General features: G+C 67.9%; 54 protein-coding genes (1 of these 54 running past the window's edge). 23 read left to right on the top strand and 31 right to left on the bottom strand.

Going from position 1 to position 55,157, the window contains the following annotated elements:
* Positions 1 to 46, bottom strand: the start of a protein-coding gene (locus tag RKE40_RS07575; protein ID WP_316017626.1) for a dioxygenase family protein. It extends 554 nt beyond the left edge of the window; the window shows 46 of its 600 coding nt (coding positions 1–46); its start codon is at positions 44 to 46; the stop codon falls past the left edge of the window.
* A 249-nt stretch (positions 47 to 295) separates the two neighbouring features.
* On the opposite strand from RKE40_RS07575, the gene RKE40_RS07570 reads away from it, so the two are divergent.
* The gene (locus RKE40_RS07570; RefSeq protein WP_316017625.1) at positions 296 to 1,969 is read left to right on the top strand and encodes a formate--tetrahydrofolate ligase; all 1,674 of its coding nucleotides are present in this window, start codon (positions 296 to 298) and stop codon (positions 1,967 to 1,969) included.
* Positions 1,970 to 2,078: 109 nt separating this feature from the next.
* A complete protein-coding gene (locus RKE40_RS07565; RefSeq protein ID WP_316017624.1) occupies positions 2,079 to 3,815 on the top strand; it encodes a sensor domain-containing diguanylate cyclase in 1,737 nt (578 codons plus the stop codon).
* Positions 3,816 to 3,839: 24 nt separating this feature from the next.
* Here the strand turns inward: RKE40_RS07565 and RKE40_RS07560 are convergent, their stop codons facing one another.
* Positions 3,840 to 4,877 carry an L-idonate 5-dehydrogenase gene (locus tag RKE40_RS07560; RefSeq protein WP_316017623.1) on the bottom strand — a complete coding sequence of 346 codons (1,038 nt, stop codon included), beginning with the start codon at positions 4,875 to 4,877 and terminating at the stop codon, positions 3,840 to 3,842.
* Positions 4,878 to 4,990: 113 nt separating this feature from the next.
* Here RKE40_RS07560 and RKE40_RS07555 point away from each other — a divergent pair, with 113 nt between their 5' ends.
* On the top strand, positions 4,991 to 5,758 hold the full coding sequence (locus RKE40_RS07555; protein ID WP_316017622.1) for an SDR family oxidoreductase: 768 nt from the start codon (positions 4,991 to 4,993) through the stop codon (positions 5,756 to 5,758).
* Between the two features lie 16 nt (positions 5,759 to 5,774).
* Here the strand turns inward: RKE40_RS07555 and RKE40_RS07550 are convergent, their stop codons facing one another.
* Positions 5,775 to 6,515: a haloacid dehalogenase type II gene (locus tag RKE40_RS07550; RefSeq protein WP_316017621.1), complete on the bottom strand. Its 741-nt coding sequence runs from the start codon at positions 6,513 to 6,515 to the stop codon at positions 5,775 to 5,777.
* 210 nt (positions 6,516 to 6,725) lie between these two features.
* On the opposite strand from RKE40_RS07550, the gene gpmI reads away from it, so the two are divergent.
* Positions 6,726 to 8,240 (top strand): 2,3-bisphosphoglycerate-independent phosphoglycerate mutase, encoded by a 1,515-nt coding sequence (gene gpmI / locus RKE40_RS07545; RefSeq protein ID WP_316017620.1) that lies wholly within the window; start codon positions 6,726 to 6,728, stop codon positions 8,238 to 8,240.
* Positions 8,241 to 8,264: 24 nt separating this feature from the next.
* Here the strand turns inward: gpmI and RKE40_RS07540 are convergent, their stop codons facing one another.
* The 7 genes from RKE40_RS07540 to RKE40_RS07510 form a co-directional block, all read right to left on the bottom strand.
* Positions 8,265 to 10,199 carry an FUSC family protein gene (locus RKE40_RS07540; RefSeq protein WP_316017619.1) on the bottom strand — a complete coding sequence of 645 codons (1,935 nt, stop codon included), beginning with the start codon at positions 10,197 to 10,199 and terminating at the stop codon, positions 8,265 to 8,267.
* 125 nt (positions 10,200 to 10,324) lie between these two features.
* The gene (locus RKE40_RS07535) at positions 10,325 to 11,221 is read right to left on the bottom strand and encodes a hypothetical protein (protein ID WP_316017618.1); all 897 of its coding nucleotides are present in this window, start codon (positions 11,219 to 11,221) and stop codon (positions 10,325 to 10,327) included.
* Between the two features lie 161 nt (positions 11,222 to 11,382).
* Entirely contained in the window at positions 11,383 to 11,955 is a 573-nt protein-coding gene (locus RKE40_RS07530) for an NUDIX hydrolase (RefSeq protein ID WP_316017617.1), read from the bottom strand.
* Between the two features lie 8 nt (positions 11,956 to 11,963).
* Positions 11,964 to 13,001: a DUF3616 domain-containing protein gene (locus tag RKE40_RS07525; RefSeq protein ID WP_316017616.1), complete on the bottom strand. Its 1,038-nt coding sequence runs from the start codon at positions 12,999 to 13,001 to the stop codon at positions 11,964 to 11,966.
* 181 nt (positions 13,002 to 13,182) lie between these two features.
* Positions 13,183 to 13,638, bottom strand: a complete 456-nt coding sequence (locus RKE40_RS07520) for a nucleoside deaminase (RefSeq protein WP_316017615.1) — start codon at positions 13,636 to 13,638, stop codon at positions 13,183 to 13,185.
* 59 nt (positions 13,639 to 13,697) lie between these two features.
* Positions 13,698 to 15,308, bottom strand: coding sequence for a malate synthase A (aceB, locus tag RKE40_RS07515; RefSeq protein WP_316017614.1), 1,611 nt, complete (start codon positions 15,306 to 15,308; stop codon positions 13,698 to 13,700).
* 154 nt (positions 15,309 to 15,462) lie between these two features.
* A complete protein-coding gene (locus RKE40_RS07510; RefSeq protein WP_316017613.1) occupies positions 15,463 to 16,149 on the bottom strand; it encodes an OmpW/AlkL family protein in 687 nt (228 codons plus the stop codon).
* Between the two features lie 228 nt (positions 16,150 to 16,377).
* Between RKE40_RS07510 and RKE40_RS07505 the strand changes: the two genes are divergently transcribed.
* A complete protein-coding gene (locus tag RKE40_RS07505) occupies positions 16,378 to 16,665 on the top strand; it encodes an SH3 domain-containing protein (protein ID WP_316017612.1) in 288 nt (95 codons plus the stop codon).
* 147 nt (positions 16,666 to 16,812) lie between these two features.
* On the opposite strand, the gene RKE40_RS07500 is transcribed toward RKE40_RS07505, so the two are convergent.
* Genes RKE40_RS07500 through ygfZ form a run of 4 tightly spaced genes read right to left on the bottom strand, consistent with a single transcriptional unit; the run spans position 16,813 to position 19,644 of the window.
* Entirely contained in the window at positions 16,813 to 17,412 is a 600-nt protein-coding gene (locus RKE40_RS07500; protein ID WP_316017611.1) for a YfbR-like 5'-deoxynucleotidase, read from the bottom strand.
* Between the two features lie 2 nt (positions 17,413 to 17,414).
* Positions 17,415 to 18,122 (bottom strand): GNAT family N-acetyltransferase, encoded by a 708-nt coding sequence (locus tag RKE40_RS07495; RefSeq protein ID WP_316017610.1) that lies wholly within the window; start codon positions 18,120 to 18,122, stop codon positions 17,415 to 17,417.
* Positions 18,123 to 18,136: 14 nt separating this feature from the next.
* A complete protein-coding gene (locus RKE40_RS07490) occupies positions 18,137 to 18,763 on the bottom strand; it encodes a DNA-3-methyladenine glycosylase I (RefSeq protein WP_316017609.1) in 627 nt (208 codons plus the stop codon).
* The gene (gene ygfZ / locus RKE40_RS07485; protein ID WP_316017608.1) at positions 18,760 to 19,644 is read right to left on the bottom strand and encodes a CAF17-like 4Fe-4S cluster assembly/insertion protein YgfZ; all 885 of its coding nucleotides are present in this window, start codon (positions 19,642 to 19,644) and stop codon (positions 18,760 to 18,762) included. The genes RKE40_RS07490 and ygfZ overlap by 4 nt, the downstream gene beginning before the upstream one ends.
* A 249-nt stretch (positions 19,645 to 19,893) precedes the next feature.
* Here ygfZ and RKE40_RS07480 point away from each other — a divergent pair, with 249 nt between their 5' ends.
* From RKE40_RS07480 to RKE40_RS07465, 4 genes are all read left to right on the top strand, one after another.
* Positions 19,894 to 21,309: a pyridoxal phosphate-dependent decarboxylase family protein gene (locus RKE40_RS07480; protein WP_316017607.1), complete on the top strand. Its 1,416-nt coding sequence runs from the start codon at positions 19,894 to 19,896 to the stop codon at positions 21,307 to 21,309.
* A gap of 212 nt (positions 21,310 to 21,521) precedes the next feature.
* Complete coding sequence (locus tag RKE40_RS07475; protein WP_316017606.1) at positions 21,522 to 21,944, top strand: YciI family protein; 423 nt, start codon at positions 21,522 to 21,524, stop codon at positions 21,942 to 21,944.
* A 72-nt stretch (positions 21,945 to 22,016) separates the two neighbouring features.
* The gene (locus RKE40_RS07470; protein ID WP_316017605.1) at positions 22,017 to 22,436 is read left to right on the top strand and encodes a YciI family protein; all 420 of its coding nucleotides are present in this window, start codon (positions 22,017 to 22,019) and stop codon (positions 22,434 to 22,436) included.
* Between the two features lie 78 nt (positions 22,437 to 22,514).
* Positions 22,515 to 23,837: an RNA polymerase sigma factor gene (locus RKE40_RS07465; protein WP_316017604.1), complete on the top strand. Its 1,323-nt coding sequence runs from the start codon at positions 22,515 to 22,517 to the stop codon at positions 23,835 to 23,837.
* 47 nt (positions 23,838 to 23,884) lie between these two features.
* Here the strand turns inward: RKE40_RS07465 and RKE40_RS07460 are convergent, their stop codons facing one another.
* From RKE40_RS07460 to pdxH, 5 genes are all read right to left on the bottom strand, one after another.
* A complete protein-coding gene (locus RKE40_RS07460; RefSeq protein ID WP_066476165.1) occupies positions 23,885 to 24,154 on the bottom strand; it encodes a hypothetical protein in 270 nt (89 codons plus the stop codon).
* 188 nt (positions 24,155 to 24,342) lie between these two features.
* Positions 24,343 to 24,786 (bottom strand): TIGR02301 family protein, encoded by a 444-nt coding sequence (locus tag RKE40_RS07455; protein WP_316017603.1) that lies wholly within the window; start codon positions 24,784 to 24,786, stop codon positions 24,343 to 24,345.
* Positions 24,783 to 25,265 carry an NUDIX hydrolase gene (locus RKE40_RS07450; protein ID WP_316017602.1) on the bottom strand — a complete coding sequence of 161 codons (483 nt, stop codon included), beginning with the start codon at positions 25,263 to 25,265 and terminating at the stop codon, positions 24,783 to 24,785. Before RKE40_RS07450 ends, RKE40_RS07455 begins: the two co-directional genes overlap by 4 nt.
* Positions 25,262 to 25,984 carry an SDR family NAD(P)-dependent oxidoreductase gene (locus RKE40_RS07445; protein ID WP_066476462.1) on the bottom strand — a complete coding sequence of 241 codons (723 nt, stop codon included), beginning with the start codon at positions 25,982 to 25,984 and terminating at the stop codon, positions 25,262 to 25,264. The genes RKE40_RS07450 and RKE40_RS07445 overlap by 4 nt, the downstream gene beginning before the upstream one ends.
* Before the next feature lie 69 nt (positions 25,985 to 26,053).
* Complete coding sequence (gene pdxH / locus RKE40_RS07440) at positions 26,054 to 26,668, bottom strand: pyridoxamine 5'-phosphate oxidase (RefSeq protein ID WP_316017601.1); 615 nt, start codon at positions 26,666 to 26,668, stop codon at positions 26,054 to 26,056.
* 185 nt (positions 26,669 to 26,853) lie between these two features.
* Between pdxH and RKE40_RS07435 the strand changes: the two genes are divergently transcribed.
* The 3 genes from RKE40_RS07435 (at position 26,854) to fabI (ending at position 29,309) form a co-directional block, all read left to right on the top strand.
* Positions 26,854 to 27,258 (top strand): RT0821/Lpp0805 family surface protein, encoded by a 405-nt coding sequence (locus RKE40_RS07435; protein ID WP_316017600.1) that lies wholly within the window; start codon positions 26,854 to 26,856, stop codon positions 27,256 to 27,258.
* A 92-nt stretch (positions 27,259 to 27,350) separates the two neighbouring features.
* Positions 27,351 to 28,268: a DnaJ C-terminal domain-containing protein gene (locus RKE40_RS07430; protein WP_316017599.1), complete on the top strand. Its 918-nt coding sequence runs from the start codon at positions 27,351 to 27,353 to the stop codon at positions 28,266 to 28,268.
* Between the two features lie 201 nt (positions 28,269 to 28,469).
* Complete coding sequence (gene fabI / locus RKE40_RS07425) at positions 28,470 to 29,309, top strand: enoyl-ACP reductase FabI (RefSeq protein WP_316017598.1); 840 nt, start codon at positions 28,470 to 28,472, stop codon at positions 29,307 to 29,309.
* 145 nt (positions 29,310 to 29,454) lie between these two features.
* Here fabI and folK read toward each other — a convergent pair whose 3' ends face one another.
* Genes folK through folP form a run of 3 tightly spaced genes read right to left on the bottom strand, consistent with a single transcriptional unit; the run spans position 29,455 to position 31,176 of the window.
* The gene (gene folK, locus RKE40_RS07420; protein WP_316017597.1) at positions 29,455 to 29,982 is read right to left on the bottom strand and encodes a 2-amino-4-hydroxy-6-hydroxymethyldihydropteridine diphosphokinase; all 528 of its coding nucleotides are present in this window, start codon (positions 29,980 to 29,982) and stop codon (positions 29,455 to 29,457) included.
* The gene (gene folB, locus RKE40_RS07415; RefSeq protein ID WP_316017596.1) at positions 29,972 to 30,346 is read right to left on the bottom strand and encodes a dihydroneopterin aldolase; all 375 of its coding nucleotides are present in this window, start codon (positions 30,344 to 30,346) and stop codon (positions 29,972 to 29,974) included. The genes folK and folB overlap by 11 nt, the downstream gene beginning before the upstream one ends.
* Entirely contained in the window at positions 30,343 to 31,176 is an 834-nt protein-coding gene (gene folP, locus RKE40_RS07410) for a dihydropteroate synthase (RefSeq protein WP_316017595.1), read from the bottom strand. The genes folB and folP overlap by 4 nt, the downstream gene beginning before the upstream one ends.
* A 140-nt stretch (positions 31,177 to 31,316) precedes the next feature.
* Here folP and RKE40_RS07405 point away from each other — a divergent pair, with 140 nt between their 5' ends.
* Both RKE40_RS07405 and RKE40_RS07400 read left to right on the top strand, forming a co-directional pair.
* Positions 31,317 to 31,913: a histidine phosphatase family protein gene (locus RKE40_RS07405; RefSeq protein WP_316017594.1), complete on the top strand. Its 597-nt coding sequence runs from the start codon at positions 31,317 to 31,319 to the stop codon at positions 31,911 to 31,913.
* 273 nt (positions 31,914 to 32,186) lie between these two features.
* Positions 32,187 to 36,194 carry a Pls/PosA family non-ribosomal peptide synthetase gene (locus tag RKE40_RS07400; RefSeq protein WP_316017593.1) on the top strand — a complete coding sequence of 1,336 codons (4,008 nt, stop codon included), beginning with the start codon at positions 32,187 to 32,189 and terminating at the stop codon, positions 36,192 to 36,194.
* Between the two features lie 26 nt (positions 36,195 to 36,220).
* On the opposite strand, the gene RKE40_RS07395 is transcribed toward RKE40_RS07400, so the two are convergent.
* Positions 36,221 to 36,964: a pseudouridine synthase gene (locus tag RKE40_RS07395; RefSeq protein WP_316017592.1), complete on the bottom strand. Its 744-nt coding sequence runs from the start codon at positions 36,962 to 36,964 to the stop codon at positions 36,221 to 36,223.
* A gap of 449 nt (positions 36,965 to 37,413) precedes the next feature.
* On the opposite strand from RKE40_RS07395, the gene aroC reads away from it, so the two are divergent.
* Both aroC and ribB read left to right on the top strand, forming a co-directional pair.
* Positions 37,414 to 38,532 (top strand): chorismate synthase, encoded by a 1,119-nt coding sequence (gene aroC / locus RKE40_RS07390; RefSeq protein WP_316017591.1) that lies wholly within the window; start codon positions 37,414 to 37,416, stop codon positions 38,530 to 38,532.
* A gap of 112 nt (positions 38,533 to 38,644) precedes the next feature.
* A complete protein-coding gene (gene ribB, locus RKE40_RS07385) occupies positions 38,645 to 39,925 on the top strand; it encodes a 3,4-dihydroxy-2-butanone-4-phosphate synthase (protein ID WP_390893276.1) in 1,281 nt (426 codons plus the stop codon).
* 177 nt (positions 39,926 to 40,102) lie between these two features.
* Here ribB and RKE40_RS07380 read toward each other — a convergent pair whose 3' ends face one another.
* Positions 40,103 to 41,032, bottom strand: coding sequence for a histone deacetylase family protein (locus RKE40_RS07380; RefSeq protein ID WP_316017590.1), 930 nt, complete (start codon positions 41,030 to 41,032; stop codon positions 40,103 to 40,105).
* Positions 41,033 to 41,273: 241 nt separating this feature from the next.
* Between RKE40_RS07380 and RKE40_RS07375 the strand changes: the two genes are divergently transcribed.
* Positions 41,274 to 41,870, top strand: coding sequence for a L,D-transpeptidase (locus RKE40_RS07375; RefSeq protein WP_066476183.1), 597 nt, complete (start codon positions 41,274 to 41,276; stop codon positions 41,868 to 41,870).
* 135 nt (positions 41,871 to 42,005) lie between these two features.
* Here RKE40_RS07375 and RKE40_RS07370 read toward each other — a convergent pair whose 3' ends face one another.
* Entirely contained in the window at positions 42,006 to 42,962 is a 957-nt protein-coding gene (locus RKE40_RS07370; protein ID WP_316017589.1) for a homocysteine S-methyltransferase family protein, read from the bottom strand.
* 232 nt (positions 42,963 to 43,194) lie between these two features.
* Here RKE40_RS07370 and RKE40_RS07365 point away from each other — a divergent pair, with 232 nt between their 5' ends.
* Entirely contained in the window at positions 43,195 to 43,815 is a 621-nt protein-coding gene (locus RKE40_RS07365) for a TetR/AcrR family transcriptional regulator (RefSeq protein WP_316017588.1), read from the top strand.
* A 14-nt stretch (positions 43,816 to 43,829) separates the two neighbouring features.
* Here the strand turns inward: RKE40_RS07365 and RKE40_RS07360 are convergent, their stop codons facing one another.
* The 3 genes from RKE40_RS07360 to RKE40_RS07350 form a co-directional block, all read right to left on the bottom strand.
* Positions 43,830 to 44,720 (bottom strand): metallophosphoesterase, encoded by an 891-nt coding sequence (locus tag RKE40_RS07360; protein WP_316017587.1) that lies wholly within the window; start codon positions 44,718 to 44,720, stop codon positions 43,830 to 43,832.
* 30 nt (positions 44,721 to 44,750) lie between these two features.
* A complete protein-coding gene (locus tag RKE40_RS07355; protein WP_316017586.1) occupies positions 44,751 to 44,948 on the bottom strand; it encodes a hypothetical protein in 198 nt (65 codons plus the stop codon).
* Positions 44,949 to 45,211: 263 nt separating this feature from the next.
* Complete coding sequence (locus RKE40_RS07350; protein WP_316017585.1) at positions 45,212 to 46,594, bottom strand: aminotransferase; 1,383 nt, start codon at positions 46,592 to 46,594, stop codon at positions 45,212 to 45,214.
* 334 nt (positions 46,595 to 46,928) lie between these two features.
* On the opposite strand from RKE40_RS07350, the gene RKE40_RS07345 reads away from it, so the two are divergent.
* From RKE40_RS07345 to RKE40_RS07335, 3 genes are read left to right on the top strand one after another with little or no spacing between them, the layout of a single operon-like run.
* Entirely contained in the window at positions 46,929 to 47,459 is a 531-nt protein-coding gene (locus RKE40_RS07345) for a hypothetical protein (protein ID WP_316017584.1), read from the top strand.
* A 17-nt stretch (positions 47,460 to 47,476) separates the two neighbouring features.
* Positions 47,477 to 47,875 (top strand): VOC family protein, encoded by a 399-nt coding sequence (locus RKE40_RS07340; protein WP_316017708.1) that lies wholly within the window; start codon positions 47,477 to 47,479, stop codon positions 47,873 to 47,875.
* A gap of 24 nt (positions 47,876 to 47,899) precedes the next feature.
* A complete protein-coding gene (locus tag RKE40_RS07335) occupies positions 47,900 to 48,928 on the top strand; it encodes a DmpA family aminopeptidase (protein ID WP_316017583.1) in 1,029 nt (342 codons plus the stop codon).
* A gap of 4 nt (positions 48,929 to 48,932) precedes the next feature.
* Here the strand turns inward: RKE40_RS07335 and RKE40_RS07330 are convergent, their stop codons facing one another.
* The 3 genes from RKE40_RS07330 to RKE40_RS07320 form a co-directional block, all read right to left on the bottom strand.
* Entirely contained in the window at positions 48,933 to 50,393 is a 1,461-nt protein-coding gene (locus RKE40_RS07330) for an amidase family protein (protein WP_316017582.1), read from the bottom strand.
* A 111-nt stretch (positions 50,394 to 50,504) separates the two neighbouring features.
* The gene (locus RKE40_RS07325; RefSeq protein WP_316017581.1) at positions 50,505 to 51,371 is read right to left on the bottom strand and encodes a patatin-like phospholipase family protein; all 867 of its coding nucleotides are present in this window, start codon (positions 51,369 to 51,371) and stop codon (positions 50,505 to 50,507) included.
* A gap of 9 nt (positions 51,372 to 51,380) precedes the next feature.
* Positions 51,381 to 51,872 carry a MarR family winged helix-turn-helix transcriptional regulator gene (locus RKE40_RS07320; RefSeq protein WP_390893274.1) on the bottom strand — a complete coding sequence of 164 codons (492 nt, stop codon included), beginning with the start codon at positions 51,870 to 51,872 and terminating at the stop codon, positions 51,381 to 51,383.
* A gap of 102 nt (positions 51,873 to 51,974) precedes the next feature.
* Here RKE40_RS07320 and RKE40_RS07315 point away from each other — a divergent pair, with 102 nt between their 5' ends.
* Both RKE40_RS07315 and RKE40_RS07310 read left to right on the top strand, forming a co-directional pair.
* The gene (locus RKE40_RS07315; protein WP_316017580.1) at positions 51,975 to 53,600 is read left to right on the top strand and encodes a long-chain-fatty-acid--CoA ligase; all 1,626 of its coding nucleotides are present in this window, start codon (positions 51,975 to 51,977) and stop codon (positions 53,598 to 53,600) included.
* Positions 53,601 to 53,733: 133 nt separating this feature from the next.
* On the top strand, positions 53,734 to 55,157 hold a 1,424-nt coding region (locus RKE40_RS07310), incomplete at its 3' end, for a DNA translocase FtsK (RefSeq protein WP_316017579.1).

Here is a 55,157-nt window from a genome sequence, read left to right as displayed (position 1 = left end):
ACAGGCTCGCGATGATGAGGTCGCGGCGGCTCGGTGCATCGGTCATGGCTGGCTCTTCCCTCGCTCTCGTCAGCTTCGTTCTTGCGCTCATTCTTGCAATGCGGCTTCCGGCGGATTTCGGGCAGGAGGCCCGGGCTCGCCGAACCGTGATGCGTGGCGCCGACAAGCTCCTGTCCACCACGCGGGTCGGGCCCCGGACCCGAGCGCTGGCGGCGGCTGCGGTTTTTCGGCACAGTCGCGCCAAGGGGAATCGGCCGGCAAGGCGTCCCGTTCGAGACAAGATCAAGGGGACGGCATGCCGACCGATATCGAGATCGCCCGTGCGGCGAAGCTGCAGCCGATCGGTGCGATCGCCGCCAAGGCCGGCATTCCCGATGCGGCGCTGCAGCCCTATGGCAAGTACATCGCCAAGGTCGACACCAGCGCCATCGGCGACTTCGCCTCGCGGCCGGACGGCAAGCTGATCCTCGTCACCGCGATCAGCCCGACGCCCGCCGGCGAGGGCAAGACCACCACCACGGTCGGCCTCGGCGACGGGCTGTCGCGGCTCGGCAAGCGCACCATGATCGCGCTGCGCGAGCCTTCGCTCGGTCCCTGCTTCGGCCAGAAGGGTGGCGCGGCCGGCGGCGGTCATGCCCAGGTCGTGCCGATGGAGCAGATCAACCTGCATTTCACCGGCGATTTCCATGCCATCACCAGCGCGCACAACCTGCTCGCGGCCATGCTCGACAACCACATCTACTGGAGCAACGAGCTCGGCTTCGACGCCCGCCACGTCGCCTGGCGGCGTGTCATGGACATGAACGACCGGGCGCTGCGCAGCCTCGTCTCCTCGCTCGGCGGGGCGAGCAACGGTTTTCCGCGCGAGGATGGCTTCGATATCACGGTGGCCTCCGAGGTGATGGCGATCTTCTGCCTCGCCACCGATCTCGCCGATCTCGAGGCCCGGCTCGGGCGCATCGTCGTCGGCCGCCGGCGTGACAAGAGCCCGATCACCGCCGCCGACCTCAAGGCACCGGGCGCGATGACCGTGCTGCTCAAGGATGCGCTGATGCCGAACCTGGTGCAGACGCTCGAGGGTACACCGGCCTTCGTCCATGGCGGCCCCTTCGCCAACATCGCCCATGGCTGCAATTCGGTGATCGCGACACGCGCCGCCCTCAAGCTCGCCGACTATGTGGTGACCGAGGCCGGCTTCGGGGCCGATCTCGGCGCCGAGAAGTTCTTCGACATCAAATGCCGCAAGGCCGGGCTGAAGCCCGATGTCGCCGTGGTGGTCGCGACCGTGCGGGCGCTGAAGATGCATGGCGGCGTCGCCCGCGACGCGCTTTCGGCCGAGAACCTGCCGGCGCTCGAGGCGGGTCTTTCGAACCTGGCGCGCCATGTCGAGAACCTCCGCAAGTTCGGCGTGCCGCCGATCGTTGCGATCAATCACTTCACTTCGGACACCGCTGCCGAGCACGCGCTGATCCAGAACTTCTGCCGCAACCATCTCGGCGTCGAGGCGGTGATCTGCCAGCACTGGGAGCGGGGTGGGGCCGGTACGGAAGAGCTCGCCGCCAAGGTGGCGACGCTGGTCGAGAGCGGTGAAGCGGATTTCGCGCCGCTCTATCCCGAGGCGCTGCCGCTGCGCGAGAAGCTGGAGAAGGTGGCGCGCGAAATCTACGGCGCTGCCGGCATCTCGGCCGATGCCAGGGTGAGCGCGCGCTTTGCCGAGCTCGAAGCCGCCGGCCATGGCGACCTGCCGATCTGCGTGGCGAAGACGCAGTATTCCTTCTCCGCCGACCCGACGCTGCGCGGTGCGCCGTCGGGCCATGTCGTGCCGGTGCGCGAGCTCAGGCTGGCGGCGGGCGCCGGCTTCGTGGTCGCGATCTGCGGGGACATCATGACCATGCCGGGGCTGCCGCGGCAGCCGGCGGCCGAGCGCATCCATATCGACGCGAACGGGCAGATCGAAGGGCTGTTCTAGCTGCTCGGGCTGCCGCGGGTGCCGCTGCGTAAATAAAGCGTAAACCATATCGCCGCATGGTCGTTATCGCCCTCCGATCCCCGGGCGGCGAGGCTGGAGATGGCTATCCATGCGTGTGCTCAATGCCTGGCGCAGCTGCGGCCTGCAGGCCCGCGTGCTCGTGCTGGTGCTAGCCACGCTGATCGGGATAGCGGTGCCGGCTTCCGGCATCTTCCTCTGGATCGTCAACGGCACGGTGGTGAAGCTCGGCACGCTCTTCGCCGAGAAACAGATCCTGTTCGATCGCTATCGCGGGCTGGAAGCGCTGATGCGCGAGGTCTCGCTGGCCGAGACGGTGGCCCGCGCGCCGGTCATCGTCGAATGGGCACAGGACGAGCTCGATCCGGAGAAGGCGAGGCGTGGCCTCGCCGAACTCGAGCACTACCGGCTTTCCTTCACCGACCGCAGCTATTTCGCGGTCGTCGACAAGAGCGGCAGCTACTACTTCAACGACAAGGACAACAGCTACGAGCATAACCGGCTGCGCTACGTGGTCTCGCCGGATGCGCCGCAGGACGCCTGGTACTTCAAGACGCGCGGGCTCGGCAAAGGCTGCCATCTCAACGTCAACCGCGACGAAACGCTCGGCGTCACCAAGGTCTGGATCAACTGCATCATCCAGAAGGACGGCAAGGTGCTGGGGCTGATCGGCACTGGCGTCGATCTCACCCAGTTCATCAAGGAGGTCGTCGAGTTCCCGCAGACGGGCGTGCAGAGCATGTTCGTCGACCTGCAGGGAGCAGTTCAGGCGCATCGCGACCCGCGCGTTGTCGACTTCCATAGTCTGACCAAGGACATCTCGGCGAAGAAGACGATCTTCAACCTGCTTGACCGCGATACCGACCGCGAGGCGCTGGCCGGGATGATGAAGCAGGTCGCGCGCGGTGATACGCTCGTGCTCTCGCGCTTCATGCAGATGGAGGGGCGCGAGGTGCTCGTCGGCGTCGGCTTCCTCGACCGGCTGGGCTGGTTCAACGTCACGGTGATGGATGTCGACGCGATCATCGACCGCAAGCTGTTCATGCCGCTTGCGGGCCTGATAGCCGCGATCCTGCTTGCCGCCGCGACGCTGATGACCCTGTTGTTCAAGCGCAAGGTGCTCGACCGACTCGCCTGGGTCGAGCAGGGGGTGGCGCGGCTGCGCGGCGGCGATTTCAAGGCGACGGCGCGCGAGGACGGCCATGACGAGATCGCCCGCCTCGCCCACGCCTTCAACGAGATGGCGCAGGCGGTCGGCGACAATACCGGGCGGCTCGAGGCGATGGTGCGCGAGCGCACCGAGCAGCTGGAACGCTTGGCGCAGTACGACCCGCTGACCTCGATCCTGAACCGGCGCGGCTTCGACCATGCCTTCGCGCGCGAGCAGAACCGGGCGCGGCGCGAGGGCAAGCCCTGCGGCCTGCTGATCGTCGATCTCGATCGCTTCAAGCGCGTCAACGACGAGCACGGCCACCAGGGCGGCGATGAGGTGCTGGTCGCCTGCGTGCAGCGGATGTCGTCGGTGTTGCGCAACTACGATGCCTGCGCGCGCTGGGGCGGCGACGAGTTCATCCTTTTGATCAGCGGCTGCGATGGGCCAGCTCTGTCTGCGATCGCGGCCAAGCTCGGGGCGAATCTGCGCGATGCGCCGGTGCCCCTCGCCGATGGCCGGATGGTCGCGGTGACCGCCAGCATCGGCGCGGTGCTGGTCGGCGAGGATGAGAGCCTTTCCGACGCGACCGCGCGGGCGGATGCGGCGCTCTACGAGGCCAAGCGCAACGGCCGCGACGGGTTCGTGCTGCACAAGTCGCCGCTGCGGGCGGCATAGCCGCAGCTCTAGGCCTCAGTCCCTTCAGTCGAAGGCGAGCTGCACCTTCATCGCCTTCGATTTGTCGGCGGCAAGATCGAAGGCCTCGACGGCACGCGCGATCGGGATCGAGGCGGTGAGCAGCGGCGAGAGGTCGATCCGGCCCGAGCCGATCAGCGCCACCGCCCAGTCGAATTCCTCATGGAAGCGGAAGGAACCGCGCAGGTCGAACTCCTTGGCGACGACGACGTTCATCGGCAGGGTGAAATTGCCGCCGACGCCGATCTGGACGATGACGCCGCCGGGGCGGACGACGTCGAAGGCGCCGGTCAGCGCGTGCTGGTTGCCGGAGGCCTCGAACATCACGTCGAAGCTGCCCTTGTCGGCGCTGTAATCGGCCTTGAGCCGGTCCGGCTCGGCCATGACGTTGATCGCGGTGGTGGCGCCCATCTTGAGAGCGATCGGGAGCGGCCCGTCGACCACGTCGGTGACGACGATCTCGCTGGCGCCGGCGGCGCGGGCGGCGACGACGGTGAGGACGCCGATCGGCCCCGAACCGGTGACCAGCACCCGCTTGCCGAGCAGCGGGCCGGCGCGCTTGGCCGCATGCAGGCAGACCGCGAGCGGCTCGGCGAAGGCCGCCTGTGCCGCGCCGATATGGGCGGGCAGCTTCACCGCCTGGCGCTCCTCGATGACGAGCTCTTCGCGAAAACCGCCCTGGACATGGGGAAAGCGCATGGCGCTGCCATAGAACAGCATGTCGAGGCAGTGCTGCTGCTGCCCGGCCTGGCAATAGCGGCAGCGCCCGCAGGAGCGGCTCGGATTGACGGCGACGAGATCGCCGGGCGCAACGCGCGAAACCTCGGCGCCGACCGCCTCGACGATGCCGGCGATCTCGTGGCCGAGGATCATCGGCTCGCGCACCCGGATCGTGCCGAAGCCGCCATGGAGGTAGTAGTGCAGGTCCGAGCCGCAGATGCCGCCGGCCTTGATCCGCACGCGCACATCGAGCGGGCCGAGCTCGGGGGTGACGGTCTCCTCGACACGGAGATCCTTCTCGGCATGGATGACGACGGCGCGCATGGAAACTCTCCCTGGAGGACCAGCGGCTATGCGGTCCCGGCGATTGTCTAATCGTTTTAAAACGCTTACCCAAGCCGGGACGAGGTGCCAAGCCACGAGACCGGGAGGATAGGATGTCGCTCAATCTGTTCAAGCTCGATGGGCGTATCGCCCTCGTCACCGGCTCCGGCCAGGGCATCGGCCTCGCCATGGCGGAAGGCCTCGCGGCAGCCGGGGCGCATGTCGTGCTGAACGGGCGTGACAAGGCCAAGCTCGAAGCCGCGCAGGGCGCGATTGCCGCCGCCGGGCACAAGGTCTCGATCGCCCCATTCGACGTCACCGACCAGAAGGCGGTGGAGGCCGGCGTCGCCGCGATCGAGGCCGAGATCGGCCCGATCGACATCCTGATCAACAATGCCGGCACGCAGAAGCGCGGCGCCTTCGTCGACTTCCCGGCTGAGGACTGGCATTTCCTCGTCGCCACCAATCTGCATTCGGTGTTCTACGTCACCCAGGCGGTGGCGAAGCGCATGGCGCCGCGCAATCGCGGCAAGATCGTCAGCATCGGCTCGGTGATGAGCAAGCTCGGCCGGCCGACCATCGTGCCCTATACCGCGACCAAGGGCGCTGTCGCGCTGATGACGCAGGGTCTCGCTGCCGAGCTCGGCAAGCACAACATCCAGGTCAACGCGATCGGCCCCGGCTACATCGTCACCGAGCTCAACAAGGCGCTGATCGCCGACGAGACCTTTTCGAACTGGGTCAAGAGCCGCACGCCGGTCGGGCGCTGGGGCGAAACCAAGGAGCTGATCGGCGCGGCGATCTTCCTGTCCTCGGAAGCCTCCGACTATGTCAGCGGCCATCTGCTGATGGTCGATGGTGGCCTGACCAGCGTGGTCTGACGACGCCGCGGCGCCGTCAGCGCCTCGCGGCCACATAGGGCACGAGCTCGGTCAACGCCGAAATGGTGAGATCGGCGGGCTCGCCGAGCTGCTCGGGCTGCATGCGCAGCGCCTTGAACATCGCGGCCGGGCCGATCTCGCGGCTTACGAGTTCGGCGCGCAGCGCGGCCTGCGTGATCCGCTCGATGCGGGCGACGGTGAGGCCATAGGCCTTGGCGCCGGCAATGTCGAAGCCGTTGGAGGAGACGAACAGGATCTCCTCGCGCGAGAGGCCGAGCCTGTCCTCGACGAGGCGGTAGCCGCGCGGGTCGGGCTTGTAGACTCTGATCTCGTCGACGCTGATCACCGTTTCCAGCAGGCCGTCGATCCCAGCGTGCCTGGTGAGGTTCGCCAGCATGGACGGGCTGCCATTGGAGAAGATGGCGAGCCGTGTCGGTGCGAGGCCTTTCAAGGCGTCGAGCGCTTCCGGATAGAGGGCGAGCGCGTCATAGGCGGCGGCGATACGGGCGAGAAGCTCGGGGGGCGCTTCGAGCCCGAGCGTCCGCAGCGTGAAGTCGAGCGAGGCCCGGGTGACGCTCCAGAAATCCTCGTAGCGGCCCATCAGCGAGCGCAGCCAGGTGTATTCGAGCTGCTTCAGCCGCCAGATCTGGGTGATCGTGCCGCCATGGCCGGGGAAGGCGGTGTCGGTGACACCGGCGACCGACTGGACGTCGAAGAGCGTACCATAGGCATCGAAGACGACGGCCTTGATCGGCATAGTGTTTCCTTCCGTTACCCTGTCTTGTCATCCCGGGCGACCGCAGGGAGACCCGGGATCCATGCCTGAACCGTTCCGGAATGGATCCCGGCTCTGCACCGCTTCGCGGCTTGGCCGGGATGACTAGCTTCTGGATGATAGCGCTCGCCTTGGCCGCGCGGAGCGTGATATCCGCACAAGCACCTTTTCGCAGATGCACAGGTTGCCAAGATGTCCAGCCGCCCCGTCATGCTGATGATCCTCGATGGCTGGGGCTGGCGCGACGACGCGAACAACAATGCCGTCCTTCTGGCGAAGACGCCGAATTTCGACCGGTTCTGGAGCTCCTCGCCACACGCCTACCTGCGCACCAGCGGGCTCGATGTCGGCCTGCCCGAGGGGCAGATGGGCAATTCCGAAGTCGGCCATCTCAATCTCGGCGCCGGCCGTGTCGTGATGCAGGACCTGCCGCGCATCAACCAGGCGATCACGGACGGCAGCCTGAAGCAGGCGCTGGAAGCCAGCGGCCTGATCGCCAAGCTGAAGGCGAGCGGCGGCACCTGCCATCTCGTCGGCCTGGTCTCGCCGGGCGGCGTGCACGCCCATCAGGACCATGCGGTGGCGCTGGCGAGGCTGCTGGCAGAGGCCAGTGTTCCGGCCGTGATCCATGTCTTCACGGATGGCCGCGATACGCCGCCGCGCTCGGCCGGCGACTATGTCGCGGCGCTCGAGGCGGCCCTGCCGGCGCAGGTCAAGATCGCGACCCTGTCCGGCCGCTATTACGCGATGGACCGCGATAATCGCTGGGAGCGGGTCGAGCTCGCCTGGAAGGCGATGGCGCTCGGCGAGGGCGAGCAGATGCCGACCGCAGCCTCGGCGATCGAGGCTGCCTATGCCGCCAATGTCAGCGACGAGTTCATCAAGCCGGCGGTGATCGCGGGCTTTGGCGGCATGAAGGACGGTGACGGGCTGCTCAGCTTCAATTTCCGGGCCGACCGCATCCGCGAGATCCTGGCGCCGCTGCTCTTCGCCGAGTTCAGCGGCTTCCCGCGGCCCAAGGCGCCGAAACTCGTGGCCGCCGTCGGCATGACCTCCTACAGCTCCGAACTCGATCCGCTGATGCCGGCGCTGTTTTCGCCGCAGAGCCTGGCGAACGGGCTCGGCGAGACGGTGGCTGCGGCCGGGCTGAAGCAGATCCGCTTCGCCGAGACCGAGAAGTACCCGCACGTCACCTATTTCTTCAATGGCGGGCGCGAGGAACCTTATGAAGGCGAGGCGCGCAGCATGACGCCGTCGCCGAAGGTCGCGACCTATGACCTCCAGCCGGAGATGTCGGCACCGGAGCTGACGGAGAAGGTGGTCGCCGCGGTCGAGAGCGGGACATACGACCTGTTCGTGCTGAACTTCGCCAATCCCGACATGGTCGGCCATACCGGCGTGCTGGCGGCGGCGATCAAGGCGGTCGAGACGGTCGATGCTGGCCTGGGCAAGATCGCGGACGCGATCCTCACCAAGGGCGGCGCGCTCTTCGTGACGGCTGATCACGGCAATGCCGAGCTGATGGTCGATCCGGTGACCGGCAATCCGCACACCGCGCACACCACCTTCCCGGTCCCGGCAATGGTGATCGGCAGTGGGGCGAAGGCGCTGGCCGAAGGCCGCCTCGCCGATGTCGCGCCGACGCTGCTCGCCTTGCTCGGGCTGAAGCAGCCGGCCGAGATGACGGGCGCCTCGCTGCTGCGCTGACGCCGGCTGGTCCTTCTGGCGGGATCAGCCTGCTGCGACTGTTGCGCCGCTCTGGGTAAAGAACGAGCCCTGCGCGGCGAGGGCGCGGCTCGCAGCACGCATCGATTCCGCCTCTCCGCGTCCGATCTCGTCGAAACGGTCCGCGAGCTCGTCTAGGGCCTGTACGGCTCTGCCGGGTTGCTGCGCCGCATTGGCGACGCGCGCCAGAGCCAGCCGGATAGTGTGCGCCGTCGTTGGCGCGAGATCGGTTTCCGCCAGCATAGCGCGCAGGCGCAGCACCGCCATGCCGACTGCGAAGACCGCAATGCCGCCGTCCTCCTGGGTGCTCGCCCGCTCGCCCGCCTGCTGCGATAGGCGCACCAGCCGCAGCAGCCGGTGATTGAGCCGGGCCCGCCAGGTCGCGGCGCGCAGCGCCGCCTCGGGCGCGCTGCAGTGATCCTGCAACTCCTTCAGCATCATGCCGGCGAGTACCTGCAGGCGCTGGCGCGCATCGGTGGGGAAGATGGTGCGGAAGGCGATCAGGGTCAGGAACGGCGCCGACACCACCGCGAGCGCGGTGAAGACGGTGCTCGCCAGATCTCCCTTCAGCGGCAGAGCTGGCTGGGAGAGCAGCAACAGGGCCATGCAGTAGTCGATCGAGCCCAGCATCGTCCGCCGGTGCGCCATCGGCAGCGCGCCGATCATGATGAAAGGCATCAGCATCAGGACGAGCTCAAGCTCGCTCGTCGCGTGCGGCCAGACCAGCCAGCGGCAGGCGAGAGCGGCAAGGGCGCCGCAGGCCTGTCCGACCAGCACCTTGCGCATGATCAGCGCCGGATTCTCCCAGGTCGAGAACAGCGTCACCATCACCGAGGTGCCGAGCAGCAGCAGGGCGCCGGCCTGCCAGCCGGTGACCACCCAGATCGTGCCCAGGCCGAGCATGATGCCGCCGGCGCGCAGGGCCGCCTGGCGGGCGCCGACCCAGTCGCGATGCAGGATGACCGGGTGCTCGATGCGGGCCGGCCGAATTTCGCCGTCGCTGACGCCGACCCGCTCCTTCGCGGCGGCTTCGAGGCGCAGGATCGCATCCTGCAGGGGCGGATGTTCAGCCGAGAGATCGGCGGCACGTTCGAGCAGGGTTAGAACCTCGGCGACCGGTGCTGCGGCTTCCAGCGCGTCGGCCGCCTGTTCGAGCAGTTCCTGCACTGGTGCGGCGCGCAGCGTTTCCGGCGCCGCCCTGAGCCAGACCAGTGTCGAGACCAGGGCGGAGATCAGGCTGCGAATGCTGCGGGCCGAGCGCCGCGAGCGGAGCGAGCCGGCGCCGTGCGGCTCCAGCGCCTCGTCGAGCAGGGCGAGCTGCCGCAGGATCTGCCGCTGCTCCTCGGCGCCGGGTTTCGTCCCCGAGAGCAGGGTCGCAAGCTGGCGCAGCACGCGGATGGCCAGTTGCCGCGCTTCGCCGGCGACGGCGTCCTCGCCCTCCTTCGGCGCGAAGAGAAGGCCGACGATGAGGGCCGTCACGATCCCGGTCAGCACGGTCAGCAGCCGGTCCGCTGCCAGAAGGAGGATATGGTCGGGGCGGCCGACATCGAGCAGCACCACCATTGCCGCCGAAAAACCAGCGATGAGGGCGCCATAGGAGACGAAGCCGCGCAGCAGATTGCCTGCGAAGGCGCAGAACCCGACCCAGAGCGCCAGCCCGAGCATGACCGGCAGCGGCTGGCCACCGGAGAGCAGCATCAGGAGGACACCGACCGCGGTGCCGGCGAGCGTGCCGACGCCGCGGAAGAAGGCCTTCTCCACCAGCATGTTGCGAGCCGGCTGGGCCGAGGCGAAGACGGTCATCGCCGACCATTGCGGGTGCTCCAGCCCGAGCGCCCAGGCGGCCAGCAGCGCGAGGCAGGCGGCGAAGCAGGTGCGCAGCGTGAAGCCGAGGCGCCCGGTATCGAAACCGAGCCTGGTGAGGGCGGGAAGGGCGTTCATGGCATGCGGCACTGCATCAGGCTTGCCGCGAGAGCGGCGGAATCCGCTCCCAGCTTTCCACCACCGCAGCAGCTTTGTCACCGCGCGTGGCGGGCGCCGCCAATACACATTGCCGCGTGGCGGGCTCAGAAGCTGTAGGCCACCTTCAGCTTCAGCAGGTGCTGGCTGAAATTGGTGATGTCGAGATTGCCGGGCTGGCCCTTGGCCTTGCCGGCGAGCTGGACATTGTAGGCCGCGGAGATCGCGAGCGCCTTCGTCGCCTGCCAATAGACGCCGGGTCCGGCGAACGTGGCGTAGCCGACATTGTCACCAAGGCCGAGCGCGTCCTGGCGGCGCTGATGGCGGAGTTCCGCGCTGAGATAGATCCCGTCGACAACCTGCCAGGAGAGCGAGCCGGCGAGCGTCAGGGTCGACGAGCGCCGATAGGGGTTCGGGCCGGTCCAGGTCAGGTCCTGGGAGAGGTTGAGGGCGGCATAGAGCTTGCCCCGGATGAGGGCCGTGTCGGCGAACAGGCGCAGGCCGGTGTTGTAGGTGGTGAAAGGGCCGGCGCCGCTCGGGTCGGTGCGGTTGAAGCTGGGATCGACGATCACGGTGAGGCCGATGCCGTTGCGATCGCGGCCGAGCAGGCGGTACTTCATCTCGAGGCCGGCGCCGAGGCTGCGCGTATCGGCTTTCGCGCCGGCGATGGTCGCGTCGGTGTAGCCGCCGAGCAGGTAAGGGCCGATCTCGACGCAAGGGACGAGGCCGTAGGAGCCCTGCAATTGCAGGCCATGCGCCGCCTGGCGGCCATCGCGGACACCGAAGCCGCCGCCATAGCTCAGGCTGACGCCGAAGGAGCCGGGATCGACGACCTCCGAGCCCGTGGTGAAGCCGAAGGCATCGATCGGGATGCTGTCGCTCTCGGTGCAGGCCGAGGGCGGCGGCGCGGCCGGCGCCGTCCTGCCGGCGGGCAGGTCCGCGGCGAGAGCGGGTACAAAAGCTGCAGATGCGGCAAGGGCGAGGAGAGCGAGCCGGAGCGGCATGCGACGGGCGCTTTCGAACGGGAACGAGCTGTCAGTCGCGTCAGCATGCGCCCACGCATTCGCTGCCGCGAGAGGCCGGCCGGGGCGAACGCTGCATTGCGCCGGATTGTTGCCGCCGGGCAACATCGAACGGGAGGGGGCGGGCGCGTCGCCGCCCGTGTTCAGGCGGCAGGTGCCAGCGCCTGCAATCGCGCGAAGGCGACCGGCGCGATTTCCGCCAGCTCAGCGACTGATTTCCAGGCGGCGGCATGGACCTCCTCCTCCTGCGCGACCAGCGGCAAGGCGGGGTCGGCGAGGAAGAGATATTGCAGGTCGTGATGGATATGGGCGGGCTCGCCGCGCGAGGGCTTGCCGGGCACCTCGTGGCTGTCGATGGCGAAGGGCAGGTCCCCGCCCTGATGCCAGGGATGGAGAACAAGCCCGGCGACGCCAGTCTCCTCCACAGCCTCGCGCGCCGCCGATTCGTGGAAGCGCGGCGCCGGCTCGTAGTGCCCGCCGGGCTGGAGCCAGCGGCCGATCACGACATGGTCGATCAGCAGGATGCGGGCATGATCCGGCGAGAGCACGAAGGCGCTGGTGGTGACGTGCCCGGGAAAGGTGTCGCGTTCGGCGAGGGCGTGGCGCTCGCCGATCTGCCAGCGCAACAGGGCGAGATGCTCGCGCGGGCCGGCGACCTCGGCGCGATAGCGCGTCACCAGCGGCTCGAGACGGCCGAGGAAGTCGAGATCGGTCATCGGAAAGCTCAGGGCAGTTGCAGGCGATAGCGCTCGAAGCCGCCATTCTTGGCGCCGTCATAGCCGACGATGACATCGAGCCGGCCGCCGCGCTGCCCGAGGATCGTCACTGCTTCCGCCTTGAGGCCGGCGCGCTCGGGCAGGTCGCCCAGCAGCCTGGTCCCGTCGGGCTTGATCGGGTCGACCAGCAGGAGGGAGTAGGGCAGGGCCTGCTCGGCCGCTGGCCCGACCAGGGCCAGCAGGCGCCCGTCAGGCAGGGCGGCGAGATCGCGGATGCCGCGGTCGCGCTCGGCGGGAATGGTGACCACCGTGGGGACGACCGTCGCCGGCGCATTGCCGGGGGCGAACAGGGCATCGACCGGCGCGCCGACCAGGAAGGCTTTTCCGGCAAGCGAGGGCGCGCGCAGGCCGGCCCACAGGATCGGGCCGGTGACGGCGACGCCTTCGAGATTCATGCCGTTCTCGTCGTTCAGCGCCCTGCCGAAATAGGGCGCGGCATCGCCGGCCTGGCGCAGCATGTCGCTCAGCCGGTAGGTCAGCTCGATCTTGCCGGATGGCGTGCCGGCTTCGTCGACCTTGAGGCGAGCGAGATGGAAGGCCGACAGCCGGAACTCGCCCTTGTTGCGCGAGCAGCCATGGGAGCCGGCGACATAGAAGGCGCCGGCCGAGAAGGTGACGGCCTCGCCATCCAGCTCGGCGAAGGGGCCAGCTTCCTTGCAGATGCCGCTCGGTGGGGTTCCCAGCGTCGAATCGGAGGCCTTGTCGCCGATCAGCGGCACGGTCGCGCCCGGCGTGACGCGGTTCTCGGCGATCTGGGCGAATTGCGCGAAGGAGCCTTCGTCATTGATCACGAGGCAGCGCAGCGTCCCGGTCGCGGACGGCATGCAGGCAAGGCCACTGAGATCCACCGCCGTCTTGCCAGGCTTCTTGCCGGAGAAGTCGCCATCGGCCCGCAGGCGCTGTTCGGGCTTAAGCGTGATGGCTGCAGCGACGGCGGGACAGAGCAGCGTCGAGGCGAACAGGAGGGAAAGCAGGCGTGACGACATGGGGTGTCCAAGCGGCGGCGGAGAATCAGGCAAGCATATCAGCGAGCCCGGAAATGGCTCGCCCGCAGCCTCGCGGATTGCAAGGCTGCGGGCCAGTCTAGGCGGGAAGGTGCGCTGGAGCGAGCGGCTCGGCGCAGATCCGACCATTATCGCAAAGCTCGCCCGCGTTCGGGAACGGGATCTAGCGGCGCCTGCCGGCCCATTCTTCGTAGAGCCCGGCCTCGCCTTGCGGCCGCAAGGGGCGCAAAGGCAGCGATTGGGCCTGCGGCTCCCGGGCCATCTCGGCATAGATCTTGGCGGTGGAGAGGCCGAAATCCTCGCCGTCCTCGTTCGAATAGGCGAAGAAGGCCGCCTTGACCCCGGTCATGTGCATGGCGGCGAGGCACATCGGGCAGGGATGGCCGCTGGCATAGATGGTGGCGCCATCGAGCCGGGGCGAGCCGAGCGCAGCGCTCGCCTGCCGGATGGCCTCGAGCTCGGCATGGGTGGTCGGGTCGTTGGTCTCGTGGATGCGGTTGACCGCGCGGGCCACGACGACGCCGTCGCGGACGAGGACGGCGCCGAAGGGGCGCCCGCCCTGCAGGGCATTGTCGCGGGCGAGGGCGACCGCCTCGCGCATGAAGTCTTCGTCGGACATTGGCTGCTCCCGCCGTTCGGGGACCGGCGGGCGCCGCATCGGCGACGCCCGCCGGAGGATCAGCCGAGTTTGGCGTAAGCGGGGACGGTCAGGAAGTCCTCGAATTCCGGGGCGAGCGAGAGCTTGGAAAACAGCTCGATCGCCTCCGGGAAGCGGCCCTTGTCATAGGTTTCCGCGCCTAGTTCGCCCCTGACCCGTTCCATTTCCTCGGGCATGCAGCGCTTGAACAGCTCGGCGCTGACCTTGGTACCGCCGTCGACCTCGACGCCGTACTGGACGAACTGCCAGATCTGGGCGCGGCTGATCTCGGCGGTCGCGGCGTCCTCCATCATGTTGTAGATCGGCACGGCGCCGCGGCCGCGCAGCCAGGCCTCGAGATACTGCACGCCGACGCGGATGTTCTCGCGGAAGCCGGCCTCGGTGCGGGTGCCCTCATGCACTTCCAGCAGGTCCGCGCGGCCGACGTTGACGTCCTCGCGCTTCTTGTCGAGCTGGTTCGGCTGCGGCATCAGCCGGTCGAACACCTCCATCGCCACCGGGACGAGGTCGGGATGGGCGACCCAGGTGCCGTCATGGCCGTCGCCGGCCTCGCGCTCCTTGTCGGCCTTGACCTTGGCGAAGGCGGCGGCATTGGCCTCCGGATTGTTCTTGACCGGGATCTGGGCGGCCATGCCGCCCATGGCGAAGGCGCCGCGGCGATGGCAGGTCTTGATCAGCAGCAGCGAATAGGCGCGCAGGAAGGCCTTGGTCATCACCACCTGCGAGCGGTCGGGCAGGACGAAGGCCTTGTTGCGGGCGAGCTTCTTGATGAAGGAGAAGATGTAGTCCCAGCGGCCGCAATTGAGGCCGGCCATGTGCTCGCGCAGCTCGTAGATGATCTCGTCCATCTCGAAGGCGGATGGCAGGGTCTCGATCAGCACGGTCGCCTTGATCGTGCCGGCCTTCAGGCCGAGCGCGTTCTGGGCGGCGACGAAAACGTCGTTCCACAGGCGCGCCTCGAGATGGCTCTCGAGCTTGGGCAGGTAGAAATAGGGGCCCGAGCCCTGGGCCAGGGACGCCTTGGCGTTGTGGAAGACATAGAGGCCGAAATCGACCAGCGCGCCCGAGGCGATCTCGCCGTCGATCTCGATGTGCCGCTCAGGCAGATGCCAGCCGCGCGGCCGGATGATGAGGACGGCGGGCTTGTCCTTGAGCTTGTAGGCCTTGCCGGTGGTGGCGTCGGTGAAGTCGATCTTGCCGGCCCAGCGGTCCTTCAGATTGATCTGGCCTTCGACCATATTGGCCCAGACCGGCGAGGAGGCGTCCTCAAAATCGGCCATGAAGACCTTGGCGCCGGAGTTCAGCGCGTTGACGATCATCTTGCGGTCGACCGGGCCGGTGATCTCGACGCGACGGTCCTGCAGGTCGGGGGGGATGGCTGCGACCTTCCAGTCGCCCTCGCGGATATGCTTGGTCTCGGCCAGGAAATCCGGGGTCTCGCCGGTGTCGAAACGCTTCTGGCGCTCGGCCCGCACGGCCATCAGGCGCTTGCGCGTCTCGTTGAAACGGCGCTGCAGATCGGCGACGAAGGCGAGCGCGTCATGGCTCAGGACCTCGTCATAGCGCGCGGCGAGGGCGCCCTTGACGACGACGCCCTTGGGCAGTGAGAGGCTGGGCGCGGGGTTGGACATGGCAGGCTCCTTCAGGCGTTCGAACGCTTACGGGAGCATTATGCGCCGGATTATTTTATCCAGAAGTGCAGGAAATTGCCGAGGACCTTTTCCGGAATGAACAAGATGGGCCGCCGCCCGCTGGACGGCGACCCGGTCTGGCGCGCCTGACGGATCAGAACCGGTAGGTGACGCCGGTGCCGAAGATCCAGGGGTCGATCTTGGCCTTGCCGGTGATCACACCATTATTCACCTTCACCTTGGGCTCAAGGAAGATCTTCTTCACGTCGAAATTGATGCCCCAGTGCCGGTCGATCATGATGTCGACGCCGGCCTGCAGGGCGAAGCCGAACGAATCCTTGAGGTCGAAGCTGTTGAAGCCGCCCTTGGCCTTCTCATCGAAGAAGACGGTGTAGTTGATGCCGGCGCCGACATAGGGCTTGAAGGCCCCGATCGGGTCGAAATGGTACTGCAGGGTCAAGGTCGGCGGCAGCAGCCAGGCGGAGCCGATGCGGGCGCCCGCGAGAGAGCCCGCGCCCTTCACGTTATGCGGGGTGACGCCGAGGATGAGCTCGACCGCGATGTTGCGGGTGAAGAAGTAGGTGATGTCGAGCTCGGGCACGACCGAGGTCGAGATCTCGACATCGCCGCCGACGATCGGCACGCCGCCGGCCCGCAGGCTGGCCGATTCCTGCGGCATCACGACGAGCGCGCGGCCGCGGATCATCCAGGGGCTCCAGGGATCGATCGCGGTCATCGAGGGCGCGGCCTTGCGCGAAGGCAGGTCGGAGGCGGCGGCGCCGAGTGTCGTCGCGCCCAGGAGCGCAGCTGCGAGCGAGGCGAGGGCGATACGAGACGTCATCGGAAGGGATCCTGCACGGTGGGGCCGCTTGAGGCGGTGCAGATCGGTTCGACCATGCAGGTGGGCGCCTGATCTTTGACCTCTGTCAAAGATCAGGGCCGGGACGGCGGAACCGGGAAGAGCGTGGCATTTTCGTGACAATGCCGTCGCGAAAACCGCTCTGGCGGCGACATGGCTTCGGGGCATGGCCGGCCCGGACGTCGGCGCGACGAGATGAAGGATCCCAGAATGACCGCCACCCGCCTCGGACTTCTCGTCGCCACACTCGTCGCCGGGCTGGCCGCAGGTCCGGCCCTTGCCCAGAATCGCTGCGCCGTGACCGATCCGACCGGCACGCCCCTCAACATCCGCGAGACGCCGAATGGCGACATCATCGGCCGCGTCACCAATGGCGTCGGCGTCCGGGTGGTGAATTCCAGCTTCGACGAGCGCGGCCGGCCCTGGGTGCTGATCCGCCCGCGCGGCACGAGCCAGGTCGTCGGCTGGGTCTATCGCGAGTTTGTTTCCTGCTATTGAGGCCGCGGCAAACTCTACTCCGGCGGCCGTCCGTCGCGACCTTCTGCGCTTCCGGTGCTCACGGACTAATGTCCGCTGCGCTCCGGTTCTCGAAGATCAGGACGGCCCGACTCACCGGAGCGCGTTTTCCGCTGGCCTCAAGGCCTCTCAGCCAGACAGAAACGCGAACCGCGCCAGGAAGGCCTGCTGCGCCACTTCCGTAGGCTCGGGCTTCAGCAGGTCGAGGACCTCGCGCGGCAGCGCCTGCGGCCGCCCGAAGAAGCGCAGTGCCTCGGCCCGCTCGAAACCGGCGAGCTCGGTCGCCTCCAGGAAGGCGGCGACGTGGTCGGCTTCCTTGGTCTTGCGCTTCACCAGCGCAGGTGTCGCCGCCGGCAGGGAAAAGCGCAGATGGATCGCGCCGAGCAGGCGCAGCTCGACGCCCTTGTAGGCATCGCCCATCACCGCCTTGAACGGCGAGATCATGTCGCCGATGACGTATTCCGGCGCATCGTGCAGCAGCGCCATCAGCCGCCATTGCGACGGCCAGTCGGGGTTGAGATGGCCGGCGATCGCCTCGACCAGCAGGGAATGCTGCGCCACCGAGAAGGAGTGGGCGCCGCGCGTCTGGCCGTTCCAGCGGGCGACGCGGGCGAGGCCATGGGCGATGTCCTCGATCTCGACGTCGAGCGGCGAGGGATCGAGCAGATCGAGCCGCCGGCCCGACAGCATGCGCTGCCAGGCGCGCGGAGGGGCTGGGGGCTTCGCCATGGTCAATTGGCCGGCGCTGCTTCTGTCGGTGCGATGGACTGGCGCGAGGCCCTGATGTCGTCAAGGCTCGCGCGCGGCCGACCGTCCGACAGGAAGTTGTCGTCGCTCAGCCAGGCTTCGATCGCCTCCCGGTGCAGGGGCCATTCGTCATCCAGGATCGAATGCCAGGCGACATCGCGCGGTGCTCCCTTGACGATCGCGGCGCGGCGCCAAACGCCTTCCTGGCGAAAGCCATAGCGTCCGGCGGCACGCAACGAAGCCGCATTGCTCGCAGCGCAACGCCAGACCATCCGCCGGTAGCCAAGATCATCCATGGCGTGCCGGATGAGAAGGTAGATCGTTTCGGTCGCCGCGCGGGACCGCTGCAGGCGTGGAGAGAACCAGATGCTGCCGATCTCGATGGCGGCGTCGGCAGGGTACACGTCGCAAAGGGACAACCAGCCCTCGACGCGGCCGCTGGAATCGGGCCGCACAGCCCAGAATGGCTGATCATCGCGGGACGACAGATCCGTGAGCAGCGCGGACAGGGCTTCGATCGTCGCAGGCGGTCCATAGCGCAGGAACGACCAGGACGCCTCGGCATCTGCCGCCGCCTCCCACAGCTCGTGCAGATGGTCCTGTCCCAGGGGCTCGAGCGTGACGTGGCTCCCCCGGTGGACGCAGCGCTCCGGAAAGGGCCAGCGACGCACGGCCTGTGGATACTTCGACATCCAGCTTGCCTCGCCTAGCGGCTGTCGCGCGCGAGAGCCGCGCATTCCTGCCAGCGGAAGCAGCCGGTGAGGTGGTCGTTGACCATGCCGCAGGCCTGCATCACCGCGTAGACGATGGTGGGGCCGCAGAAGGTGAAGCCGGCAGCCTTGAGCTCCTTGGAGATCGTCTTCGACACGGCGGTCTCCGCCGGCACCCCCTCATGGGTCCGGAAGGTATTCTGGATCACCCGGCCGTCGAGATGCTTCCAGAGGAAGTCGGTGAAGGGCTGCTTCTCGCTGATATCGAGATAGGCCCGCGCATTGCGGATCGTGCCCTCGATCTTGCCGCGATGGCGGACGATGCCGGCATCGGCCAGCAGGCGCTGAACATCGGCCTCGCCGAAGCGCGCGACCTTCTCCGGCTCGAAGCCGGCAAAGCCCGCCCGGAAGGCGTCGCGCTTGCGCAGGATGGTGATCCAGGACAGGCCAGCCTGGAAACCGTCGAGCATCAGTTTTTCCCAGAGCGCGCGGGAATCGTATTCCGGCACGCCCCATTCGGTGTCGTGATAGGCGAGGTAGAGCGGATCGCTCCCCGGCCAGACGCAGCGATATTTGCCGTCCGGTCCCTGGACCGCCTCGCGCCCGCTGATGACGTCGCTCATGCCGCGGCTCCGAATTCAGGCTCGCCCGGGAAGGGGAAGCGGATGAAGGCGGGCTTCTGCAGGGTGAAGGCGAGGCCGCCGGCATCGAGCTCATGGCCTGCAGTGAGCGCATCCGCCACCCGGTCGAGCCGGAGCAGGGCAAGGCCGCGCCCCCTGGCGCAGGAGCCGACGCGGCCGAGCAGCTTGCCGCCGGCGCTGGCCTCGACGCCGTCCTCAGGGTTCAGGCCCTCGCTGAAGACCACCGGCACGACCCGCGAGCGGGCCGTGCCCCGGTGCTGCATGCGCGAAACCACCTCCTGGCCGATGAAGCAGCCCTTCTTGAAGGAGACGCCGCCGAGTTGGTCGAGCAGCGCCTCGTGCGGGAAGGTGTCGCCATAGGCGAAGTCGCGCCCGCCATCGGGAATGCCGAGCGCGATGCGGCGGGCGTGATAGTCGTCCATCTCGCCGCCGGCGATCTCCTCGACGCCGTCGCGGTCGGTGATCGCCCGGTCGCCGAGTTCCGGCAGGCGCGGATCGGCATAGCGCAGCCCGGCCTCCTCCGGCAGACGGCCGCCATCGCCAGCGACGATGACGGCGGTGCTTTCGGTGAGGTCGTCCAGCGCCACCTTGGCGCGCAGCTTGTAGAGTTTCAGGCGCTTCATCAGATCGGCAGTCTGGAGGAGCGGGCAATCGAGCAGGAAGCCGCCGCCATCCTCCTCCGTCACGGCGACGACGAGAAAATCGCCGATGATCTTGCCCTGCGGTGTCAGCAGTGCACCGTAGCCGGCCTTGCCGGGCGTCACCTCGTCCATCTCGTTGGTGACGATGTTCTGCAGAAAGTCGCGGGCATCGTCGCCGCTGACGCGGATGACGCCGCGGTCGACCAGTCTAATCGCCGGCATGTCGGACCTTACGCTTCGTGGTGGCTGCGGCTGGGCGCCGTTCGTTGGGGATAGTTAGGTCGCTTCGGCGCCGTCCTCAACCAGTCCCGCGCCGGCAATGGCGATGGCGATGCGGTTTTCCCTGGGCTCGCCAGAAAACGGGTGCCCTCGGGCGGAAAAGCGATGAGGCCGAAAGGCCCTCGCACGGCCTGCTGACAATGGCTCCGTTCCTGCCAGAATGGCCTTCGCCAGCGTCATGGAGGCCGTGCCATGCCGAAGCCGTCCTTCGATCAAGCCGGGCTGTTCAGCGATGCGGCACGGCGGGCCGCATTCTTCCGCGAGACATTGCCGGATCGGCGGCAGCGGCCGCTGGCCGACTATGGCGAGATGCTGCGCAGCCTTGCAGCGCCGACGCCGGAAACGGGTCTGCCGGCCGACGAGGTGATCGGAGCGCTCGACGAACAGATGCAGCCCGGGCTTCACGCCATGGCGGGCCGGCGTTTCTTCGGCTGGGTCATCGGCGCGTCGCATCCTGTCGGCGTCGCGGCCGACTGGCTGGCCAGCGCCTGGGGCCAGAACGCGGGCAATCATCAGGCATCGCCGGCGGCCGCCGCAACGGAAACCGTCGCGGCCGGCTGGCTGCTCGACCTGCTCGGACTGCCGCGGGAAGCGTCCGTCGGCTTCGTCACAGGGGCAACGGTCGCCAACTTCGTCTGCCTCGCAGCGGCGCGTAGCGAGGTGCTGCGGCGCGTGGGCTGGGATGTCGAGGCGCGGGGCCTGTTCGGGGCGCCGCCGATCAAGGTGGTGATCGGCGACGACGCGCACACCACGGTGTTCTCGGCACTGCAATTGCTCGGGCTCGGCCATGACCGCGTCGTCAGGGTCGCGACCGATACGCAGGGGCGGATAGAGGCCGAGGCCTTCGCCGTGGCGCTCAAGGCCAGCGAGGGGCCGGCGATCGCGGTACTGCAGGCCGGCCAGATCAATACGGGCGCCAGCGATCCTTTCCGCCGGCTGATGCCGTTCGCGCACAGGCACGGGGCCTGGATCCATGTCGACGGGGCTTTCGGGCTCTGGGCGCGTGCCAGCGCGCAGACAGCCGAACAGGTCGCCGGTGTCGAGGAGGCCGATTCCTGGGCGACCGATGGCCATAAGTGGCTGCAGACGCCCTATGATTCCGGCTACGCGATCATCCGCGACAGCCAGGCGCATCGTCGCGCGATGACGGCGGCGGCGAGCTATTTGCCTGAGGTCGCGGCGGGCGAGCGCGATCCCAGCCATTTCGTGCCGGAGCTGTCGCGGCGGGCGCGGGGCTTTCCCAGCTGGGCGATGATCCGCCATCTCGGCCGGGCCGGCATCGCGGCGATGATCGAGCGGCACTGTGCCCTGGCACGCCGCATCGCGCAGGCTCTCGAGAGCGAGCCGGGGATCAGTATCCTCAACCAGGTCTGCCTGAACCAGATCGCTGTGCGCTTCGGCTCGGAGCTGCCGGTCGCGGAGGGCGATACGCTGACGCAGGCGGTGATCGCCCGGCTGCAGGCCGACGGCACTTGCTTCGCGGGGGGCGCGAGGTGGCGCGACCGCGCGATCATGCGGCTCTCGGTGATCTCGTGGCAGACTGATACCACGGATGCCGACGCCACGGTGGCCGCGATCCTCTCCGCCTGGCGCGCCTGCCGCGGCTGAGTTCAGCGGCGGCCCTGTCCCGCTCGCCGCCTCCATTTCGACGCGCCGACGATGGCAGCTTCCACTGCTGCAAAAAAAATGCGCCCGGATCTGAAAAAAGCTTCGGCGGCCTGTCGATCTCGCCGCGCCTCGTTCGACGTGAAGACAGAGGGCAGGAATTCTCCTGCTCCGGACACCAAGGCAAAGCGAACCCTAGAGGCAGGAGAAGACGGATGCGCGTCATGGTTCTGGTCAAGGCCGATAAGGACAGCGAAGCCGGCGTGATGCCGAGCGAGGACATGCTCACCAAGATGGGCGCCTATAACGAGGAGCTGGTGAAGGCCGGCGTGATGCTGGCGATGGACGGGCTTCATCCGAGCGCGAAAGGTCTGCGCATGCGCTTCTCGGGCGCGGAGCGGATGATCACCGACGGCCCCTTCACCGAGACGAAGGAACTGCTCGCCGGGTTTTGGATCTGGCAGGTCCGTTCCTTCGACGAGGCGATCGAATGGCTGAAGCGCGCGCCCTTCGACGGCGGCACCGAGATCGAGCTGCGGCCGGTCTTCGAGATGGAGGATTTCGGCGAGGTGCTGACGCCGGAACTGCGCGAGCAGGAAGAGCGGGTGCGCGCCGAGGCGGCGAAGCTCGCCAGCTGAACTTGGCCCCCTGTCAAAGAATGGCCGTAGCGCAGCTCGGCCGGTCCGTTCACCGACCCAAGGAGAATTCCGATGCGTTTCATGATTCTGGTCAAGGCGACCAAGGACAGCGAAGCCGGCGCACCGCCGAGCCAGGAGCTGCTCGAAGCGATGATGGCCTACAATGAGGAACTGGTGAAAGCCGGCATCATGAAGGGCGGCGATGGCCTGCAGCCGAGCGCGAAGGGCGTGCGCGTGCAGTTCGATGGGCCAAAGCGCGCCGTCGTCGACGGGCCCTTCGCCGAGACCAAGGAGCTCGTCGCGGGCTACTGGCTCTGGGAATGCGCCTCGCTCGACGAGGCGATCGCCTGGGTCAAGCGCTGCCCCAATCCGATGCCCGGCCCTTCCGAGATCGAGATCCGGCCGCTCTACGACCTTGCCGATTTCGGCGAGATCGTCACGCCGCAGACCGAGGCGACCTGGCAGCGGCTCAAGAGCGAGATCGGCGACTAGAGGCGTTAAGCCGCCCGACGGCCGCCGTGGCCCGGGCGGCTTGCCAGCCGGCGATCCTGATGCTGTCTATCGCAGCCGATGTCGGCGAGCGATACACACCGCACTATCGAGGCGGTCTTCAGGATCGAGGCTCCCAAGCTGATCGCCGGGCTGGCGCGCGTCACCCGCGATGTCGGCCGGGCGGAGGAGCTGGCGCAGGACGCGCTGGTCGCGGCGCTGCAGCAATGGCCGGGCGAGGGCGTGCCGCGCAATCCCGGCGCCTGGCTGATGCAGGCCGCCAGGCACCGCGCCCTCGATGGGCTGCGCCGCGACAAGATGCTGAAGCGCAAGCACGAGGAGATCGGCCGCGATCTCGACGAGGAGGCCGATCCGATCGTCGAGATCGAGGAGGCGCTCGATGACGAGGTCGGCGACGACCTGCTCAGGCTGATCTTCACCGCCTGCCATCCGGTGCTGGCGGTCGAGGCGCGGCTCGCGCTGACGCTGCGCCTGATCGGCGGTCTGACCACCGAGGAGATCGCCCGCGCCTTCCTGGTGCCGGAACCGACCATGGCGCAGCGCCTGGTGCGGGCGAAGAAGGCGCTGGCCGAGGCGAAGGTGCCCTATGAGGTGCCGCATGGGCCGGAGCTCGCAGAGCGGCTCGGCTCGGTGCTCGAGGTCGTCTACCTGATCTTCAACGAGGGCTATTCCGCGACCGCTGGCGAGGATTGGGTGCGTCCGGGGCTGTGCCAGGAGGCGATGCGGCTCGGGCGCATCCTTGCCGGGCTCGCACCGCAAGAACCCGAGGTGCACGGCCTCGTCGCCCTGATGGAACTACAGGCCTCGCGCCTGCGTGCCCGGATCGGCCAGGACGGCCAGCCGGTGCTGCTGCTCGACCAGAACCGGGCGCTCTGGGACCATCTGCTGATCAATCACGGCCTCAAGGCGCTGGAGACGGCGCGGGCGCTGGCGCCGTCGCCGGGGTCTTACGTCCTGCAGGCGGAGCTTGCGGCCTGCCATGCCCGGGCCCGCAGGGCGGAGGATACCGACTGGGCGCGGATCGCGGCGCTCTATGGCGCGCTCGGCGCGCTGACGCCCTCGCCGGTGATCGAGCTCAACCGGGCGGTGGCGGTCGCGATGGCGGAGGGGCCGGCGGCCGGGCTCGTGCTGGTCGATGCGCTGGCCTCGGCCCCGGCGCTGAAGAACTACCACCTGCTGCCGAGCGTGCGGGCCGATTTGCTCGGCAAGCTCGGTCGCCATGGCGAGGCGCAGGCCGAGTTCATCCGCGCTGCGGGCATGACCAGGAACCAGCGCGAGCAGGCCCTGCTGCTGGCGCGGGCGGAGAAGGCGGGTGTTGCCGGGAAGGGCGAGAGCATCGGACCGAAAAGTGGAAGCCACTTTTCGGGTGAATCCGATGCTTAAACAAAAGGCTGGATCGCCAACTTGCGTCCAATAAAGCGCGCGGCGATCTAGTGGCGCGTGCCGGTCGTGAAGGTGCCGGTGCGGAGCTTTTCCGGCAGGGCCTCGGCGAAGACGGCGGTCGCCTCCTCGCCATAGGTCTCGACCAGCGTCCGCATCGCCGCGAACAGGGCGGCATGGGCGAGCGCATCGGAATCGAGCCCGTCCTGACGGCCTTCGACGAAGGCGTCCTCGATGTAGCAGTAAGCGACGCGGCGAGCGTCCCTCACATCTTCGGCGAGCAGCGGGTCGAGCGGCAGATCGTCGGAGAGAACGGACATGAAGGCTTCAGAACCCGGCAGGCGACAACGTGGCGCGGTTTCGATCGGACATGCGATTCGGGCGTGTCCAGTTCGAGCGATGATCCGAAAGTTTATAGGTGGAGCCACCGCCGGGCGCCATCATGGTCTTTAAGAAAGGTTAATTTGCAGGGGAGAGTTTTGAAGATGTGCGGCATTCTGGCACAGAATCAGCCGCCAAAGCGCCCGGCCAGGGCCCGCGCCAGCTTCTCGCCCTCGCCGGCGAGGCGGGCGGACGCCTCCTGGCTGCCTTCGCCGCAGACCCGGTGCGTCGCCGAATAGGCCCGAAAACCGCGGTTGTAGGCGCTGGCCAGCCGCTCGCGCCGCTGCGGGCCGCGCCCTTCCGATTCGAGCAGCGCCGCCATGCGCTCGCGCCAGTCCTGCGCCTCGCGGGCGCCGCACAGCGTGCGCAGATAGGCGAGCGAGCCCATGATCTCGGCGAGCTTGAGCAATTGGGGCTCATAAGGAGGCGGGGGCGCCTCGGGTTCGGGCGCCGGCGCCTCCTGGCGCGGCGAAGCGGGCGGAGACTGGCGCGGCTGATTCTGTTGGCTCAAGGCCGGCCCACCGGCGAGGAGCGCGCAAAGCAGGGCCGAGCCGAGGCGCCGCGCCGTCATGGGCCGCCGGTCTCCTTCGCGAAGATGGCGGCGGCGCGGCGCAGCACGTCGCCGAGTTCGCGCGTCGTCGGAATGCCGCCGAGCCGGAGCGGATCGGCCCACATCACGGCGCCCGCCTCAGGCCCGGGCTTCGGCTCGCCAGCGAGCCATTCCCCGACGAAGGAGGCGACGACGAAGTGATGCGTCACGGCGCCCTGCGGATCACGCCCCATGATCTCGACATGGCGGTTGAAGCCGATGATCCGGGCGCTGACGCCGACCTCTTCCTCCAGCTCGCGCAGGGCCGCGGCCTCGAGGTTCTCGCCGAGCTCGACCTTGCCGCCGGGCAGCGACCAGAGCTGGTCGGCCGGCGGCTTGGTGCGGGTCGCGAGCAGGACCTTGCCGTCACGGAAGACGGCGACCGAGGCGGCCAGTACCGGGCGCACCGGCTGCTTGCCGGCCGCCGGGAAGGGGATGATGCGGCCGCCCTGCGCGCTCAAACGTGCTGCCCGCCATTAATGTGCAATTCGGCGCCGGTGACGTAGCTCGAGGCGTCGGTGCAGAGGAAATAGATCGCCTTGGCGACCTCCTCGGTCTTGCCGAGCCGCTGCATCGGCAGCTTCTCGACGATCTTTTCGGTCCCGGGCGAGAGGATCGCGGTGTCGATCTCGCCGGGCGAGATCGCGTTGACGCGGATGCCGAGCGGGCCGAAATCGGCCGCCATCTCGCGGGTCAGGCTGGCGAGAGCCGCCTTCGAAGTGGCGTAGGCCGCGCCGGCGAAGGGATGGACGCGCGAGCCGGCGATCGAGGTGACGTTGACGATCGTGCCCTTGGCCGCGGTCAGTTCGTCGAGCAGGCCGCGCGCCAGCATGATCGGCGCGAAGAAATTGACCTGGAAGACCTTGTGCCAGTCGTTGAACGAAGTCGTCGCCGCGCCGAGGCGCGCGCCGCCGGCACCCTTCGGCGAGATGCCGGCATTGTTGACCAGCGCATGGAGCTTGCCGCCCTCGGCGGCGAGGCGCTTCTTGATCTCGGCGATGCCGCGCATCGTGTCCTCGGGGTCGCCGAGATCGATCTGGACATGATCATCGGCGCCCGACGGCCAGGGGCACTTCTCCGAGAACGCCTGGCGCGAGCAGGAGAGGATGCGCCAGCCCGCCATCGCGAACTGCATGACGGTGGCATGGCCGATGCCGCGGCTGGCACCGGTCAGCAGCATGACCGGGCGCTTGCCCGGCTCGGTCTTCGGAAAGTCGAATTTCGGCATCGGCATGTCGTGGGACTTCCCTCAGGGGTAGAGGCGGGTCTTCGTCCAGGCCTCGCTCGGCGAGGCGCGGCGGAAGACGATGCGGTCGTGCAGCCGGAAGGCGCCGTCGCGCCAGAATTCCATATACACCGGCGTGATGCGAAAGCCCGTCCAGTGCGGCGGGCGCGGGATTTCCCCGACGCCGAACTTCAGCGCATAGCTCGCGACCGATTTTTCCAGAGCGAACCTGCTCTCCAGAGGCCGCGACTGCTGCGAAGCCCAGGCGCCGATCCGGCTGTCGCGCGGGCGCGACTGGAAATAGGCATCGGCCTCGGCATCGCTGACCAGCGCGACCGGGCCGCGGATGCGGATCTGGCGGCGCAGGCTCTTCCAGTGGAACAGCGCCGCGGCCTTGTTCTGGCCGAGCAGTTCCTCGCCCTTCTGGCTCTGCGTGTTGGTGTAGAAGACGAAGCCGTCCGGCCCGCGGCCGTTCAGCAGGACCATGCGGACATTGGGCAGGCCGTCGGCGTCGACGGTCGCGAGCGCCATGCCGTTGGGGTCGTTCGGCTCGGAGGTCTTGGCCTCCTCGAACCAGCTCTCGAACAGGGCGAAGGGCTCGCTGGCCTCGGTGAAGTCACCGCTCGTTAACGCATTCACGTGCTTAATCCTCGAAGGTTTCAGGAAGCGTCGGGCGAGCGCGATCCGTAATGCGATTTGAGTTGCGAGACATATATAGGCCCGCAGGGCGAGCGGGCCAGAGCCCGTATGAGCGCAGCCCGGTTGCGCGCCGGGCATCCTTCGCCGGGGCGCTGCTGCTGGCGCTGGCTTCGGCCGGCTGCTCGATGTCCTTTCCGATCCTCGGCTTGTCGAGCAAGGCCGAGGACGAGGTCGCCATGACCACCTCCTCGGTGCTGCCGGCACGCGGCGGGCCGGAGCATGGTCCGCTGGTGGCGCTGGCGCCCGATCTCGGCCCGGAAGACTGGCGCCGGGCGGAAGGCGCGATGGCGCTCGCGCTCGACCCGCAAGGCAATGGCGCTCCGGTCTCCTGGGACAACGCCCAGAGCGGCATGAAGGGTACCTTCACCCCGGTGGGCGGGCCCTTTCTGAAGGAAGACGAGATCTGCCGGGCCTTCCTCGCCTCGATGGCGCTGCAGAGCGGTCCGGTCAGGCTGCAGGGTACGGCCTGCCGGCCTTCCGGTGGGGAATGGGCGGTCAAGGACGCCAAGACCTGGAAAGGCGCGGCCTGAGCGCAGTACCCCTGTTGCCAACGCGCCACAGTCACCCCATCTAGGAAGCGCTTCCGGCGTGCCGGGAGACTCAATTCATCAGGGGTGCATGTATGCGTGATCCGTATCAGGTTCTGGGCGTGGCGAAATCGGCGAGCGATGCCGAGATCAAGAAGGCGTATCGCCGCCGCGCCAAGGACCTGCACCCCGACCGCAACCAGGGCGATCCGAAGGCCCAGGACCGCTTCGCCGAGCTGAACGGCGCCTATGAGATCCTCGGCGACGAGGACAAGCGCAAGCAGTTCGACCGCGGCGAGATCGATGCCGAGGGCAAGCCGAAATTCTCCGGCTTCGAAGGCATGGGCGCCGGCCGCGGCGGCGCGCGCCAGGGCGGCTTCGAATATCATTTCGGTCAGGGTGGCTCGCCCTTCGGCCAGGGTGGCGATGCCGGCTTCGATCCCGCCGACATCTTCGGTTCGCTGTTCGGCGATGCGGCGCGCCGTGGCGGCCGGGGCCGCGCGAGCCCGCCGCCGAAGCCGCCGGAGCAGAGCTTCACGCTCGAGGTCGCGCTGGCCGATGCGGTCAACGGCGCGACGCGCCGGGTCAAGCTGCCGGGCGGCCGCGAGGTTGAGGTGACGATCCCCGAGGGCGTCGCCGACGGCAAGGTGATGCGCCTGCGCGGGCTCGGCCAGCCGCACCCGGTGACCGGCGAGAGCGGCGACGTCTTGATGACGATCAAGGTCAAGCCCGATTCGCGCTTCACCATCGACGGCCATGACCTGCGCAGCCGCGTCGCCGTGCCGCTCGCCACCGCCGTGCTCGGCGGGCCGGTCCATGTGCCGACCCTGTCCGGCGCCGTCGAGATGAAGGTGCCGCCGCTGACCAGCACGACGCGGCAGTTCCGCCTGCGCGGCAAGGGCCTGCCGACCGGCAAGAAGGGCGAGTCCGGCGATCTCTTCGTCGCGCTCGACATCGAGATGCCGGCGGAGGATGCCGAGCTCACGGCGCTGATGAAGGCGCGCGCCGGCTGATCTGATCGTGCCGGGCGAAGTCCTCGCCCGGCCGGCCGCGGCAGACCATAGGTAACCCGGCTGCGCGGTCGCCGGTTTCGCTTCCCGGCCGAATCCGCCTCTTATCCAAAGCGTTAGAACCGGCCCGCAGCGAAAAGCGGTTCCCAGTTTTCGCCGCCTGCTCTAAGAGACCCTCCGGTTCGTCCAGTTTGAAGGTCTCAGATGGCTGATTCCAGCAGCGCCGCCCCCACCGCCAACCTGCTCAAGGGCAAGCGCGGCCTCGTCATGGGTGTCGCGAATAATCGTTCGATCGCCTGGGGCATCGCCAAGGCTGCCGCCGACGCCGGCGCCGAACTCGCCTTCACCTATCAGGGCGATGCGCTGAAGAAGCGCGTCGAGCCGCTGGCGCAGCAGCTCGGCGGCCATGTCGTCGGCCATTGCGACGTCACCGACGGCGCGTCGATCGACGCGGTCTTCGCCGAGATCGAGAGGCTCTGGGGCAAGCTCGACTTCGTCGTCCACTGCATCGCCTTCTCCGACAAGGACGAGCTGACCGGCCGCTATGTCGAGACGACCGAGGCGAACTTCACCAAGTCGCTGCTGATTTCCTGCTACTCCTTCACCGCCGTCACCCAGCGCGCCGAGAAGCTGATGACCGATGGCGGCTCGATGCTGACGCTGACCTATTACGGCGCCGAGAAGTGGATGCCGCATTACAATGTGATGGGCGTCGCCAAGGCTGCGCTGGAATCGAGCGTGCAGTATCTCGCCGCCGATCTCGGTCCTTCGAAGATCCGCGTCAACGCGATCTCCGCCGGCCCGATCAAGACGCTCGCCGCGTCCGGCATCGGCGATTTCCGCTACATCCTGAAGTGGAACGAATACAACTCGCCGCTGCGCCGGACGGTCACCATCGAGGAAGTCGGCGAGACCGCGGTCTTCCTCGTTTCCGACATGTCGCGCGGCATCACCGGCGAGATCATGCATGTCGACGCCGGCTACCATGTCGTCGGCATGAAGGTGCCGACGGCACCGGACATCACGCTCGACAAGGGCGAGTGAGCGCAGGCGCGCCGGTCATCGGACCGCGCTGAGCCACGCCGACATTGTCCCGGAGAAGCCGTGTGGCGGCGCTGCTCCGGGATCCATCGGATAAGGTGTCGGGCTTTGTGATGGGCGCCCTGTGCCCGTTTCGCCGTTCGCCGACCTAAAGACGCTGCGGCCGCCCGAGCATGGCCTTCAGCCGCGCCGTCTCCGCATCGTCCCGTTTGACGTCGCTATCCGCGGTTGCCGCCAGCAGCGCGCCGACCCTGAAGCCCCCGATCATTTCATCCGGCGCGATCTCGGCGAGCGGGGCCAGCACGAAGGTGCGCTCGGCGATGCGGGGGTGCGGGATCTGCAGGCCGGGACGGTCGATCATCTGGCCGCCATAGGTCAGGATGTCGATGTCGAGCGTGCGCGGCCCCCAGCGCTCGCGGCGCTCGCGGCCGCTCTCGCGCTCGATGGCGAGGCAGAGATCGAGCAGTTCCTCGGCCGAGAGCGAGGTTTCCAGCAGCACCGCCATGTTGCGGAATTCCGGCTGGTCGAGCTTGCCCCAGGGGGCGGTGCGCCAGACAGAGGAGAGGGCCGCCAGCCCGATCGCGTCATGGTCGCGCAGCCGCGTAAGCGCCGCGGCGAAGGCGGAGACGGGATCGCCGAGATTGCCGCCCAGGCCGAGCGTCGCCTCAAGCCTCACGCTGGAAATCCAGCTTGATGCCGACCGATTCCATCCGGCCGGGGATCGGAGGCGAAGGCTTGCGCAGGGTGACCGAGACGCGGGTCACAGGCGGGTATTGCGCCAGGATCGCATCGGCGAGGGCGCGTGCCGCGGCCTCCAGCAGTTTGAAGCGCTTTGCCGAGAAGGTCCGGGTGACGAGCGCGACGACCTCGCCATAGTCGACGGTGTCGGCAAGGTCGTCGCTGACCGATGAGGCGCGCAGGTCGCAGTCGAGGACGAGGTCCATCGAGAAGCGCTGGCCGAGGCGGCCCTCCTCGGCGAAATGGCCGTGATAGGCGTAGAGGTCGAGCGCCTCGATGAAGATCTGACCGGTCGCGCTCATGCCGTCCTCCTGATCGCGGCCCAGATCTTGAGCGCGTCGACATGTTCGTCGATGTCATGGGCCCGGATGATCGCGGCGCCGCGCATCACCCCGTAGAGATGGGCGGCGAGGGTGGCCGCGAGCCGCTCGGCCGGGATCTTCTTGCCGGTGACTAGGCCGAGAGTCGATTTCCGGGAAGCGCCGAGCAGGACCGGGCAGCCGAGCGCGTTCGGCAGCCGGTCGAGCTTCTCGATCAGGGCGAGGTTCTGCTCCGGCGTCTTGCCGAAGCCGATGCCGGGATCGAGGACGATCTGCCCGCGCGGGACGCCGGCGGCGACGGCGATGCCGATCGACTTTTCCAGGAAGCGCAGGACATCGGCGAGGATGTCGATGCTGGCATCGATGCCGTCACGGTTGTGCATCAGCACCATCGGCGCGCCGAAACGGGCCGCGACCTCGGCGATGGCCGGCTCGCGCTGGGCTCCCCAGACATCGTTGACGATCGCGGCGCCGGCCTCCAGGGCCGCCTCGGCGACGTCCGCCTTGTAGGTGTCGATCGAGATCGGCACGGGGCTCGCTGCCGCGATGCCGGCGATGACCGGCAGGACGCGGGCGAGCTCGGTCTCGGCCTCGAGACGCTCATGGCCGGGTCTCGTCGATTCGCCGCCGATGTCGACGATCTCGGCGCCTTGTTCCGCGAGCTTCAGGCCATGGGCGATGGCGACGGCAGGATCGGCGAAGAGGCCGCCATCGGAGAAGGAATCGGGCGTGACGTTGACCACGCCCATCAGCAGGGGGGCGGATCCGAGAGCGAGCCTGCGGCCGTCCGGCAAGGTGAGAGAGGTGTTCATGCGGCGACCTGGAGGGGCGAGAGCCGCCTATACACAGGCTGCGCGGCCCGGGCCACCGGAAAGCTCGCATGCGTGTGAGGCAGCCCTGCGGCGCTTTCGCCGCTTTGACGCTGCGGGCGCCAGCGTGCATGAGGCTGCGCATGATGCGCATGTCGATTCCGGGCCGCCTTTTCCTCGTCCGCCATGGCGAAACCGATTGGAACCGCGAGGGCCGCCTTCAAGGCTCGCAGGACATCCCACTGAATGCGCTCGGCCGGATGCAGGCGGCGGAAGTCGCCGACCGTCTGCGGGCACTGAAGCCGGAATTCGCGACAAGCGCCTATGTCGCCTCGCCGATGCATCGCGCCCGCGAGACGATGACCATCCTGCGCAACGAGCTTGCCCTGCCGCCCGACGATTACCGCATCGACGAGCAGCTCAAGGAGCTGACCTTCGGCGATTGGGAGGGCTTCACCTGGCGCGAGATCCGCAAGAGCGAGCGCGAGCTCGCCCAGGCGCGCGAGCGTGACAAATGGGGCTTCGTGCCGCCCGGCGGCGAGAGCTACCGCATGCTGGCGGAGCGCATCCGCCCGTCGCTGGAGGGGATGGCGCCCGATACCGTGATGGTGAGCCATGGCGGCGTGGCGCGCGCCGTGCTGGCGTTGATCGGCGCTGTCGACCCGGCGGAAGCCGCGAAGGTCGAGATCTGGCAGGGCAAGATCCTGGTCGTCGAAGGCGACAAGGCGAGCTGGAAGTAACCGAAAGCCAGGCTCCGAGAGGAGCCCTTAACCGCGTTTCGGCTTGTCCCTCCGGCGTTCATAGGGCATTCATCGCGGACCGAGCAGTTACGCTCGCCGGGGAGCCGCGCGGCTGCGGCGTTCATGGTCAGGGTTCGAGCGGGCGCGGGCGCGAAGGGGATGCGTCCGCATCGGCATGGATGAAGGTGCGGCTTAGCCGCCGGAGGCCGGAATGCGCAGCGGGTTTTCCGGAGCCCGACCGCACGGCGCCGGTCGCTGCCGTTGCGGGGCAGAATGAACGAGATCAGCGCAATTCCGGCCGATGATCCTGCCAAGGGCGCCCGGCCGCTGGCGATGCTGGCAGGCGAGAAGCTGCCCGAGCTGATCCGCGACGAGGTGCTGGCGGAGATTTTCGCCGCGACCGTCGCGAGCCGCCCCGACCATACGGCGATGATTTCCGGCGCGCGCCGGCTCACCTACGCGCAGGTCTGGGAGCAGGCCCAGGCGCAGGCGCGCGGGCTGGCTCTCGCCGGCATCGGCCCGGGCGACATGGTCGGGCTCTGGATGTCGCGCGGCATCGATCTTCTGGTGGCGCAGATCGCGATCACCCTGTCCGGTGCCGCCTGGCTGCCCTTCGATGCCGAGGCGCCCGTCGAGCGCATCACGACCTGCCTCGACGATGCCAGCGCCAAGGGGCTGGTGACGCAAGCGGACTGGAAGGCGAGGGCGGCCGCCACCAACCGCACGGTCTGGTCTCCGCAGGAGCTTGCGGCCGCGAGCGACGGCACCTTGCCGCCGGCCCGCCCGGCCGGGCTGACGCCCGACCATCCGGCCTATCTGATCTACACCTCGGGCTCGACCGGCGTCCCGAAGGCGATCGTCATCAGCCATCGCAATATCTGCCACTTCCTGCGCTCCGGGAACGTGCTCTACGGCATGGGGCCGGACGACATCGTCTTCCAGGGCGCCTCGGTCGCCTTCGACCTGTCGATGGAGGAGATCTGGACGCCCTATCTGGCCGGCGCGACGCTCTTCGTGGCCTCGCCGGAGATGATGGGCGATGCCGAGAAGCTGCCCGCGATCCTGACCGAAGCCGGCGTCACGATGATCGACACGGTGCCGACGCTGCTCGGCATCCTCCCGGCCGACATTCCGTCCCTGCGGCTGATCATTCTCGGCGGCGAGGCGCTGCCGCCGGCGGTCGTGCAGAAATGGTCGAGGCCCGGCCGGCGCATCCTCAACAGCTATGGGCCGACCGAGGCCACGGTGGTCGCGACGGCAGCGCTGGTCGAGCCCGGCGAGCCGGTTACGATCGGCCGGCCGATCCCGAACTACACCGCTTACATCGTCGACGAGGAGATGAAGCTGACCGGAGTCGGCCAGCAGGGCGAATTGCTGATCGGCGGGCCGGGCGTTGCCAAGGGCTATCATTTGCGGCCCGAGCTGACGGCCGAGAAGTTCATCGCCAACCCGTTCGGCGGCACGGAGGATCCGATCCTCTACCGTTCGGGCGACGCGGTAAGCCTCGACGAGAACGGCAATATCGTCTTCCACGGCCGCATCGACGACCAGGTCAAGATCCGCGGCTTCCGCGTCGAGCTCGGCGAGATCGAGACCGCATTGTCGGATGAGGCCGGCATCAGCCAGGCGGCGGTCGTTCTGCGCACCGATGACGGCATCGAGCGGCTGGTCGCCTTCCTGGTCGGCGAGCCCGGCGTGCAGCTCGAGGGCGCGGTGCTGCGCGCCTCGCTGCGCGAGAAGCTGCCGCCCTATATGATCCCGGCGCATTTCGAGCCGATCGGCTCTCTGCCGCGCATGGTCTCGGGCAAGGTCGACCGCAAGATGCTGAAGGCGGCGCCCTTGACGGTGCCGGCCGCGAGCGGCGAGCAGGAGCCGCCGCGCAACGAGACGGAAGCGACACTGCTCGACGCCGCCAAGCGCGTGCTCGGCGCCCAGGCCCTGCCGCTCGAGGCGGATTTCTTCGTCGATCTCGGCGGCCATTCGCTGCTGGCGGCGCGCTTCATCTCGATCGTGCGCGAGACGCCGGCGCTGGCCGGCATCACCCTGCAGGACGTCTACGGCGCGCGCACCTTGCGGGCGATGGCCGAGCTGCTCGACAGCCGCGGGGCACAGGTCGCCGAGGATCTCTCCTTCACCCCGCCCTCGTTGCTGCGCCGCTTCCTCTGCGGCCTCGCCCAGGCGGCGGCGCTGCCGATCATCATCAGCCTGTCGACGGCGCAGTGGCTCGGCATCTTCGTCAGCTACATGCTGCTTTCGGGCGAGGAACTCTCGCTGGCGGGGCAGGTCTTTGCGCTGCTCGGCATCTATGTCGCGATCACGATCTCGACCGGGTTCATCGCGATCGGCCTGAAATGGCTGGTGCTCGGCCGGACCAAGCCGGGCGTCTACCCGCTCTGGGGCGTCTATTATTTCCGCTGGTGGTTCGCCTCGCGCGTCGCCGGGCTCGTCCACATCAAATGGCTGCAGGGCACGCCGGTGATGCGCTTCTACTGGCGCCTGCTCGGCGCCAAGGTCGGGCGCGACGTCATCATCTCCGATTACGAGGCCGGCGCTGTCGACCTGATCGAGCTCGGCGACTACACGACGCTCGGCTCCAAGACGACCTTCGCCAATGCCGAGGCGGTCGGCGCCAACCTGATCATCGGGCGGATCAAGATCGGCAAGGACGTCTATGCCGGCTCCTCCGTGGTGTTCGGCCATGACTGCGTCGTCGGCGACCATGCCGAGATCGGCGACCTGACCCCGATCGCGCCCGGCATGACGGTCGGCGAGGCCGAGATCTGGGATGGTTCGCCGGCCCGCAAGACCGGCATGGTCGACGTCGCGGCGCTGCCAGAGCAGGCCAGGGCCAGCACCGGGCGCCGCGCCCTGATGACGCTGTTCTACATCGTCATGCTGATCGTGCTGCCGCCGATCAGCCTCTTGCCGATCTTCCCGGCCTTCTGGCTGTTCGACAAGATCGACAACTGGGTCGCGACCTGGTCCGAAGTCAGCTATCTCTGGTATCTGCCCTTCCTGACCTGGCCGACGGCCATCGGCCTGATCTCGATCACGGTCTTCCTGATCATCGCGCTGCGCTGGCTGATCCTGCCGCGCGTCAATTCCGGCACCTATTCGATCCATTCCGGCTTCTACGCCCGCAAATGGACGGTGGCGCTGGCGACCGAGGTGACGCTGGAGACGCTCTCCTCGCTGTTCGCCACGATCTACATGCGCTTCTGGTACCGGATGATGGGTGCCGGCATCGGCAAGGGCTCGGAGATCTCGACCAATCTCTCCGGCCGCTACGACATCACCGGCATCGGCGCCGGCAACTTCATCGCCGACGAGGTGATCTTCGGCGACGAGGACATGCGCCGCGGCTATATGCGCCTCGACCTGACGAAGACCGGTGACCAGGTCTTCGTCGGCAACGATGCGGTGGTGCCGCCCGGCTCCGTGATCCCCGACAAGGTGCTGATCGGCATCAAGTCGAAGCCGCCGGCGAACGAGCTGATGTCGCCCGGCGACACCTGGTTCGGCTCGCCGCCGATCAAGCTGCCGACACGGCAGAAGGTCGATCTCGGCGCCGACTGGACCTACAAGCCCTCGCTCGGCAAGAAGCTGGCGCGGGCCGGCTTCGAGGCGCTGCACACCTCCTTCCCGGCGATGCTGTTCATCACCTTCGGCACCATCGCCGTCGACCTCGTGCTGCAGCAGAAGATCTTCGACCGCGACTGGGTCGGCCTCGGGCTCGCCTTCATGGGCTGCGCCATCGTCATCGCCATCATGCAGGCGCTGATCTGCGCGCTGATGAAATGGTTGCTGATGGGCGTCTACAAGCCGGTGATGAAGCCGATGTGGTCGTTCTGGGCGATGCGGACCGAGGCGGTCTCGGTGCTCTACTGGGGCCTCGGCGGCAAGGTGCTGTTCGACTATCTGCGCGGCACGCCCTTCCTGCCCTGGTTCCTGCGCCTGTTCGGCGCGCAGTACGGGCAGGGCGTCTGGCTCGACTCGACGGATATCACCGAGTTCGACTGCATCAAGGTCGGCGATTTCTGCACGGTCAACGCCCATTCGGCGCTGCAGACCCATCTCTACGAGGACCGGGTGATGAAGGTCGGCCGGGTTCATCTCGGCAAGGGCGTCTGCGTCGGTGCCGGAGCGACCGTGCTCTACGACACCCATGTCGGGGATTACGCGCAGATCGGCCTGCTGACCGTGATCATGAAGGGTGAGAACATCCCGGCGAATACGCGGTGGGAAGGCGCCCCGGCCGTGCCGGCCAAGGCGGCGCATTAGGGGCGCTGAAGCCGGCGCAGGGTCGCTCAGAGATTGCCGAGCGGCAGCCCGATCTCTTCCGGTCGCAGGGAGCGCACCGCGCCTTTTGGGAGGTCGCCCAGCGGCAGGGCGCCGATGCCGACACGGACGAGGCGCTGAACCTTGGCGCCGGCCGCCTCGACGATCCTCCGAATCTGCCGGTTGCGGCCCTCGTCGATCACCATCTCGACCCAGGCATTGCGCCGGCCGTGGCGCAGCAGGGTTGCGGCCCGGGTCGTCAGGCGTTCCTCGCCGTCCGTGGCGCCGGCCCGCAGCCGCGCCAGCATCGCCTCGTCGGGAACGGTGTCGATCTGGACGTGATAGGTCTTCTCGACGCCGGAAGCGGGGTCGAGAATAGTCTGCGCCCAGCGCGTGTCGTTGCTCATCAGCAGCAGGCCCTCGCTCGCCTTGTCGAGCCGGCCGACCGGGGAAAGGAAGGGCAGGTCGAGCCCTTCCAGGCAGGCATAGACGGTCTCGCGCCCTTCCGGGTCGTGGCGCGTCGTCATCATGCCGCGCGGCTTGTTCAGCATCAGGTAGACGCGCTGCTCGGCCGCAATCGCCTCGCCGTCCACGGCGATCCTGGCGCGGCCCATGTCGAGGCGCAGCGACGGGTTGCGGGCCGGCCGGCCATCGACCCTGACGCGGCCGTCGAGGATCAGGCGCTCGGCTTCGGTTCGCGAGCAGTAACCGAGCTTGGAAAGGGCGCGCGCGAGGCTGACGGGTGCCGGACCCGTGCCTGGGAATGGGGGCATGATCTGCGTTCCGGCCGGGCAGGACTGGCCTGCCGGCGCCCGCGCGAGGCGGGGGTAGAGCGAGGTTCGGCGGAGGCGCGCGGATACGGAGCCCGTGCGGCCTTGGCCGATCTGATGCGGAGAGCGGGTCCGTTTGCGACGTCCGTGGAATGCGCGTCGTGGCCGGCCCGGGCCACTTCCCCGAACGCAGCGCCTGTCGGCTGGCTCGGGGCTAGGCGCCCGCGATGATGACACTCCCGGGGCGCCAGGAGCGCGACAGGATGCAGATATTGCGCTTCATCGGGCCCAGAAGCGCCAGCATAGCGCGGCTGTCAACGCGCATGGTGCCGCAGGAAGGCAGGCCCGGACGTCGCGCGGGCCGGTCGTTGACCCGCTGCGATGCTGACCTAAGGGTTTCGCGCAGGAGCAATCCGGCCTATGAGCCCAAGGCGAAAACACGTCGGGTTCCCATGTCGCACAACAGCTTCGGCCATCTCTTCCGCGTCACCACCTTCGGCGAGAGCCATGGGCCGGCCATTGGCTGCGTCGTCGATGGCTGCCCGCCGCTGATCCCGATCACCGAGGCGGAGATCCAGCTCGAGCTCGACCGGCGCCGTCCCGGCCAGTCCCGCTATACGACGCAGCGCCAGGAGCCGGACGAGGTCCGCATCGTCTCCGGCGTCTTTGTCGACGAGGCGAGCGGCGAGCAGGTCACCACCGGTACCTCGATCGGGCTGATGATCGACAATGTCGACCAGCGCTCGAAGGACTATTCCGAGATCAAGGACAAGTACCGGCCGGGCCATGCCGATTTCACCTATGACGTGAAGTACGGCATCCGCGACTATCGCGGCGGCGGGCGCTCCTCGGCGCGCGAGACGGCGATGCGGGTCGCGGCGGGTGCGATCGCCCGCAAGGTCGTGCCCGGCCTCAAGGTCCGCGGCGCGCTGGTGCAGATGGGGCCGCACAAGATCGACCGCGACAACTGGGACTGGGAGGAGGTTTCGCGCAACCCGTTCTTCTGCCCCGATGCCAAGGCCGCCGCCTTCTATGCCGATTATCTCGACGGCATCCGCAAATCCGGTTCCTCGATCGGGGCTGTGCTCGAGATCGTCGCCGAGGGTGTGCCGGAGGGGCTGGGCGCGCCGATCTACGGCAAGCTCGATGCCGATATCGCGGCGGCGCTGATGAGCATCAACGCGGTCAAGGGCGTCGAGATCGGCGAGGGATTTGGCGCCGCCGAGCTGTCCGGCGAGGACAATGCCGACGAGATGCGCGCCGGCAATGACGGCAAGCCGCTGTTCCTGACCAATCATGCCGGCGGCATCCTGGGCGGTATCTCGACCGGCCAGCCGGTCGTCGCGCGTTTCGCGGTGAAGCCGACCTCGTCGATCCTTTCGCCGCGCGCCACGGTGACGCGCAGCGGCGGCGAGGCCGAGGTGTTCACCAAGGGCCGCCACGACCCTTGCGTCGGCATCCGGGCCGTACCGGTCGGCGAGGCGATGGTCGCCTGCGTGCTGGCCGACCATTATCTACGCCATCGCGGGCAGGTCGGCGTGGTCGAGCCGCGCTGGCCGTTCGGGCGCTGAGGCAAGAGAATGGTCGGTCAAATCCGACCATGACGGACGTTGGATTTCAGTATCACTGAAATTTGTGCGGCGCTTCATTGCAGGCGAAGGGTTGGCGTACTAAATTGACGCCATGAAACTCGACGCCTGGCTCCAGCAGCAGAAGATCGGCCGCAGCGCCTTCGCGCGCCAGGCGGGCCTGTCGCCCGCGAGCGTCACTGCGCTCTGCAACGATCCCGATGCCTGGATCTCGCGCGAGAGCGCCGAGCGCATCGCCGCCGCCACGGGCGGAGCCGTCACCCCCAACGATTTCCTGGGCCTGCAGGGCCCCCGCGAGGCCGCCATGACCCAGAGCAATGTCGCCGAGACCATTGAAGCCTTCGCGCGCGGCGAGATCGTCATCGTCACCGATGACGATGATCGCGAGAACGAGGGCGATCTGATCGTCGCCGCCTCGCTCTGCACGGCGGAGAAGATGGCCTTCATCATCCGCAACACCTGCGGCATCGTCTGCGCGCCCCTGACCGGCGAGGAAGCCCGCCGCTTGCGGCTCGATCCGATGGTGTCCTCCAACGATGCCCCGCTCGGCACCGCCTTCACCATCACGGTCGACGTCAAGCACGGGCTGACCACCGGCATCTCGGCCGAGCAGCGCAACAACACCGTGCGCGCGCTCGCCAACGGCAATATGGGCGCCGCCGATTTCGTCCGCCCCGGCCATGTCTTCCCCCTGATCGCCAAGGAGGGCGGCGTGCTGATGCGCTCCGGCCATACGGAGGCCGCGGTCGATCTCTGCAAGCTCGCCAATCTGCCGCCGGTCGGCGTGATCTGCGAGCTCGCCAACGACGACGGCACGGTGATGAAGGGGCCGCAGATCGCCGCCTTCGCCGAGAAACACAAGCTGAAGCAGATCACCGTCGCCGACCTGATCGCCTATCGCCAGGCGCGCGAGAAGCTGGTCGAGCGCGTCCACTCCTTCCCGGTCAAGACCGAATTCGGCGAGATGACCGGCCATGTCTATGTCACGCCCTTCGACGACACCCAGCACTTCGCCTTCGTGATGGGCAAGCTCGGCGATGGCGAGAAGGTGCCGGCCCGGCTGCACCGCGCCAACGTCGTCGCCGACGTGCTCGGCGGCGCCTCCTCGATCCAATGCGCGTTGCGCCGCTTCCAGAAGGAAGGCCGCGGCGTCCTGGTCTATCTGCGCGACGGTTCGGCCGGCGTGCCGATCAAGAGCGTCGAGGAAGGCTCGGATGCCGTGCGCTTCCAGCAATGGCGTGAGATCGGCCTCGGCGCCCAGATCCTGCGCGATCTCGGCGTCGCCTCGATCGTCAACCTGGCCTCGACCTCGCGCTCCTTCGTCGGCCTCTCCGGTTTCGGCATCGAGATCGCCGAGACCGAGCCGCTGGAATAGGGCTCAGGGCTGTCGGAAGTCCAAGGGTTCAAGCCCTCATCCTGAGGAGCGGCCGCAGGCCGCGTCTCGAAGGATGATCGAGCTGGCGCCGGAATCTCCTGAAGCATCCTTCGAGACGCCGCTTCGCGGCTCCTCAGGATGAGGCTCTACGGTGTGATTCCCGAATAGCGGGAGCGCTCACCCCCGCATCAACGCCATGACATGCGCGGCGACCGATTTCGACAGGCCCTCGAGATCGTAGCCGCCTTCCAGGATCGAGACGAGCCGGCCGCCGGCGTGCCGGTCGGCCAGTTCCATCAGCTTCTGCGTCGCCCAGGCGAAGTCGGGCTCCTTCAGATTGAGGTTGGCGAGCGGGTCGCGCCAATGCGCGTCGAATCCGGCCGAGATGATCACCAGATCGGGCCGGAAGGCGGCGATCCGCGGCAGGACCGCGTTTTCGTAGGCATCGCGGAAGACGTCGCTGCCGTCGCCGGCGCGCAAAGGAGCGTTGACGATGTTGCCGTGCTCGCCGCGCTCGGAGGCGGCGCCGGTGCCGGGGAAGAGCGGCATCTCGTGGAGCGAGGCGTAGAGCACGCTCGGATCGCTCCAGAAGATCTCCTGCGTGCCATTGCCGTGATGGACGTCCCAATCGAGGATCGCGACCCGCTCGACACCATGGACCTTCTGCGCATGTCGCGCGGCGATCGCGGCATTGTTGAAGAAGCAGAAGCCCATGGCCCGGTCGCTCTCGGCATGGTGGCCCGGCGGGCGCATGGCGCAGAAGGCGTTGGCGGCGCGCGCCGTCATCACCTCATCGACAGCGTGCACCGCGGCGCCGACCCCGTGCAGGGCTGCCGACAGCGTACCCGGCGACATCGAGGTGTCGGCATCGATATGGACCATGCCGTTCTGAGGGGAGGTCTCGACGACGGCCTGCGCGAAGCGCGGCGCATGGCAAAGCTCGACCTGCGCCAGCGTTCCCTCAGGGGCGGTGACGCGCTGCAGCGTGGCGAATCGCTCATCCTCGAGCGTGCGCTCGACCGCGCGAATCCGATCGATGCGTTCGGGATGGCCGGCCGGCGTCGCATGCTGGAGGCTGGAAGGGTGGCTGATCAGGAGCGTCGTCACGCGCAGAATTCTCCAGGGCAGGGTATCTTTGGGTCACCGGACGCCGAAGGCGTGACCATATTGTCACTGCAACGCAGCAAGAAGCCAAATCGCGCCGAAATCCCGGAACTTCGTTGCGCAGCCGACGTTGTCGCCGTAAGTCTGGGCTCCGTTCCGGGCCTGGCTTGCGTCTGTCGGGTCACCGAATCTTAACGATCCATTCATCATAACAGACGCTGTCCTGGCGTCGTCGGTGGAAGTCATGAAGCGGTCTCTCGTTGCTGTGCTCGGCGTGTCCGTCCTTCTCGGCGCGTGCCAATACAAGACCGTGAATGCGCCCTCGCTCTCGGCGCGCGATGCCGAATACATGGCGCTGGTGCCGAAGTTCGAGACGCAGATCACACACATGCCTTATGAGATCACCGATCCGACCGGCGAGGCGCCGGGCACGATCGTGGTCGATACGACAGAGAAGTTCCTCTACTTCGTGCTGCCGAACAAGAAGGCGATCCGCTACGGCGTCGCTACGGGCGACGAGGCCTTCGGCTGGACCGGCACCGCCGTGATGCAGCGCAAGGCGGAATGGCCGCGCTGGACCCCGCCGGCCGAGATGATTGCGCGCTGGCCGCATCTGGCGCCGCGCGCCGGTGGCATGGAAGGCGGGCCGGACAACCCGCTCGGCGCGCGCGCCCTCTATCTCTATCAGAACGGCAAGGACACGCTCTACCGGATCCATGGCACCAACGAGCCCGAGACGATCGGCCGCTCGGCCTCTTCGGGCTGCATCCGGATGCGCAACATCGACGCGATCGACCTCTACAATCGCGCCGAGGTCGGCGGAAAAGTCATCGTCCGCTGAGGCAAGTGCCTTCGGGCGCGGTCCGCACGATCTACGAAATCAGCGAAGCCGGCACCGATCAGCCAGATCGGTGCCGGCTTCCGCTTTTTCAGCCTGACGCTCAGGTCCCAGAGCTGACCGGAGCGGCCTCGCACTTCAGGCGCTGAGCCTGACCGGCTCGATGCAATCCTCGCAGATCGCCGCGACATGGCGATGGTCGGTGCCGCAGCAGCCGCCCAGGATACGCATCGTCGGGAAACGACGTGTCAGTTCACCGTAGCGGCGGCCGAAATCGACGGGATCGCCGGCATCGAGTTCGGTCGAATCGTCGAGCTCGGCATGGCTGCGCGCCGAGGCGTTGGCGCGGACGCCATGGACGCGCCGGACCCAGGCCTCGCCAGCTTCCAGAGCCTGCGTGAAATGGCTCGGATGGGCGCAGTTGATCATGTAGTAGGCCGGAGAGCCGTCCGTCGCCGTCTCGACGGCCTCGATCGCGCCGCGCAATGTCGTTCCGGTCACGAGCCGCCCGTCGGTCTCGACCGTGAAAGAGATGGCGCAGGGCATTTGCAGGCGCTTCGCGGCCTGGGCGATGCCGATCGCCTCCTCGACATGGTTGATCGTGAACGCCGCGACCATGTCCGCTTCCGTCGAAGCGAAGGTCGCGATCTGCGCCGCGTGATAATCCTCCGCCTCCGCCACGCTCGTCCGGTCTGCCCGGTAGCCGTCGCCCCGCGGTCCGATCGCCCCGGAAATCACGCAGGGCATGGACGGCGCTTCCCAGAGATCGCGCAACTCGACGAGCAGGGCGATCGCGGCCCGGTTCACCGCGGCAAGCCGCGCGGCATCGTAGCCGAGCTTGCGGCCCCAGTCGGGATTGGCGCGCCAGGTCGCGCTGTCCAGCACGAAGCCGACGCCCCGGCCACGCGCCATGGCGAGATAGCGTTCGTAATAGTTGCGCAGATGGAAGCGCCCTTCGGGTGTCTCCAGCAGCACGCAGGAGGCGAAATGGGGAAGCTCCATGCCGTCATGGAAGATGAAGGTCGTCTCCATGCCGCCATCGCTGAGAAAGATGCCGCCGTCGAGCTGCGGCAGTTCGTGCCTGTACCTGGCCATCAAACCCCTCCGTCCGGTCTGGTTTCGGCAACCGGCCAGTCGGCGGTTGCGTGCAGGGGTTATCGCTCCCGGGGCGGCCCGGGTTCTAGAAGTCTCGTGGTCCAGTCGCCGGGTGGATAATTCTCTTCACGTTTTCATGGGCTTGCGGTGTGTCGACTGGCGCGGGGCGCTTTTTCCCTAACCTGCCGGCGGCAAAGGCTGTACCCTCGGTACAGCCGAGAGGAGCCGCGCCATGAGCAAAGGCACCGCTACGCGCGAGAGGATTATCGCCATCGCCGAGGCCGGCGTCCTCAGCAAGGGCTTCGGCGCGACCTCGATCGAGGAGGTGATCGCCGAGGCCGGGATCACCAAGAGCGGCTTCTTCTACCATTTTCGCGACAAGAACGAGCTCGCCCGCGAGATGCTGCGGCGCTATGTCGAGGCCAATGACCGGCTGTTCGACGAGATCTTCGCCCGCGGCCGGGAGCTTGCCGACGATCCGCTGCCGGCCTTCCTGATCTCGCTCAAGCTGCTCGCCGAACTGATGGACGATCTGCCGAACGGCCATCCCGGCTGCCTGATCGCCAGCATCTGCTATCAGGAGCGCCTGTTCGACCGGGAGGTGCGCGAGATGACGGCGGCCTCGGTACGCAGCTGGAATGCGCGCTTTCGCGGCCTGCTGGCCGAAATCGCCGAGCAGCATCGCATGCGGGAGCCCGTGCTCCTCGATGATCTCGCCGAAATGCTCTCCTGCGTGATCGATGGCGGCATCATCATGTCGCGGACGCTCGGGGATCCGAGCCGGCTGGCCCGTCAGGTGCTGGCCTATCGCGGCTTCGTCAAGCTGCTGTTCGCGCCCGAAAGGGCGCATTGAGGGCAGGGCGTCGCCTAACCCAGTTCGACCAGGACGATCTCTGGCGGGACGCCCAGCCTGATCGGTAGCTTGCTCGTGCCGACCCCGCCCGAGACGATCAGGTTGCGGCCGCGCTCGACGACATGGCCGTAGGCGTAGCGGTTGCCGTAGTGTGAGGGCACGATCGGCGACCAGCCGAGGATGCGGACCTGGCCGCCATGGGTGTGCCCCGAGAGCGTCAAGGAGACGCGTGCGGGCACGCGCGCGAAGATATCCGGCTCATGCGCCATCAGGATCACCGGCGCGTCGTCGTCGATCTTGGCGAGGGTGCCGGCGAGATCGTGGATACCGCGGCGCTGGCCCCGGCGCGGGCGCAGGAAGGCGAGCTGGTCGCCTAGACCGGCGACCCAGAGCGGGCCGGCCTTGGTTTCGAGCCGGAGCGCGTCATTCTCGAGCACGGGAATGCCGACCGCCTCGAGAGCGAGCCGAACCTCGGTCGGGCCGCGATAGTCGCGCTGGGCCCTGTCGTCATGCCACCAGTCATGATTGCCGAGAATAGCGAAGCGGCCATGGGGGGCCTGCAGGCGGGTGAGCTCGGCCGCCCAGGCCGCCTCGGGGGGGTCGTCCGGCCGCTTCGGCCGGCTGGCGATGAAGTCGCCGAGCAGCAGGATGAGATCGGGCCGCAGGAGATTGGTCAGGTCGACGATCTCGCGCACGCGCGACACCGGCACATGCGGGCCTCCGACATGCAGATCCGAGATCGCAGCGAGGCGAAGCGATTTGCCTTCAGGCCAGTCGGCCGGCTTCAACCGGTAGCGCGTCACGCCCTGATGGGCAGGCTCCCAGGCATAGGCATAGCTGCCCAGCCCGAAGGCGGACAGAAAAAGACCGGCGAGAGTTTGAAGAACTCTGCGCCGGTCAGGCATGGAGGGTCTCGGTAGAAGGTGGTGCTGTGGTCAATCTTCAGAACCGCCGCGCAGGATCGCCGGAACGTCCCTGTGCTGCGAGGTCAACGCGGCAGGTGCCCAGCGGGTTCCCGCCAGAATGGCAGGAATCGCGATCGGGCGAAAGCGTGACGCATACGCCTCACGCGCGGTGGCGTCGTGAAAGCTGGCGCTGCGCGGTGCCTTGGACTGTGGCTTTTGCGAAGACATGACTCTCGGTTCCATCTGGGCCTGCCGGCGGTTCCTGGCCGCCGACCTGGTCAATGTCGCAGCCGATCGGGTCCTGTCGGCGGCGGCATCGTGAAAACATCGTGACGTTTTCTGCGTCACAACGAGGCCTTGGTCAGCTTTGGTGCGGTTTCGCTGGAGGCGGCCGAGAATCCGCGCCGGGCGCCTTCGCGGGAGGCCGGTCCTCCAATGAAAATGCCCGCCACGAGGGCGGGCATCGATGTTCTGGTCTGGCTACGCCGGCTTCAGGCAGCGAGCAGGCCTTCGGCCTTGACCCAGTCGAGCGTCTTGCCGAGCGCCCGCTCATAGCGGTCGAACATCTCGTCGATCTCGGCCTCGCTGATCACCAGCGGCGGGCAGAAGGCGACGCGGTCGCCGCCCATGGCGCGCAGGATGACACCTTCTTCCTGGGCGAAGGATACAGACTTGGCCGCGACGGCCTTCTTGGCCTCGAACTGCGCCTTGCTCGCCTTGTCCTTGACGAGCTCGATGCCGCCGATCAGGCCGACGCCGCGGGCCTCGCCGACGAGGGGATGCTCGGCCAGCTTGCCGAGGCGGGCGAGGAATTTCGGCGAGACCTGCCGCACGCGCTCGATGATCTTGTCGCGCTGGTAGATCTCCAGCGTCTTGACCGCGACCGCGCAGCCGACCGGGTGGCCGGCATAGGTGTTGCCGTGGCCGAAGGTGCCGATCTTGCGGCTCTGGTCGACCAGAACCTGGTAGACGGGCTCGCTGACCATCACGGCGCTGAGCGGGAAATAGGCCGAGGTCAGCGCCTTGGCGCAGGACAGCGTGTCGGCGTTCATCTTGTAGGTGGTGGTGCCGAACATCTCGCCGGTGCGGCCGAAGCCAGTGATGACCTCGTCGGAGATGAACAGGATGTCGTACTTCGCGAGCACGGCGTTGATCGCCTCGAAATAGCCTTCGGGCGGGGTCACCGCGCCGCCTGCGCCCATCACCGGCTCGGCGATGAAGGCGGCGACCGTGTCCGGCCCCTCGCGCTGGATCATCTCGTCGAGCTCGGCGGCAAGCCTCACCGAGAAGTCGAGCTCGCTCTCGCCGGGATGGGCGAAACGGTAGTGATGCGGGCAGGAGGTGTGGAGGATGCCGGGGAGCGGCAGGTCGAAATCGGTGTGGTTGGCAGGCAGGCCCGTCAGCGAGGCCGAGGCGACGGTGACGCCATGATAGCCCTTCAGCCGCGAGATGATCTTCTTCTTCTGCGGCCGGCCGAGTGCATTGTTCATGTACCAGACCAGCTTGACCTGGGTGTCGTTGGCATCCGAGCCGGCGGAGCCGTAGAAGACCTTCGAGATCGGCACCGGCGCGATCTCCTTCAGCTTCTCGGCGAGCTCGATCGCCGGATCATGGCTGCGGCCGGAGAAGATGTGGGTGAAGGGCAGCTTCTTCAGCTGCTCGTAGGCGGTCTCGGCCAACTCGTCGTTGGAATAGCCGAGCGAGGTGCACCAGAGCCCGGCCATGCCCTCGATATAGTCCTTGCCGGCGGTGTCGTAGACGAAAACGCCCTTGCCGCGCTCGAGCACGAGCGGGCCGACCTCGCGATGCGTGGCCAGGTTGGTGTAGGGGTGAATCAGCGTCTCGATATCGCGCACGGCGAGGTTGGTCAGCATGCCCGGCTCCGCTTCCTTATGGGATCTTTATGCGAGCATAGCCCCGCAGCCGCGCAAGCGCTGAGCGATTTTCTTGCAGATCGCGGCAGAGTCTGGCGCAGGGCAGATCAGGCTCTCCGGAATTGCAAGGCGGCTTGCCGGCGCCTCCCGGTCGTCCCGGGCAAATGCGAGAACGGGCCCGGCCCGCGACCGATGCCAGAACGTTCAGGCACGTACCTGCGGAGCAGTGGGTGCTTCCAAAAAACGACGGAAGGCTTGCTTCGATCACTTCTAAATTGCCTTGCCAGCCGCAGCAGTGATGCGCATGGTTTCGCGCTCTTCGACGAGGTCTTGCATGATCGATCCCGCCAGCATGGCGAATCAGCCGGCGCCTGGCCGCGATTGCGGCAGCTGCACGTTGTGCTGCAAGGTCTACGACGTGCCGGCAGTGGAAAGCGTTGCCGGCAGCTGGTGCAAGCACTGCCTGCCCGGCAGGGGGTGCGGCATCCATGCGACGCGGCCGCAGCATTGTCGCGCCTTCTTCTGCCTATGGATGACGCAAGGGTTCCTGGGGCCGGAGTGGAAGCCGGACAAGGCCCGCTTCGTCTTGACGATGGACCCGACGACGAACTGGCTGTTCGTCCAGCTCGATCCCGGCGCGCCGCAAGCCTGGCGCAAGGAGCCCTATCTCGGCCAGTTGCGTCGCTGGGCGGCGGCCGGCAACCGCCCGGTGATCGTCTTCCTCAACAAGTCAGCGACCGCCTTGCTGTCGACGCATGACGTGCCGCTCGGCGTGATCGCCACCGATGAAAGGCTGGTGCTGCGCGAGGAACTGGCGGGTGGGCAGCGGCGCATGACCGTGACGAAGGTCAAGGCAGCGGCGTGAGCCAGTCGGACCGGCCGATGCTGCATCACCTCTCCTTCGGCGTGGCCGATATCGAGCGCGCGACCGCATTCTACGACGCCGTGCTCGCGCCGCTCGGCTATGTCCGGGTCTGGAGCGACCTTCGGCCCGGTGAGGACAATCAAGCCGTCGGCTATGGCGCTCCGGGGGGCGGAGACGCGCTCGCTCTGAAGCACCGCCCGGACGGGCAGCGCGCGCCGGGGCCGGGTTTCCATCTCGCCTTCGCGGCGCCGGATCGCCAGGCGGTCGCGGATTTCCATCATGCGGCGCTGCTTCATGGCGGCCGCGACAATGGCGCGCCCGGCCTACGCGCGCAGTACGGTCCGAACTACTATGCGGCCTTCGTCGTCGACCCCGACGGGCACCATCTCGAAGCCCTGTTCAACGCGGCCGTCTGATCGTCGCCGGAGGAGGAGAGCGCCTTGCGCAAGAGGGCACGCGACCATGGTCTGATCTGCGGCTCGCTGCCGACCGGCCCGCGCAACGCGATCACCGATGTGGCCGGCGTCGCAGTTGGTCACCGGACGCTGCGCGATGGTGACTTCAACACCGGCTTCACCGCGGTTCTGCCGCACCAAGGCGACCTGTTCCGCGAGAAGGTCCGGGCCGGCGTCGAGGTCATCAACGGCTTCGGCAAGAGCGCCGGGCTGATGCAGCTCGCCGAACTCGGCCAGATCGAGACGCCGATCCTGCTCGGCAACACTTTTGCGGTCGCGACCGGAATCGAGGCTTTGGTCGGGCGGGCGCTCGCCGCCAACCCGCAGATCGGCCGCGAGACCGGCACGGTGAATTCGCTGGTGCTCGAATGCAATGACGGCTTCCTGTCCGATATCCGGGCGCGGCGGCTGAGGGTCGAGGATGCCGAAGCGGCGCTCGACGCGGCCAGCGGCGGGCCGGTCGAGGAAGGCGCGGTCGGTGCCGGCACCGGCATGAGCGCCTTCGGCTTCAAGGGCGGCATCGGAACGGCCTCGCGGCTGATGGAACTGGATGGCCGCAGCTTCACGCTCGGCGTGCTGGTGCAGGCGAATTTCGGCAATGCCGGCGATCTCGTATTGCCCGACGGCCGTCGCCCGGTGCCGCCGGCCAAGCGGACGGCCCAGCCGCCGGAGCGCGGCTCGGTGATCATCATCGTGGCCACCGACCTGCCGCTGGAAAGCCGGCAGCTGACGCGCATCGCCAGGCGCTGCGGCGCCGGCCTCGCCCGGCTCGGCGCCTTCTGGGGCAATGGCAGCGGCGACATCGCCATCGCCTTCTCGACGGCGGGCCGGATCGCGCATGGCGAGCGGGCGGACATCGTGCCGCTCGCCACGCTGAACGAAAACCGGATCGACCTGCCGTTCCGCGCCGCCGCCGAGGCGACGCAGGAGGCGGTGCTCAACGCCATGCTGGCGGCGCCGGAGACGGTCGGTCGCGACGGAAACCGCAGAGCTTCGCTGGCGGATTGCTTGTAGGTTGTTACGCCGCGGCAGGCGGCACGCGATAGCCGCCGCCCAGTTGCTCGAGCATGGCCCCGACCGCGATGGCACTGCGATCCTCGCCCATCGGCGCGATGACCTGCACGCCGAGCGGCATCCCGGCCTGCGACGGGCCTACCGGGATCGCGAGCGCCGGTAGATCGGCTCCGGTCGCAAGGCTCGCCCAGCACAGGAAGTCGAGATAGGGCCGCTCCACGCCGTCGATGTCGAGCCTGCGGGCATGGAAATCCGGCAGATGGTCGTGCTTCTGCGCGCCGACCGGAGCGGGCGGGCAGAGCAGCACGTCGTAATTCTGGAAGAAGCGAGCCCATTGCCGCTTCAGCGCGAGGCGGCGCTGGTGGATCTGCTGGTAGAGGCCGGGCGTCATGCGGGCGCCGCGGGCCTGCAGCGCCTGATGCGAGAGATCGCCGGGAGCGAATTTGGCCGCCTGCGCCTGGATGCGGGCGCGCACCTTCGGCGGCAGGCCATAGGCGACGACCGCGTGGTTCAGCAGCGCATAGACCTCGTAGGCCTCGGTGAAGCGGAAGCCGGGGCGCGCCGCCTCGTCGACCAGCGCGCCGGCAGCGGCGAGGCGACGACCGGCCTCGCGCACCGCCTCGGAAACCTCGCGGGTCACCGGTGCGAAGGGCTCGCTCGCCCAGACCGCGACGCGCAGGCCCTTGGCTTTGGCGTGGCGGGGAGCGGCCAAGGCGGGGCCGGCGACATGGGCGTCGCGCGGACCGGCGAGCACGGGCAGGACGAGGTCGAGGTCCTCGGCGTAGCGGGCGATAGGACCAGCGACCATCAGGTCGACATTGCGCGCCGTGCGCCGCTCGGGCGGCGGCGGCACCGCGCCCCAGGTCGAGACCAGCCCCCAGCTGGTCTTCAGGCCGAGCACGCCGCAGGCCTGGGCCGGCCAGCGGATCGAGGAGCCGAGATCGGAGCCGAGCTCGAAGGCGGCCATGCCGGTCGCGACCGCGACCGCCGCCCCGCCGGAGGAGCCGCCGGGCGAGTATTCGGCGTTCCACGGATTGTTGGCGATGCCATGGGCGGGGTTGTAGCTCTGGAAATCGCCGGAGAAGACCGGGACGATGGTCTTGCCGATGATCACCACGCCGGCGGCGCGCAGGCGCGCGACGGCAGCTGCGTCCTCCGCGGGAACACGGTCCTTGTAGGCCGGCAGGCCGCCGGAGGAGGGCAGGCCGGCCACGTCGAACGCGTCCTTGATGGTGATCGGCAGGCCTTCCAGCGGACGCGCCTCGCCGGCCGCGATGCGCCGGTCCGACTCCGCCGCCATGGCGCGCGCCGCCGCGCGATCCTGCGCGACGATGGCGTTGAGCGTCGGGTTCAGCGCGTCGATGCGGGCGAATGTCGCTTCTAGCAGTTCGCCTGCGCTGAAGCGGCGGGCCAGCAGGCCAGCGAGGAGGCTGGTGGCGGAGGCGGTGAGATTGATCGAAGGCATGGCTGATTCCGGCGGCCGAATGCCAATTCGTAACCCGGCGTGAAGAGCGATGAAAACCTGCCTTGCCGCACGGCGCAGATCGGACATTGCGCGACGTGCGGGGCCGGGTGACTAGGGCGCTGTCGCGGTCTGTCCGGTGCGCCGCTTTTCCATTGCCCGGAGGAACGCCTCGCCATCGCGGATGCCGAGCTCATAGGCGAAGCGGATGCCCTCCCAGTCGCGGATGGTGAACTGGCTGACCGGGATCGTCTCGGACGGGCCGGTATAGGTCCGGTTCGCGACCTCGGGCACTTGCGCGAAGGGGCGGGTGAGCAGGACGAGCGTCGGTTCGCCTTGCTGCTCCAGCTCGGCCAGCGCCCAGGCCGGGGCGCTGTCGACGAGGCCGCCATCGAGCGCCGCGCGGCCTGCGACCAGGCCGCCGGGCATGAAGGGCGGCACCGAAGCGCTCGCCATTAGCGCGGCGACCAGTTCGGCCGGCGTGGCGCAATCGGCGATGCGGATCAGGTCGGGCACGAAACCGAGCTTGCGACCGGCTGTCGGATGCACCGGGCGACGCAGGCGCTTTTCGAGCTGATAGGCGCCGATGCCGAGCGCGGCGGCGACGGGCAGCGGCCAGAAGCGCGGCGGCCGCGAGATCGCGACCCGGAAATCGGCCCTGGCCTGCAGTTCGGTCAGGCGCTCTTCGGTGAACAGCGCGGCGAGCATGGACTGGTAGAGCTCGCCGACAGGGAAGAGGCGGCCACCGCGGCGAAAGGCCGGCCAGTCGACCTCGGAGGTCCGGCCGATACAGGCTTCGCGCACCAGTTCGCGCACGGTCGGGCCGAGGCCGAGCGCGGTATAGAGCATGGCGAAGGCGCCGGCGCTGGCACCTACCACAAGGCGTGGCTTCAGGCCGATCCGCGGCGCCACCGTTTCGTAGAAGCCGCCCTGCCAGTAGCAACGATTGCCGCCGCCGGCATAGGCCAGCCCCACGAACATGCGCTTGACCTAGGTCTCGTCGACGGCGCGGGCGAGGTCGCGCCAGGCCAGCACCAGCCGATCGAGCTCGGCAAGATCGCCGGTCGGCAGCTTGCCGAGGGTGGAGGCGACGAAGTCGCGCTGCGTCTGCATGCCGGCCTCCGCCAGCCGCCGACCCTCTGGCGTCAGGTGCATGGCGTAGGAGCGCCGATCGCCGGCGATGGCGCGACGCTCGACGAGTCCGGCCTGGACCAGCCGGTCGACCAGGCCGGAGACATTGCCCTTGGTGACGTAGAGCCGCTCGGCGAGCTCGCTCTGGCTGATGCCTTCGCGCTCGGTCAGGGTCGAGAGCAGATCGAACTGCGGGATGGAGAGGCCGAGCTCGCGGATGCGCGCGGTCATCTGGCCGAGCATGCGCTGGTGCAGGCGCATGAAGCGGAACCAGACACGGTCCGGCTCGACGGGCTCAGGCGCAGGGGCCGGGCGTGATGCTGGCAACGGCTCTTTCCCCCGATGGTTCATCCCTGAACTAGCTTATCTTCGGCCGTCGCGCGAGGGCTTTCGCGTCGCCGCGTCCGCTGGCTATGCTGCGCAAAACAGGTAGTACCAACGGGGAGAAGACGCATGCTGGGCTTGATGCAGGACTGGCCCCTGCTGATCCACCGGATCATCGACCATGCCGCGATCCAGCATGGCAACCGCGAGGTGGTCAGCCGCAGCGTCGAGGGGCCGATCCGGCGTACCACCTACGCAAAGGTGCGCGAGAAGGCGCTGAAGCTGGCGAAGAAGCTCTCGGGCAGCGGGGTCAAGGTCGGCGATCGCGTCGCGACGCTGGCCTGGAACACCGACCGCCATCTCGAGCTCTGGTACGGCATCACCGGCATCGGGGCGATCACGCATACGGTCAATCCCCGGCTGTTTCCCGAGCAGATCGCCTGGATCATCGATCATGCCGAAGACCGGCTGCTCTTCCTCGACCTGACCTTCGTCAAGCTGGTCGAGGGCATCCAGGACAAGCTGCCGACGATCGAGCGCTACATCATCCTGACCGATCGCGAGCACATGCCGGAGACCGCGCTGAAGGGCGCGGTCTCCTATGAGGACTGGCTCGCCGAGGGCGATGCGGATTTCGCCTGGGCGAAGCTCGACGAGAACACCGCCGCCGGGCTCTGCTACACCTCGGGCACCACGGGTGGGCCCAAGGGCGTGCTCTATTCGCACCGCTCGAACGTGCTGCACGCCATGGCCTGCGCCATGCCGGACTATATGGGCCTGTCCTCGCGCAGCGTCGTGATGCCGGTGGTGCCGCTGTTCCACGCCAATAGCTGGTCGCTGGCCTATTCGGCGCCGATGACCGGGGCAAAGCTCGTCCTGCCCGGCATGAAGCTCGACGGCGCTTCGCTGCTCGAACTTCTGAACGGCGAGGGCGTGACGTTGACCGCGGCCGTGCCGACGGTCTGGCTCGGGCTGCTGCAGCATCTCGAGGCGACGGGCGAGAAGCTCACCAGCCTGAAGCGCGTCGTCATAGGCGGCTCGGCCTGTCCGCGGGCGATGACCGAAGCCTTCGAGAAGAAGTACGGCGTCACCGTCGACCATGCCTGGGGCATGACCGAGACCAGCCCGATCGGCTCCTTCTGCACGATCAAGCCGGACTATGCCGATCTTGAAGGCGAGGCGCTCTACGATCTCAAGGTCAAGCAGGGCCATCCGCAGTTCACCGTCGAGTTCCGGCTGACCGACGACGAGGGCAAGGAGCTGCCCTGGGACGGCAAGACCTTCGGACGGCTGAAAGTGCGCGGCCCGGCGGTCGCCGGCGCTTATTACCGGCACGAGCAGCCGATCCTCGACGAGCACGGCTTCTTCGACACTGGCGATGTCGCGACCATCGATGCTCACGGCTACATGCAGGTCACCGACCGCTCCAAGGACGTGATCAAGTCCGGCGGCGAATGGATATCGTCGATCGAGCTCGAGAATCTCGCAGTCGGTCATCCCGACGTGGCCGAGGCGGCTGTGATCGGCGTCGCCCATCCGAAATGGGACGAGCGGCCGCTCCTGGTGATCGTGCCGAAGCCCGGCCGGACGCCGGGCAAGGAGGAGATGCTCGCGTTCATGACCGGCAAGATCGCGAAATGGTGGCTGCCGGACGATGTCGTTTTGGTCGAGGCGATTCCGCACACCGCGACGGGCAAGATCCAGAAGACGGCGCTGCGCGAGATGTTCAAGGAATACCGTTTGCCGGGCGTCTAGGCGACGCTGCGGCAAGCCGATCGGCCTGGGGACAAGCCGCCGACGCGCTGCGCGGCGGGGAGAGCTTCATCCCCTCTTAACCCTGCCGGGGTACGCCTCGAAGCAGTCGTTAACCAGTGTGCCGTGCTTGCTGATGTCCATGCGTCGAGTGAATTGGAATCCCCAGGCGGAAGGCGCTAATTCTCCCCTTCAGCCCCGGTCTGGCCAGCCGGCTTCCGAGCCGGCCGAGGTCCGTTACTGGCGTACGCCGGCGAAGACCGCCAAGGCTCGTATCGAGCCGGAAACTGTCGAGCCGGAAATCGTCGAGGCAGCGGTCGTCGAGGCGGAGACCGCTGAAATCTGCCCTGCCGAGCAGCCGCCTGTTCCAGCGGCCGAACTCGACCGCGTCCGCTTCTGGCGGACGCCGCGGCATCTGATGCAGCAGGTCTGGGGCGAGGCGCAGGTCGCCGAGATCGCCGCTGCCGAAGGCGCTTCGGAAGCGCTGGCCGCGGTGCTCGATGACGAAGCGGCCATGCTCCTGGAGATGGCTGTCGTCGCGCAAGACGAGGCGGAGCCGGCCGAACAGGCGATGCCGTCGACGCCCTTCGCCTTCCTGTCCGACGATGCCTTCTGGGAGTTCATCCCAGATGCCGAGCGGTCCGACGAGACGACCATCGAGACCTTCGCCGAGACGTTTCCCGAGCCGGCGCTGCTGCCGCCTCCGTCACCGCCGCCGGCTCTGGCTGAGGAACGACAGATCGTGCCGCATGCCGGCGGTTTCATGGCTGCCGCTGCGACGGCGACGCCCTGGAGCGGCATGGGCTGGAAGCAGAGCTACCGGCTCGATGTCAGCTTCACCGCGCCCGCTTCGCTGACCCCTATGCCGGTGCCCGAACCGGTCGAGCAGCCGGTGCAGGAAAGCTCGTCGCCGGTACCGGCGCCGGCGGCGAAGAATGGTGTCTCAGTCCTCAAGGCCGAGCGCCCGCAACGCGCGCCCGAACCCGATGCGTCCGCACAGCGCGCGCGGCGCCGCGGCGTCGAGATCGCCCCTGCTGTTTCGGTGGTGATCCCCGGCTTCGAATTGCCGCCGATCGACTTCCTGGCGGAGCCGCCGCAGATCGAGAGCGCGATCCCGGTCGAGATTCTGCAGCAGAACGCGGGCTTCCTCGAAGGCGTGCTGGAGGACTTCAATGTCCGCGGCGAGGTGGTGCAGGCTTGCCCCGGCCCGGTCGTCACTCTGTACGAGCTTGAGCCTGCTCCTGGGACGAAGTCGTCGCGGGTGATTTCGCTGGCGGACGACATCGCACGGTCGATGAGCGCGATCTCGGCGCGCGTCGCGGTGGTGCAGGGCAAGAACGCGATCGGCATCGAATTGCCCAACACCAAGCGCGAGACCGTCTTCCTGCGCGAATTGCTGGCGAGCCAGGACTTCGAATCGACCAAGCACAAGCTCGCGCTCTGCCTCGGCAAGACCATCGGCGGCGAGCCGGTGATCGCCGATCTCGCCCGCATGCCGCACCTGCTCGTCGCCGGCACCACCGGCTCGGGCAAGTCGGTCGCGATCAACACCATGATCCT

The organism is Allobosea rubneri (assembly GCF_032464875.1).
GTDB classification, from domain to species: Bacteria; Pseudomonadota; Alphaproteobacteria; order Rhizobiales; family Beijerinckiaceae; genus Allobosea; species Allobosea rubneri.
The sequence above is the reverse complement of the archived record's forward strand: the minus strand, read 5'-3'. Positions and strand labels throughout refer to the sequence as shown.

Coding starts and splice junctions, on each gene's coding strand:
- RKE40_RS07570 (WP_316017625.1), top strand. CDS start 296: ATGCCGACCGATATCGAGATCGCCCGTGCGGCGAAGCTGCAGCCGATC.
- RKE40_RS07565 (WP_316017624.1), top strand. CDS start 2,079: ATGCGTGTGCTCAATGCCTGGCGCAGCTGCGGCCTGCAGGCCCGCGTG.
- RKE40_RS07560 (WP_316017623.1), bottom strand. CDS start 4,877: ATGCGCGCCGTCGTCATCCATGCCGAGAAGGATCTCCGTGTCGAGGAG.
- RKE40_RS07555 (WP_316017622.1), top strand. CDS start 4,991: ATGTCGCTCAATCTGTTCAAGCTCGATGGGCGTATCGCCCTCGTCACC.
- RKE40_RS07550 (WP_316017621.1), bottom strand. CDS start 6,515: ATGCCGATCAAGGCCGTCGTCTTCGATGCCTATGGTACGCTCTTCGAC.
- gpmI (WP_316017620.1), top strand. CDS start 6,726: ATGTCCAGCCGCCCCGTCATGCTGATGATCCTCGATGGCTGGGGCTGG.
- RKE40_RS07540 (WP_316017619.1), bottom strand. CDS start 10,199: ATGAACGCCCTTCCCGCCCTCACCAGGCTCGGTTTCGATACCGGGCGC.
- RKE40_RS07535 (WP_316017618.1), bottom strand. CDS start 11,221: ATGCCGCTCCGGCTCGCTCTCCTCGCCCTTGCCGCATCTGCAGCTTTT.
- RKE40_RS07530 (WP_316017617.1), bottom strand. CDS start 11,955: ATGACCGATCTCGACTTCCTCGGCCGTCTCGAGCCGCTGGTGACGCGC.
- RKE40_RS07525 (WP_316017616.1), bottom strand. CDS start 13,001: ATGTCGTCACGCCTGCTTTCCCTCCTGTTCGCCTCGACGCTGCTCTGT.
- RKE40_RS07520 (WP_316017615.1), bottom strand. CDS start 13,638: ATGTCCGACGAAGACTTCATGCGCGAGGCGGTCGCCCTCGCCCGCGAC.
- aceB (WP_316017614.1), bottom strand. CDS start 15,308: ATGTCCAACCCCGCGCCCAGCCTCTCACTGCCCAAGGGCGTCGTCGTC.
- RKE40_RS07510 (WP_316017613.1), bottom strand. CDS start 16,149: ATGACGTCTCGTATCGCCCTCGCCTCGCTCGCAGCTGCGCTCCTGGGC.
- RKE40_RS07505 (WP_316017612.1), top strand. CDS start 16,378: ATGACCGCCACCCGCCTCGGACTTCTCGTCGCCACACTCGTCGCCGGG.
- RKE40_RS07500 (WP_316017611.1), bottom strand. CDS start 17,412: ATGGCGAAGCCCCCAGCCCCTCCGCGCGCCTGGCAGCGCATGCTGTCG.
- RKE40_RS07495 (WP_316017610.1), bottom strand. CDS start 18,122: ATGTCGAAGTATCCACAGGCCGTGCGTCGCTGGCCCTTTCCGGAGCGC.
- RKE40_RS07490 (WP_316017609.1), bottom strand. CDS start 18,763: ATGAGCGACGTCATCAGCGGGCGCGAGGCGGTCCAGGGACCGGACGGC.
- ygfZ (WP_316017608.1), bottom strand. CDS start 19,644: ATGCCGGCGATTAGACTGGTCGACCGCGGCGTCATCCGCGTCAGCGGC.
- RKE40_RS07480 (WP_316017607.1), top strand. CDS start 19,894: ATGCCGAAGCCGTCCTTCGATCAAGCCGGGCTGTTCAGCGATGCGGCA.
- RKE40_RS07475 (WP_316017606.1), top strand. CDS start 21,522: ATGCGCGTCATGGTTCTGGTCAAGGCCGATAAGGACAGCGAAGCCGGC.
- RKE40_RS07470 (WP_316017605.1), top strand. CDS start 22,017: ATGCGTTTCATGATTCTGGTCAAGGCGACCAAGGACAGCGAAGCCGGC.
- RKE40_RS07465 (WP_316017604.1), top strand. CDS start 22,515: ATGTCGGCGAGCGATACACACCGCACTATCGAGGCGGTCTTCAGGATC.
- RKE40_RS07460 (WP_066476165.1), bottom strand. CDS start 24,154: ATGTCCGTTCTCTCCGACGATCTGCCGCTCGACCCGCTGCTCGCCGAA.
- RKE40_RS07455 (WP_316017603.1), bottom strand. CDS start 24,786: ATGACGGCGCGGCGCCTCGGCTCGGCCCTGCTTTGCGCGCTCCTCGCC.
- RKE40_RS07445 (WP_066476462.1), bottom strand. CDS start 25,984: ATGCTGCTGACCGGTGCCAGCCGCGGCATCGGCCATGCCACCGTCATG.
- RKE40_RS07435 (WP_316017600.1), top strand. CDS start 26,854: ATGTCCTTTCCGATCCTCGGCTTGTCGAGCAAGGCCGAGGACGAGGTC.
- RKE40_RS07430 (WP_316017599.1), top strand. CDS start 27,351: ATGCGTGATCCGTATCAGGTTCTGGGCGTGGCGAAATCGGCGAGCGAT.
- fabI (WP_316017598.1), top strand. CDS start 28,470: ATGGCTGATTCCAGCAGCGCCGCCCCCACCGCCAACCTGCTCAAGGGC.
- folB (WP_316017596.1), bottom strand. CDS start 30,346: ATGAGCGCGACCGGTCAGATCTTCATCGAGGCGCTCGACCTCTACGCC.
- folP (WP_316017595.1), bottom strand. CDS start 31,176: ATGAACACCTCTCTCACCTTGCCGGACGGCCGCAGGCTCGCTCTCGGA.
- RKE40_RS07405 (WP_316017594.1), top strand. CDS start 31,317: ATGATGCGCATGTCGATTCCGGGCCGCCTTTTCCTCGTCCGCCATGGC.
- RKE40_RS07400 (WP_316017593.1), top strand. CDS start 32,187: ATGAACGAGATCAGCGCAATTCCGGCCGATGATCCTGCCAAGGGCGCC.
- RKE40_RS07395 (WP_316017592.1), bottom strand. CDS start 36,964: ATGCCCCCATTCCCAGGCACGGGTCCGGCACCCGTCAGCCTCGCGCGC.
- aroC (WP_316017591.1), top strand. CDS start 37,414: ATGTCGCACAACAGCTTCGGCCATCTCTTCCGCGTCACCACCTTCGGC.
- ribB (WP_390893276.1), top strand. CDS start 38,645: ATGAAACTCGACGCCTGGCTCCAGCAGCAGAAGATCGGCCGCAGCGCC.
- RKE40_RS07375 (WP_066476183.1), top strand. CDS start 41,274: ATGAAGCGGTCTCTCGTTGCTGTGCTCGGCGTGTCCGTCCTTCTCGGC.
- RKE40_RS07370 (WP_316017589.1), bottom strand. CDS start 42,962: ATGGCCAGGTACAGGCACGAACTGCCGCAGCTCGACGGCGGCATCTTT.
- RKE40_RS07365 (WP_316017588.1), top strand. CDS start 43,195: ATGAGCAAAGGCACCGCTACGCGCGAGAGGATTATCGCCATCGCCGAG.
- RKE40_RS07360 (WP_316017587.1), bottom strand. CDS start 44,720: ATGCCTGACCGGCGCAGAGTTCTTCAAACTCTCGCCGGTCTTTTTCTG.
- RKE40_RS07355 (WP_316017586.1), bottom strand. CDS start 44,948: ATGTCTTCGCAAAAGCCACAGTCCAAGGCACCGCGCAGCGCCAGCTTT.
- RKE40_RS07350 (WP_316017585.1), bottom strand. CDS start 46,594: ATGCTGACCAACCTCGCCGTGCGCGATATCGAGACGCTGATTCACCCC.
- RKE40_RS07345 (WP_316017584.1), top strand. CDS start 46,929: ATGATCGATCCCGCCAGCATGGCGAATCAGCCGGCGCCTGGCCGCGAT.
- RKE40_RS07340 (WP_316017708.1), top strand. CDS start 47,477: ATGCTGCATCACCTCTCCTTCGGCGTGGCCGATATCGAGCGCGCGACC.
- RKE40_RS07330 (WP_316017582.1), bottom strand. CDS start 50,393: ATGCCTTCGATCAATCTCACCGCCTCCGCCACCAGCCTCCTCGCTGGC.
- RKE40_RS07325 (WP_316017581.1), bottom strand. CDS start 51,371: ATGTTCGTGGGGCTGGCCTATGCCGGCGGCGGCAATCGTTGCTACTGG.
- RKE40_RS07320 (WP_390893274.1), bottom strand. CDS start 51,872: ATGAACCATCGGGGGAAAGAGCCGTTGCCAGCATCACGCCCGGCCCCT.
- RKE40_RS07315 (WP_316017580.1), top strand. CDS start 51,975: ATGCTGGGCTTGATGCAGGACTGGCCCCTGCTGATCCACCGGATCATC.